55 protein-coding genes and 2 pseudogenes (1 of these 57 running past the window's edge) are annotated in these 57671 nt (G+C 49.4%); 6 read left to right on the top strand and 51 right to left on the bottom strand.

The features are described from left to right. From J0X21_RS02615 to J0X21_RS02490, 26 genes are all read right to left on the bottom strand, one after another. Positions 1–2744, bottom strand: the 5' portion of a protein-coding gene (locus J0X21_RS02615) for a PolC-type DNA polymerase III (protein ID WP_206810235.1). 946 nt of this gene lie to the left of the window's left edge; the window shows 2744 of its 3690 coding nt (coding positions 1–2744); the start codon lies at positions 2742–2744; its stop codon lies off the left edge, out of view. A gap of 123 nt (positions 2745–2867) precedes the next feature. Next, entirely contained in the window at positions 2868–4592 is a 1725-nt protein-coding gene (locus J0X21_RS02610; RefSeq protein ID WP_206810233.1) for a proline--tRNA ligase, read from the bottom strand. 120 nt (positions 4593–4712) lie between these two features. Next, positions 4713–5819 (bottom strand): flavodoxin-dependent (E)-4-hydroxy-3-methylbut-2-enyl-diphosphate synthase, encoded by a 1107-nt coding sequence (gene ispG, locus J0X21_RS02605; protein ID WP_206810232.1) that lies wholly within the window; start codon positions 5817–5819, stop codon positions 4713–4715. Between the two features lie 8 nt (positions 5820–5827). Continuing rightward, positions 5828–6883, bottom strand: a complete 1056-nt coding sequence (rseP, locus tag J0X21_RS02600) for an RIP metalloprotease RseP (RefSeq protein ID WP_328812106.1) — start codon at positions 6881–6883, stop codon at positions 5828–5830. A gap of 132 nt (positions 6884–7015) precedes the next feature. Next, entirely contained in the window at positions 7016–8164 is a 1149-nt protein-coding gene (locus J0X21_RS02595; protein ID WP_206810230.1) for a 1-deoxy-D-xylulose-5-phosphate reductoisomerase, read from the bottom strand. Positions 8165–8184: 20 nt separating this feature from the next. Next, a complete protein-coding gene (ytvI, locus tag J0X21_RS02590) occupies positions 8185–9291 on the bottom strand; it encodes a sporulation integral membrane protein YtvI (RefSeq protein WP_206810228.1) in 1107 nt (368 codons plus the stop codon). A gap of 10 nt (positions 9292–9301) precedes the next feature. After that, positions 9302–10087, bottom strand: coding sequence for a phosphatidate cytidylyltransferase (locus J0X21_RS02585; RefSeq protein WP_206810218.1), 786 nt, complete (start codon positions 10085–10087; stop codon positions 9302–9304). Between the two features lie 9 nt (positions 10088–10096). Continuing rightward, a complete protein-coding gene (locus J0X21_RS02580; RefSeq protein WP_206810216.1) occupies positions 10097–10858 on the bottom strand; it encodes an isoprenyl transferase in 762 nt (253 codons plus the stop codon). Between the two features lie 57 nt (positions 10859–10915). Then, positions 10916–11113, bottom strand: coding sequence for a hypothetical protein (locus J0X21_RS02575; RefSeq protein ID WP_206810214.1), 198 nt, complete (start codon positions 11111–11113; stop codon positions 10916–10918). Next, entirely contained in the window at positions 11110–11667 is a 558-nt protein-coding gene (gene frr / locus J0X21_RS02570; protein ID WP_206810213.1) for a ribosome recycling factor, read from the bottom strand. The genes J0X21_RS02575 and frr overlap by 4 nt, the downstream gene beginning before the upstream one ends. Further along, positions 11664–12389: a UMP kinase gene (gene pyrH / locus J0X21_RS02565; protein WP_206810211.1), complete on the bottom strand. Its 726-nt coding sequence runs from the start codon at positions 12387–12389 to the stop codon at positions 11664–11666. Before pyrH ends, frr begins: the two co-directional genes overlap by 4 nt. A 92-nt stretch (positions 12390–12481) precedes the next feature. Beyond that, positions 12482–13135 carry a translation elongation factor Ts gene (gene tsf, locus J0X21_RS02560; RefSeq protein WP_206810209.1) on the bottom strand — a complete coding sequence of 218 codons (654 nt, stop codon included), beginning with the start codon at positions 13133–13135 and terminating at the stop codon, positions 12482–12484. Positions 13136–13369: 234 nt separating this feature from the next. Continuing rightward, positions 13370–14101 (bottom strand): 30S ribosomal protein S2, encoded by a 732-nt coding sequence (gene rpsB, locus J0X21_RS02555; protein WP_206810207.1) that lies wholly within the window; start codon positions 14099–14101, stop codon positions 13370–13372. Between the two features lie 153 nt (positions 14102–14254). Continuing rightward, positions 14255–14692 (bottom strand): PH domain-containing protein, encoded by a 438-nt coding sequence (locus J0X21_RS02550; RefSeq protein WP_206810205.1) that lies wholly within the window; start codon positions 14690–14692, stop codon positions 14255–14257. Between the two features lie 44 nt (positions 14693–14736). Further along, positions 14737–15531: a GTP-sensing pleiotropic transcriptional regulator CodY gene (gene codY / locus J0X21_RS02545; protein WP_206810203.1), complete on the bottom strand. Its 795-nt coding sequence runs from the start codon at positions 15529–15531 to the stop codon at positions 14737–14739. Between the two features lie 79 nt (positions 15532–15610). Continuing rightward, a complete protein-coding gene (hslU, locus tag J0X21_RS02540; protein WP_206810196.1) occupies positions 15611–16990 on the bottom strand; it encodes an ATP-dependent protease ATPase subunit HslU in 1380 nt (459 codons plus the stop codon). Between the two features lie 18 nt (positions 16991–17008). Further along, entirely contained in the window at positions 17009–17557 is a 549-nt protein-coding gene (gene hslV, locus J0X21_RS02535; protein ID WP_206810194.1) for an ATP-dependent protease subunit HslV, read from the bottom strand. 197 nt (positions 17558–17754) lie between these two features. Continuing rightward, entirely contained in the window at positions 17755–18660 is a 906-nt protein-coding gene (gene xerA, locus J0X21_RS02530) for a site-specific tyrosine recombinase/integron integrase (protein WP_206810193.1), read from the bottom strand. After that, entirely contained in the window at positions 18654–19973 is a 1320-nt protein-coding gene (gene trmFO / locus J0X21_RS02525; protein WP_206810191.1) for a methylenetetrahydrofolate--tRNA-(uracil(54)-C(5))-methyltransferase (FADH(2)-oxidizing) TrmFO, read from the bottom strand. The genes xerA and trmFO overlap by 7 nt, the downstream gene beginning before the upstream one ends. Positions 19974–20314: 341 nt before the next feature. Next, positions 20315–22402: a type I DNA topoisomerase gene (topA, locus tag J0X21_RS02520; RefSeq protein WP_206810189.1), complete on the bottom strand. Its 2088-nt coding sequence runs from the start codon at positions 22400–22402 to the stop codon at positions 20315–20317. 289 nt (positions 22403–22691) lie between these two features. Next, positions 22692–23822, bottom strand: a complete 1131-nt coding sequence (gene dprA, locus J0X21_RS02515) for a DNA-processing protein DprA (protein WP_206810187.1) — start codon at positions 23820–23822, stop codon at positions 22692–22694. Positions 23823–23898: 76 nt separating this feature from the next. Continuing rightward, positions 23899–24819 carry a non-homologous end-joining DNA ligase gene (gene ligD, locus J0X21_RS02510; RefSeq protein WP_206810179.1) on the bottom strand — a complete coding sequence of 307 codons (921 nt, stop codon included), beginning with the start codon at positions 24817–24819 and terminating at the stop codon, positions 23899–23901. Between the two features lie 39 nt (positions 24820–24858). Continuing rightward, positions 24859–25800: a non-homologous end joining protein Ku gene (ku, locus tag J0X21_RS02505; protein ID WP_206810177.1), complete on the bottom strand. Its 942-nt coding sequence runs from the start codon at positions 25798–25800 to the stop codon at positions 24859–24861. Positions 25801–25876: 76 nt separating this feature from the next. Continuing rightward, positions 25877–26485, bottom strand: coding sequence for a DUF3786 domain-containing protein (locus J0X21_RS02500; protein ID WP_206810254.1), 609 nt, complete (start codon positions 26483–26485; stop codon positions 25877–25879). 50 nt (positions 26486–26535) lie between these two features. Continuing rightward, positions 26536–27366, bottom strand: a complete 831-nt coding sequence (locus J0X21_RS02495) for a TIM barrel protein (RefSeq protein ID WP_206810169.1) — start codon at positions 27364–27366, stop codon at positions 26536–26538. A gap of 175 nt (positions 27367–27541) precedes the next feature. Continuing rightward, a complete protein-coding gene (locus J0X21_RS02490; RefSeq protein WP_206810167.1) occupies positions 27542–28276 on the bottom strand; it encodes a C40 family peptidase in 735 nt (244 codons plus the stop codon). 365 nt (positions 28277–28641) lie between these two features. On the opposite strand from J0X21_RS02490, the gene J0X21_RS02485 reads away from it, so the two are divergent. Further along, positions 28642–28824 (top strand): small, acid-soluble spore protein, alpha/beta type, encoded by a 183-nt coding sequence (locus J0X21_RS02485; RefSeq protein WP_206810165.1) that lies wholly within the window; start codon positions 28642–28644, stop codon positions 28822–28824. Positions 28825–28845: 21 nt separating this feature from the next. Here J0X21_RS02485 and J0X21_RS02480 read toward each other — a convergent pair whose 3' ends face one another. The 3 genes from J0X21_RS02480 to J0X21_RS02470 all read right to left on the bottom strand — a co-directional run bounded on the left by J0X21_RS02480 (position 28846) and on the right by J0X21_RS02470 (position 30513). Next, the gene (locus J0X21_RS02480; protein WP_206810163.1) at positions 28846–29445 is read right to left on the bottom strand and encodes a C40 family peptidase; all 600 of its coding nucleotides are present in this window, start codon (positions 29443–29445) and stop codon (positions 28846–28848) included. A gap of 118 nt (positions 29446–29563) precedes the next feature. After that, complete coding sequence (locus J0X21_RS02475) at positions 29564–30199, bottom strand: FMN-dependent NADH-azoreductase (RefSeq protein WP_206810161.1); 636 nt, start codon at positions 30197–30199, stop codon at positions 29564–29566. 101 nt (positions 30200–30300) lie between these two features. Next, entirely contained in the window at positions 30301–30513 is a 213-nt protein-coding gene (locus tag J0X21_RS02470) for a DoxX family membrane protein (RefSeq protein ID WP_206810154.1), read from the bottom strand. A gap of 126 nt (positions 30514–30639) precedes the next feature. On the opposite strand from J0X21_RS02470, the gene J0X21_RS02465 reads away from it, so the two are divergent. Then, complete coding sequence (locus J0X21_RS02465) at positions 30640–30948, top strand: winged helix-turn-helix transcriptional regulator (RefSeq protein ID WP_206810146.1); 309 nt, start codon at positions 30640–30642, stop codon at positions 30946–30948. Positions 30949–31011: 63 nt separating this feature from the next. Here the strand turns inward: J0X21_RS02465 and J0X21_RS02460 are convergent, their stop codons facing one another. Further along, positions 31012–31440: an Hsp20/alpha crystallin family protein gene (locus tag J0X21_RS02460; protein ID WP_206810137.1), complete on the bottom strand. Its 429-nt coding sequence runs from the start codon at positions 31438–31440 to the stop codon at positions 31012–31014. 194 nt (positions 31441–31634) lie between these two features. Here J0X21_RS02460 and J0X21_RS02455 point away from each other — a divergent pair, with 194 nt between their 5' ends. Further along, positions 31635–32597, top strand: a complete 963-nt coding sequence (locus J0X21_RS02455) for a phosphatase PAP2 family protein (protein WP_206810135.1) — start codon at positions 31635–31637, stop codon at positions 32595–32597. A gap of 49 nt (positions 32598–32646) precedes the next feature. Here the strand turns inward: J0X21_RS02455 and J0X21_RS02450 are convergent, their stop codons facing one another. The 5 genes and pseudogenes from J0X21_RS02450 to J0X21_RS02430 form a co-directional block, all read right to left on the bottom strand. After that, on the bottom strand, positions 32647–33924 hold the full coding sequence (locus J0X21_RS02450) for a hypothetical protein (protein WP_206810133.1): 1278 nt from the start codon (positions 33922–33924) through the stop codon (positions 32647–32649). A 34-nt stretch (positions 33925–33958) separates the two neighbouring features. Next, a complete protein-coding gene (locus tag J0X21_RS02445) occupies positions 33959–34828 on the bottom strand; it encodes a decaprenyl-phosphate phosphoribosyltransferase (protein WP_328812092.1) in 870 nt (289 codons plus the stop codon). Next, a pseudogene (locus tag J0X21_RS02440) lies at positions 34825–35103 on the bottom strand (cache domain-containing protein); the annotation flags it as partial. The pseudogene J0X21_RS02440 and the gene J0X21_RS02445, both read right to left, overlap by 4 nt. Positions 35104–35300: 197 nt before the next feature. After that, on the bottom strand, positions 35301–35876 hold the full coding sequence (locus J0X21_RS02435; protein WP_206810128.1) for a UbiX family flavin prenyltransferase: 576 nt from the start codon (positions 35874–35876) through the stop codon (positions 35301–35303). 113 nt (positions 35877–35989) lie between these two features. Beyond that, positions 35990–36946, bottom strand: a complete 957-nt coding sequence (locus J0X21_RS02430; RefSeq protein WP_206810127.1) for an ATP-dependent DNA ligase — start codon at positions 36944–36946, stop codon at positions 35990–35992. Positions 36947–37125: 179 nt separating this feature from the next. Here J0X21_RS02430 and J0X21_RS02425 point away from each other — a divergent pair, with 179 nt between their 5' ends. From J0X21_RS02425 to J0X21_RS02415, 3 genes and pseudogenes are all read left to right on the top strand, one after another. Beyond that, positions 37126–37803: a SanA/YdcF family protein gene (locus J0X21_RS02425; RefSeq protein ID WP_206810125.1), complete on the top strand. Its 678-nt coding sequence runs from the start codon at positions 37126–37128 to the stop codon at positions 37801–37803. Positions 37804–37822: 19 nt separating this feature from the next. Next, the gene (locus J0X21_RS02420) at positions 37823–38245 is read left to right on the top strand and encodes an aminotransferase class V-fold PLP-dependent enzyme (RefSeq protein ID WP_206810116.1); all 423 of its coding nucleotides are present in this window, start codon (positions 37823–37825) and stop codon (positions 38243–38245) included. A 159-nt stretch (positions 38246–38404) separates the two neighbouring features. Further along, a pseudogene (locus J0X21_RS02415) lies at positions 38405–38880 on the top strand (DsrE/DsrF/DrsH-like family protein). Here the strand turns inward: J0X21_RS02415 and J0X21_RS02410 are convergent. The 16 genes from J0X21_RS02410 to J0X21_RS02335 all read right to left on the bottom strand — a co-directional run bounded on the left by J0X21_RS02410 (position 38877) and on the right by J0X21_RS02335 (position 57149). Beyond that, a complete protein-coding gene (locus J0X21_RS02410) occupies positions 38877–39839 on the bottom strand; it encodes an ABC transporter ATP-binding protein (RefSeq protein ID WP_206810252.1) in 963 nt (320 codons plus the stop codon). The pseudogene J0X21_RS02415 and the gene J0X21_RS02410 sit on opposite strands and share 4 nt — an antisense overlap. Positions 39840–39903: 64 nt before the next feature. Continuing rightward, positions 39904–40905 carry an ABC transporter ATP-binding protein gene (locus tag J0X21_RS02405; protein WP_206810114.1) on the bottom strand — a complete coding sequence of 334 codons (1002 nt, stop codon included), beginning with the start codon at positions 40903–40905 and terminating at the stop codon, positions 39904–39906. Positions 40906–40929: 24 nt separating this feature from the next. Further along, positions 40930–41847, bottom strand: coding sequence for an ABC transporter permease (locus J0X21_RS02400; RefSeq protein WP_206810112.1), 918 nt, complete (start codon positions 41845–41847; stop codon positions 40930–40932). 3 nt (positions 41848–41850) lie between these two features. Beyond that, complete coding sequence (locus J0X21_RS02395; protein WP_209011266.1) at positions 41851–42780, bottom strand: ABC transporter permease; 930 nt, start codon at positions 42778–42780, stop codon at positions 41851–41853. A 269-nt stretch (positions 42781–43049) separates the two neighbouring features. Continuing rightward, positions 43050–44678 (bottom strand): peptide ABC transporter substrate-binding protein, encoded by a 1629-nt coding sequence (locus tag J0X21_RS02390; protein WP_206810110.1) that lies wholly within the window; start codon positions 44676–44678, stop codon positions 43050–43052. 97 nt (positions 44679–44775) lie between these two features. Next, a complete protein-coding gene (locus J0X21_RS02385; protein ID WP_206810093.1) occupies positions 44776–45405 on the bottom strand; it encodes a response regulator in 630 nt (209 codons plus the stop codon). Beyond that, entirely contained in the window at positions 45402–46739 is a 1338-nt protein-coding gene (locus J0X21_RS02380; protein WP_206810092.1) for a sensor histidine kinase, read from the bottom strand. Before J0X21_RS02380 ends, J0X21_RS02385 begins: the two co-directional genes overlap by 4 nt. 205 nt (positions 46740–46944) lie before the next feature. Then, a complete protein-coding gene (locus J0X21_RS02375) occupies positions 46945–48855 on the bottom strand; it encodes an APC family permease (RefSeq protein WP_206810091.1) in 1911 nt (636 codons plus the stop codon). 186 nt (positions 48856–49041) lie between these two features. Next, entirely contained in the window at positions 49042–49725 is a 684-nt protein-coding gene (locus J0X21_RS02370; RefSeq protein WP_206810090.1) for a response regulator, read from the bottom strand. Between the two features lies 1 nt (position 49726). After that, on the bottom strand, positions 49727–52462 hold the full coding sequence (locus tag J0X21_RS02365; protein WP_206810089.1) for a sensor histidine kinase: 2736 nt from the start codon (positions 52460–52462) through the stop codon (positions 49727–49729). A gap of 143 nt (positions 52463–52605) precedes the next feature. After that, positions 52606–54702: a glutamine synthetase III family protein gene (locus tag J0X21_RS02360; RefSeq protein ID WP_206810086.1), complete on the bottom strand. Its 2097-nt coding sequence runs from the start codon at positions 54700–54702 to the stop codon at positions 52606–52608. Positions 54703–54960: 258 nt separating this feature from the next. Next, entirely contained in the window at positions 54961–55176 is a 216-nt protein-coding gene (locus J0X21_RS02355; RefSeq protein WP_206810076.1) for a hypothetical protein, read from the bottom strand. 125 nt (positions 55177–55301) lie between these two features. Beyond that, positions 55302–55442: a hypothetical protein gene (locus J0X21_RS02350; RefSeq protein WP_206810075.1), complete on the bottom strand. Its 141-nt coding sequence runs from the start codon at positions 55440–55442 to the stop codon at positions 55302–55304. Positions 55443–55471: 29 nt separating this feature from the next. Continuing rightward, entirely contained in the window at positions 55472–55639 is a 168-nt protein-coding gene (locus tag J0X21_RS02345; protein ID WP_206810074.1) for a hypothetical protein, read from the bottom strand. Positions 55640–55665: 26 nt separating this feature from the next. Next, positions 55666–56742 carry an acetate--CoA ligase family protein gene (locus J0X21_RS02340; RefSeq protein WP_206810073.1) on the bottom strand — a complete coding sequence of 359 codons (1077 nt, stop codon included), beginning with the start codon at positions 56740–56742 and terminating at the stop codon, positions 55666–55668. Next, positions 56739–57149 (bottom strand): Lrp/AsnC family transcriptional regulator, encoded by a 411-nt coding sequence (locus J0X21_RS02335; protein WP_206810072.1) that lies wholly within the window; start codon positions 57147–57149, stop codon positions 56739–56741. The genes J0X21_RS02340 and J0X21_RS02335 overlap by 4 nt, the downstream gene beginning before the upstream one ends. Between the last annotated feature and the right edge of the window lie 522 nt (positions 57150–57671).

Below are 57671 nucleotides of genomic sequence, written 5' to 3'. Positions count from 1 at the left end.
ATAGTCTCGCGGTCATCCAGAGGGATCTTCTTGGCGTCGACCCCGGTCAAATCCTCCAGCATCTTAATGACGGTCGGATCGTCATGCCCGAGAATATCTAGCTTGACCAAGCGGCCGGAGATGGAATGGTAGTCAAAGTGCGTTGTGATCGTTTCTGACTTCGGATCATCCGCCGGCCGCTGCAAGGGAGTGAAGTCGTGGACGTCGAATTCCTTAGGCACGACCATGAGCCCGCCCGGATGCTGGCCGGTAGTGCGTTTGACTCCGGTGCACCCCCGCACCAAACGCATCATTTCCGCAGACCGGACTTTAAGCTTGCGTTCCTCGAGATAGTTTTTAACATAGCCAAAGGCGGTTTTGTCGGCAATCGTGGCAATGGTTCCGGCGCGGAAAACATACTCTTTGCCGAACAGTTCTTCCGTATATTTATGGGCGCGGGGCTGGTAATCCCCGGAGAAGTTTAAGTCAATATCCGGAACCTTGTCCCCTTTGAAACCGAGGAAGGTCTCAAACGGAATATCGTGTCCGTCTTTGGCCATTTTCTGCCCGCACTGAGGGCAGTCTTTATCAGGGAGGTCTGCTCCGGAGCCCACGCTCCCGTCCTCCACAAAGACGGAATGCAGGCAATCCGGGTTAGGGCAGCGGTAATGCGGGGGCAGAGGATTAACTTCGGTAATCCCGGTCATGGTCGCAACCAGGGAAGAGCCCACAGACCCCCGTGAACCGACCAGATAGCCGTCGTCATTAGACTTCTTCACTAAGAGATGGGCGATCAAATAAAGGACAGAAAAACCGTGCCCGATAATGGATTTGAGCTCTTTTTCCAGGCGCTGCGTCACGACCGCAGGCAAGGGCTTGCCGTAAAGCTCATACGCCCGCTCCCAGGACATGTTCTCAATCTTTTCTTCCGCTCCCGGGATACTGGGAGAAAAAAGGTCATCCGGGAAAGGCTTTAAGACTTCGATCTGGGCTGCGATGCTTTGCGGAGCACGCACCACAACCTCCGCCGCCGTTTCCTCTCCCAAATACGCAAACTCTTCCAGCATCTCATCGGTAGTATGAAAATAGAGGGGCGCTTGCTCGTCCGCATCTTCGAACCCTTTGCCCGCCATGAGAATGCGGCGGTAGTATTCATCTTCCGGGTCCAGAAAATGGACGTCTCCGGTCGCGACAACCGGCTTGCCCAGCTCCTGTCCCAGGCGGAGCACCGTGCGGTTAAGCTCGCGCAAGCCCTCTTGATTAGCCACTTGCCCGTTTTTTAGCATAAAGGCGTTATTGCCAAGGGGCTGGATTTCCAAGTAATCGTAAAAATCCGCAATCTCTTTCAGTTTCTGCCAGGGTTCTTGCTGCAGTATCGCCTGGATGAGTTCTCCTGCTTCGCAAGCTGAACCGAGAAGCAGCCCTTCCCTGAACTCAGCCACTTTGGATTTGGGCAGGCGGGGGCGGCGGTAAAAATGGTCGAGATGGGAAAGGGTAATCAACCGGTACAGGTTTTTCAGTCCCTGGCTGTCTTTGACTAACAAGACAATGTGCCTGCTCTTGCGTTCTTTCTCCGGAAGCGGCCCCGGGTCGTCATCAAACAGATACCCTTCGACACCCAAAATAACTTTGACCCCGTATTTCTGCCCGGCCTCCACCGCCTCCGGAAAAGCCTGAACCACACCGTGGTCAGTGATGGCAATGGCTTCATGTCCCCATGCTTGCGCTCTTTTTACCAAATCAGTGGCTGAAGAAACCCCATCCATAGTCGACATCCGGGTATGCAAATGCAGCTCCACCCGTTTCTGCTCCGCATTGTCCCGGCGGATTGAGAGCTGGGCCGGAACGATGTCTTTAGGCATAAACGTGAGCTCTGAGCTGTAGCGGTCGTATTGAACCGCTCCCCGCGCCATCACCCATTCTCCCTCACTCAGCTCCAGGCTTTCCTGCCCTTCCGGCAAGAAAACTTTGGCTGAGATGGAATCCGTCCGGTCACTCAGCTCAAAGGTCACCAAGAGGCGGCCGCTTTTCAGGGTGCGTAACTCAATGTTAAAAACTTCCCCTTTAAGGATGACTTGCTTCTCTTCATCCTGAATCTCCTTTAAGGGCACCGGCTCACCCTTGAATTCCCGGCCGAGAATGCAGGTCTTCTTTGGCGGCGCCTCTTTCGCAGGCGGTGCCTGAACGGTCAAAAGCTGTTTCAGGTGCTCCTGCTCCTCTTGCTCTGCCTGCTGGAAGTGTTCTTCAAAGGAGGGCTCCCCGTCCAGCTCACAGGCAACCCTAACCCCTAAATGGAATTTCGTCTGAAAGTAATTCTCCACCACCTGGTGCTTGGCCCGAAAATACTCGATCCCTAAAGCATTCGGCACATATAAAAGGAGGCGGTCATCCTCCGCCTCATAGCGGGTATCCGGACCTAGCCAGCCTTGAACCGCCGGCAAGAGCCCGGCCAGATCTTCCATGATTTCAGCCCAGCGTCCTGCACATAACTCAGACAGGGAAGCGGGATTTTCCGTACACTCCAGCTTAAATTCAATCACCTTAATTTCGGGCACCTTTGCCTTTAAGAGTGCTATTAGGGGCTCAAATAAAGACTCATCAAGCTGGCTTGATGCCAACAAATGCAGAATCCATTTTCCTTCCTTCGGAAAAACCTCAACTTTGTTTAATTCAATGGCAGCCAGATAGGGGCTAAGCGGCTCGTGCCAGTCAGGCGCAAGCTCGTGCAAAAACGGAACTTCTCCCAAGGGTAGAGGCCTGGCCATCCCGTGTCCCCTCTTTTCCTTTAGCTTTTTCCCGGTCTCTAAAATCTCTTGTTCTAAATATCTTCTGTGAATATGTTTACGTTCAACTCATTTTTGTTCAACCATAAGCATCTCTAATTCTCATCAATGTTCCAGGGCTTCCTTCACGGTCTTTTGCACCAGGGCAACCACTTCGGCGAGGGCCACCAGCTCCGTTTCTCCGGTTTTGCGCGTCCTCAGCTCTACCTGCCCGTTAGCCAGGGCTTTGCTCCCAACCGTAATGCGCAAGGGGTAGCCGACCAAGTCCGCATCTTTGAATTTTACTCCCGGGCGCTCATCCCGGTCATCGATCACAGCTTCCACTCCCGCCTGTCCCAGCTCAGCATAAAGCTTCTCCGCAGTCCCGGCCACCTGGGCATCTTTCAGATTGACCGGGACAATGATGCAATGATACGGGGCAATCTGAAGCGGCCAGATGATTCCGTCCGCATCATTATTCTGCTCGATGGCCGCTGCCATGGTACGGCTGACGCCGACGCCATAGCAGCCCATCACGCACAGTTTTTCTTCTCCGTTTTCATCGAGGTAAGTTGCGTTCAAGGCTTTGCTGTATTTCGTGCCCAGCTTAAAGACCTGGCCTACTTCAATCCCGCGCGCTTCTTGCAGGGGAGTTCCGCACTTGGGACATTCCTCTCCGACTTCGATCATGCGCAGGTCAAACTCCTGGTCAATCCGGAAATCCCGCCCTGGAACAACATCCACATAGTGATGGTCGCTTTGATTGGCTCCGCAGACAATCCCCGCCATCAGGGACACCTCCGGATCAGCGATAACCTTCAGTCCCTCCGGCACGCCAACCGGCCCGACTGATCCGACTTCACAGCCCATGGTTTCCAAGACCTTATGCGGCTCAGCCAGCTTAAGCGAGATAAAGCCGCCCAGCGCATTATTTAATTTAATCTCATTCAGCTCACGATCCCCGCGCACCAGCACTAAGAAGAGCTTGCCGTCTCCATCATAGAGCAGAGATTTAACCAGGCGGGTTTTGGGGACATTCAAAAATTCGGCCACCTGTTCAATGGTTCTGGCACCCGGGGTATGCACCAGGCGGTATTCACCTTCCGGGGCGTTGTCTTTGACCGGCCGCGGGCGGCATTCGGCTTTCTCTACATTGGCTGCATAATCACAGGCCGGGCAGTAGACCACGGCTGCCTCTCCCGATTCCGCCAATACCATGAATTCATGTGTGCCCCCGCTCCCGCCGATGGCCCCGGCATCGGCCTCAACCGGACGGTAGGTGAGTCCGCAGCGGCTGAATATACGGCAGTAGGCATCATACATCTTATCGTAGCTTTCCGCTAGGCCCGCTTCATCGCGGTCAAAGGAGTACAAATCTTTCATAATAAATTCCCGGCCCCGCATTAAGCCGAAACGGGGACGGCGCTCATCGCGGTATTTATTTTGAATCTGGTACAAGAGCAGAGGGAGTTGTTTATACGAACGGACCTCGCCCCGGACCAGGTCCGTAATCAGCTCTTCATGGGTCGGGCCCAGGCAGAACTCGCGCTCGTGCCTGTCCTGCAGGCGGAACATTTCATCTCCGTACACATCCCAGCGCCCGGTTTCTTTCCAGAGCTCAGCCGGCTGCATGATCGGCATCAGGACTTCCTGCCCGCCTTTGGCATCCATTTCCTCGCGCACAATTTGCTCAATCTTTTTTAAGACCCGTAGTCCCAAGGGCAAGTAAGTATAGACTCCGGCCGCCGCTTTGCGGATGAACCCCGCCCGCAGCATGAGCTGGTGGCTGACCACCTCTGCCTCTGCCGGCACTTCTCTCAATGTCGGATTTAACAGTTTGCTAACACGCATCGTCATTCCATTCCTTTCGGTCAGTATTCAGGAACGTAAGTCTACAGTGTAGACTTACGCCGTTCGGCCAAGCTTCAGAGAAATTCTTTCGGCCGAACGGATCAGGAGTCAGGAGCATTCTCAAACATTCTGAATTCTGACTACTGGCTCCTGAATTCCCCTATGCTTTAGTACATACGCTTCGATCTCCTGCAAAAGCGCCGGCAAAAGCTCTTCTTCCGGCAACCGGGCAACAATTTCTCCTTTGCGGAACAAGAGCCCCATCCCTTTGCCGCCCGCGATTCCGAAGTCGGCTTCCCGGGCCTCGCCCGGTCCATTGACCGCGCAGCCCATGACCGCAACCTTCAACGGCTTGTCCAAGGGAGGAAGTTGGGACAGCTTGTCCTCTACTTGTTCTGCCAAAAGCGCCAGGTCCACTTGTGTCCGGCCGCAGGTCGGGCAGCTGATAAGATCCACACCCCGCTCCCTCAGTCCGAGAACACGCAAGATCTCTAAGGCCACCGGGATTTCTTTCACCGGATCTCCGGTAAGCGACACTCTGATCGTATCTCCGATTCCCTCAGCCAGCAAGGCGCCGATTCCGACCGCCGACTTAACCACCCCGGAGCGCACGGTTCCTGCTTCCGTGACTCCAACATGCAGGGGATAGTCCACACGTTCGGAAATACGGCGGTAAGCTTCCAGCATCAACGGAACCTGGGAAGACTTAAGGGATACCTTAATTTTGTCATATCCTTCAGCTTCAAGCAAGGAAATATGTCCCAGGGCGCTCTCCACCATGCCTTCGGCTGTGGGCCCGCCGTATTTTTCTAAGAGATCCTTTTCCAGCGACCCGGCGTTGACCCCGATCCGAATCGGGAGCTGACGTTCTTTTACCGCCCGCACAATCTCCTGCACCTTCCAGCGCGCTCCGATATTGCCCGGGTTCAGGCGCAGGCCGTGGATTCCCTGCTCAATCGCAATCAAGGCCAGGCGGTAGTCAAAATGAATATCGGCGATCACCGGGAGCGGGCTCCGGCCCACAATCTCCCCGATCGACTTGGCCGCATCCTCATTAAGCACGGCCAGCCGCACCACCTCACACCCGGCAGCCGCCAAAGCGTCAATCTGCGCCAGAGTAGCCTGGGAGTCCCGCGTATCCGTATTAGTCATGGACTGCACCACCACAGGAGCCCCGCCCCCGATCGTGACCGAGCCCACCTGCACCGGCCTCGTATTTCTTTTCAAATCTACCTTTACCCCGCTTTCACGAATAGGTTAAGAATATCGCGGTAAGTAATCGCAATCATCAAAGCCAGAAGCAATACAAACCCCACCAGGTGAATCAGGTTCTCCTTTTCCGGGTTCAAAGGCTTGCGCCTTAAGCCTTCAATGGCTAGAAACACCAAGCGGCTGCCATCCAGGGCCGGAATGGGGAAAAGGTTTAAGAGGCCGAGCTGAATGCTGAGGACCCCAGTGAGGCCGAGCAAGTTGGAAAATCCCGCCTGCGCCCCTTCTCCGATGGCCTTGGCGATGGCCACCGGACCGCCGACATCCGCCGGAATCTGGCGGGTGATCATCTGCGCCAAAGTCACTACAATAAACTTGGTAAATTCAATCGTCCGGTTAAATCCAAAGCGCAGCGTCTGGAGAATAGGCACCCGCTCATACACAATCTCCGGCCCGATGCCAATCATCCCGTAGCCTGTCTGGGCGTCCTTTTCCGTGGTCAGTGTAACCGTCCGGGTTTGTCCCTGACGCTCTACCGTCAGTACAAGCTCTTGGTTCGGCTTCGAATGAATCGCTTGCGTGAGAGTGTCCCAATCCGGAGTCGGAGTATTATCAACCGCGATAATCCGGTCTCCTGCCTGCAGCCCGGCCGTGACCGCCGGTTTGCCTTCAGCCAGAGATCCGATGGCCTTCCCTTCGGCCGGGATTCCTAAATAGGCAAATACCGCGACAAAGAGGACAACGGCTAATATAAAATTCATGATCGGCCCGGCGGCGATCACCGCCATGCGTTTCCATACAGGCTTGTTCATGTAGCTGTAAGGATCATTGGGAGAACCTATGATTGCCTGCCCGCGCTCGTCCGGTTCCGGGTCCATGCCGTATAACCGGACAAACCCTCCTAAGGGAATAAGGCGGATGGCATAAAATGTTTCCCTGCCTTTGTAGCCGACCAGCTTCGGGCCAAACCCGAAACTGAATTCCAAAACCCTGATTCCGGCCCATTTGGCAACCAGGAAATGTCCCAGTTCGTGCACCATGACCAAGAGTCCGAACACAAACACAATTGCTAAGGCAGTCACATCATCAATCCTCCCTCAAAATTAGAAGTCAGAATTCAGAAGTCAGCAGTCAGAATGCTTTAAGAATATGTTTCCAGTAAATATTTTATTCTCTCGAAAACACACCGAATGGATCACATAAAAGTGTGGTTTTTAATGATGCTCGAGTATATCTCCCGTACGCTTACGCGCCCAAGCATCCGCTTCCAATATCGTTTCCAGATCCGGCGCGTCCAAGACTTGATGCTCGGCACAGACAGCGCTGACGGCCTCATAGATGCCGGGAAAGCTGCACTTTCCCTCTAAGAATGCATGCACTGCCACTTCATTGGCCGCATTCATCACCGCCGGCAAAGTGCCGCGCCGCTTCCCGGCTTGATATGCCAAAGCCAGGGCCGGAAACGCTTCCAAGTCAGGTTCAAGGAAAGTCAAGCTCTGTCCGAGCAAATTCAGGCGCTCCAGGGAATTCTCCCAGCGCTCCGGATAGCTTAAAGCGTACTGGATCGGCAGGCGCATGTCAGGCCGGCCCAACTGGGCCAATACCGAGCCGTCCTTATATTGCACCATCGAGTGAATAATACTCTGGGGATGAACCACAACCTCTATAGAATCATATTCTACTCCGAACAAATAATGAGCTTCAATTACTTCGAGTCCCTTATTCATGAGGGTTGCCGAGTCAATCGTAATTTTTGCGCCCATAGCCCAATTGGGGTGACGCAGCGCATCCTCCGGCCGGACTTGGGCCAGCTGCTCCCGGCTCCAGACCCGAAACGGGCCGCCCGAAGCGGTAAGGATGATCTTTTCCACACTTCCGGGGTTATCCTCTAAGCACTGGAAAACCGCCGAATGTTCACTGTCCACCGGCAGCAAGCGGGCACCGCTTCTTGCTGCCGCCGCCATCACCAACTCCCCGCCTGCAACCAGGGTCTCCTTGTTGGCCAGGGCCACGTTTTTCTTGCCTTCCAAGGCTCTGAGCGTCGGTTCGAGTCCGATTCTTCCGCTTAAAGCATTAAGCACCGTATCCACTTCCGGGGCGGAAACGGCAGCCAGCAGCCCATCCATGCCCTGTTCGACCTTAACCGGCATATCGGAGAGCCGCCCTTTTAATTCACGGGCCGCCCCTTCGTCCATCATCACCGCCAACATAGGCTTATATAGGCGCACCTGGTCCTCCAAAGCCCGGACATTTTTGCCCGTACACAGCGCATACACCTTTAATTGATCCGGATGTGCCTTCACCACATCCAGCGTCTGCCTCCCAATCGAACCCGTCGAACCCAGTAGCGATATAGTCTTCATTTTCTAAAATACCTCTTTTTTTACTCCCGCGGCCCCTTAAAAGCCCCGGATTTGCGCACGGCCTCATACACAATGATCAGGCCCGGCCCCAGCAAAAGCCCGACTCCGCCCAGAAGCTTGAGCCCAACATACATGGAAATCAATGTCGGCAGGGGGTGAAGTCCGATGTTATGGGAAAGGATTTTAGGTTCTAAGGACTGGCGCACAACCACCATCACAATCCAGATGATAAGCACTTTGATTCCTTGCCCGGTTGCCCCCATGACAAATAAGCTCAGACTCCAGGGCACAAATAAGACGCCCGTGCCTACAATAGGTAGAATATCCAGAATTCCGGCTAAAACTCCTAAAGTAAAGGCATAGCGGTTTCCTATTAATAACAGCCCGATGATCGTAATCATGGCTGTGACCGACACCAGAATAGCCTCTGCCCGCACAAAGCCGAAGATGGCCGCTCCTAGATCCTGGCTGATCGCCTGGGCGCTCTTGTGCCAGCGCCGGGGGAAGAGGGACAAAATAAACTGTTTCACTCCGGGATAATTGGAGCTAACCAGGAGGGTGGCAATTATCGAGATCACGATGACTATGAAGACTCCAGGCAGGGCCGCCAGAAAGCTGAGAATCCAGACACTGGCTGTACGGGCCCAGTTTTGGATAGAATGCAGGATACTTTGAGCCGAATCATACAGGGTTGCCTGTACCTGGGGATTGACCCTGACAAACTTCTCGATTTGATCCACTTGCGTCTGGATGAAGGAAGATAAATATTCGTAATTCGGGAGAATCGAAGCCAACTCGGATAACTCGGTATATAACCTCGCTGCAATTAAGAATAAGATCAGGCCGACAATTACCAGGCTTAAAATAAGCGTAACCAACGAGGCATAAGAACGCCGCACCCGCAGCACCCGCATCATCCTGACAACCACCGGTTCCAGCAGAAAAGCCAGCACCATGGCCAGAACAAAGGGCATAAAGGCCGCAATCGCAGTGCCCAAAACCTGCCCAAACACCGGCAGAAACTCCTGAAAAATGTAAGTAAAAAGCTTTAAGAGCAGGAGGATGCCGGCAATCACCGCCAGCCGGTTTAGGTTTTGCTCCAGACTGGGTTCCCGCAGCAAGCGCAAATCTCTCACCTCAGAATTTGAAGATCACCAGGAAATAATACACCAAAGGCAGCGCAAACATAAAACTGTCAAAACGGTCCAGAATGCCGCCATGACCGGGGATCAGGCTGCCCGAGTCTTTGACTTGGGCTGAGCGCTTAAGGGCCGACTCGAAAAGGTCTCCCACCTGAGCCGTAATCCCCACGATCACTGCCAGTCCAAGAAAAACCTCCAGGGGAGCTCCTCCCATAGAGCGCCAGAGGATCAGACCGACTCCTACACTGGTCAGGAATCCCCCCACCGATCCTTCCACCGTCTTTTTCGGGCTGACTTTGGGAGCTAACAGGTGTCGTCCCAAGCTCCTGCCAATAATGTATGCCCCGGTATCCGTACTCCATACCAAAAAGAATGTCAAAAAAGCCCACTTTATTCCTGAGGGCAGTTCCCGCACTAAATATAAATGGGACATTAAAGCCACCGGGTAAAACATACTCAAGAAATTATAAAGGGCGGAGTGTAAATCAAATTCAGGATAGGTGAGCGCAAACATCCCCAGGCTGACTAAAAGCCAAAGAACGAGCAGGGGCAGCCGCCACACGCCCTCCCCCCAAAATACGGTCAACAGCCACATGAAACTCGCGCCAAATACCGGTATATACCAAGCCTTGACCCCAATCCTCTCACCCAGGCGCAAAAATTCCCACAGCGCCAGGAACGAGAGCACGCTAATTAAAAATGCCGTATAATAACCACCCAGGTAAGTAAGCCCCAAGAGCAAAGGGGCTCCGATCAATGCACTGATCGTCCGAACCAGCATATTCTACTCCTAACTGCCGGAAAGACCGCCAAATCTCCGGTCCCGCTTCTGGTAGGCCTTAATCGCCTCATTTAAACAATGTTCATTAAAATCCGGCCACAATTCCGGAACCACCACAATTTCACTGTAAGCCAGCTGCCACAATAAAAAGTTGCTTAGCCGCATTTCTCCCGAAGTCCGGATCAGCAAATCCGGATCCGGCAGGCCGGCGGTGGCTAAATGCGCGGCAAACGTCTCGGAATCGATTTCCTCAGGCTTAAGTTTCCCCTGCCGAACCAAAGTCCCGATTTTTTGGACTGCTTCAACAATCTCAGCGCGTCCGCCATAATTCAAAGCTAAATTAAGGATAAGTCCGTTATTCTTGCGCGTGCGTTCCAATGCTTTCTTTAGTTCAATTTGTGCTTCAAGAGGAAGTTCGCTCAATCCTCCCAACGAGCGTACCACGACTTGGTTCGCATGAAGTTCATCCAGCTCTCGCCGCAGGTACTCTGTAAGCAGGGACATCAGAACCCCTACTTCCTCCTTAGGCCGCCGCCAGTTTTCCGTTGAAAAGGCGTATACTGTTAGAACTTCAATCCCTAAGCGGGAACATTCTTTGACAATGGCCCGCAGAGCTTCAACCCCGGCCCGGTGGCCCATCGTCCGGGGCAAGCCGCGTTTCCGGGCCCAGCGGCCATTCCCATCCATAATAATGGCTATGTGGCGTGGCAGCCGCGCCAGGTCCAGGTCGGAAGCATCGATTTCTTTTGGTTTGCGTTTCCAAGGCCACATTAATTCCACCCCCTGGGGAGTCAGGATGAGTTTAATGACCCCCTGAAGCTTAGGGGGTCATTGTGTGGAGAATTTTTCATGTGCAACCACAATCTCTAATTGTGCTTCTTTCAATTGAGCGCGCACCACCCGCAATTTCCCCTCAGGTTTTACCTTGGGAGAACGGGTTAAGGTTACGGAATAATTGATTCCTCTCTCATCAAGCTCCGCGCGCACCTCATCCCAATCCCGGCCTAACAAAAATGAATAGGTCATACTTCCGTAATCTCTTTTTCCTTGACGTCCAGGATATGGTCAATGTCTTTAATAATCTTATCCGTCAGCTTCTGCACATCTTCCTGGGCCCGCTTCACTTCATCTTCTGAAGCAGAATGATCCTTCTCCGCTTTTTTCAAGTGGTCATTGACATCGCGGCGCACGTTGCGTACAGCAACCCTGGCATCTTCCGCCTTTTTCTTAACGGTCTTGACCAGTTCCGTACGCCTTTCAGCTGTTAGTTGAGGAATCAGAATCCGGATCACGGTTCCGTCACTGGACGGATTCAGCCCCAAATCCGACTTGAGAATCGCTTTCTCGATCGTGGGCAGGCTTGATTTATCCCACGGCTGGATCACCAGCATCCGCGGTTCCGGTACTGAAATGTTTGCCAGCTGGTTAACCGGAGTAGGCGTACCATAATAGTCGACTAATACCTTGTCCAGCAAGCTGGGATTGGCGCGCCCGGCACGAATGGTGCCATACTCCTTGCGCAAAGCGTCCACCGCTTTGTGCATGCGCTCATCCGCTTCCTTAAGCACATCCGAAATCATTGACTTTCCCTCCCGACATATGTTCCAATCATCTCACCCATGACTGCGCGTAAGATATTTCCTTCCTGATTGAGGTCAAACACAATAAGGGGCAGACTATTATCCATGCACAGGGATGTCGCTGTGGAATCCATCACTCCCAGCCCCTTGCTGAGGACATCCAGATAGCTTAGGCTCTCAAACTTTTGGGCTTTTGGATTCTTCAGAGGATCGGAATCATAGACACCGTCTACCCTTTTAGCCATTAAGATTACTTCCGCTTCAATTTCAGCGGCCCGTAAGGCAGCCGTGGTGTCTGTTGAAAAATAGGGATTCCCGGTTCCTGCCGCAAAAATCACGATCCGGCCTTTTTCCATATGCCGAATGGCCCGCCGTCTGATATAAGGCTCAGCGACTTGCCGCATCTCGATGGCTGAGAGTACCCGGGTATCAGACCCGTGCTTTTCCAGTGCATCCTGCAAGGCCAAGGCATTCATGACCGTGGCCAGCATCCCCATATAGTCCGCTGTGGCCCGGTCCATGCCCTGAGCACTGCCGGCAATCCCCCTCCAGATGTTGCCTCCGCCTACGACCAAGGCCACTTCCACTCCCAAGCGGCGCACTTCTGTCACCTGTTTGGCAATCGTATCCAGCATCGCATGAGCAATTCCATATCCCTGTTCTCCGGCTAAAGCTTCTCCGCTTAGTTTCAGCACAATCCTGCGGTAGCGCGGTGTTTCCATCGATGACCTCCAATTGTTAATTTCTACGTCTAAAGGAAAAATCCTTTCCGATTCGAAAAAGAGAACACGTTTGGTGTTCTCTCGCAGCAGGCCTAACGGTTGATTTCTTTCATTACCTCAGCGGCGAAATCGTCCTGGCGTTTTTCAATTCCTTCGCCCATTTCATAGCGGGTAAAGCGGCGAATGACAATTCTTTCCCCGATTTTAGAGGTTTTCTCAAGCACCAGGTCCTTAATTGTGACGTCAGGATCTTTAATAAAACTCTGTTCCATCAGGCATACTTCTTTATAATACTTTTCGATCCGGCCTTCAACCATTTTTTCCACGATTTTTTCCGGTTTGCCTTCATTCAAGGCCTGGGCCCGCAGAATATCCCGTTCGTGCTGCAGCACCTCCGCCGGCACGTCTTCCTTATTCAGGTATTGTGGGTTAGCCGCCGCAATCTGCAGGGCAATATCTCTCACAAAAAGTTTAAACTCTTCCCCGCGGGCCACGAAGTCGGTTTCACAGTTTACTTCGACCAAAACCCCAATACGGCCCCCGCCGTGAATATAGGCTTCAACCACACCTTCAGCAGCCACCCGGCCTTCTTTCTTAGCCGCTGCTGCCAGTCCTTTTTCCCTCAGAAAATCGATGGCCTTATCCATGTCTCCGTCTGTTTGGGCCAGGGCTTTCTTACAATCCATCATCCCGGCTCCGGTTCTTTCTCTCAGCTCTTTGACCAGAGCCGCAGTTATTTCAGCCATTCTTTTACCTCCAATTTGTAAGGAGTCAGGAGTCAGAAGTCAGAAGTCAGAATAAAGGAAGCGGAAAATTCCTGGTTATGTTTCTGAACACTCAGCAACTAATACTACAACTAATTCTGAGTACTGACTACTGAATTCTGAGTTCCTCTTAGTAGATTCTCTTCTCCGCCAAAAAGGGCAGAGTGAGTCACGGGGGAGCCTAAACTTAACCCCTTTTCACCCTGCCCCTCAGATTTACTCCGCTACAGCTTCAGCGACTTCGCCTTCTTCATTTTCATCCAGACTGCCTTGCTGTCCTTCAATAATGGCATCCGCCATTTTCGCCGTGAGCAATTTAACTGCCCGAATCGCATCGTCATTGGCCGGAATGACAACATCAATCTCATCCGGGTCGCAGTTGGTATCAACGATGCCGACAATCGGAATGTTGAGACGCCGTGCTTCAGCCACTGCAATCCGCTCTTTGCGCGGATCTACCACGAACAATGCGCTCGGCAGCTTTTTCATGCTTTTAATCCCGCCCAGGAAGCGCTCCAGCTTCGACATCTCATGCCGTAAAGCCGCAACCTCTTTCTTCGGCAGAACCTCGAAAACGCCCTCCGCTTCCATCCGCTCCAGCTGATGGAGACGGTCCACCCGTTTCTGGATGGTCTGGAAGTTCGTCAGCATCCCGCCGAGCCAACGTTCATTCACGTAATACATGCCACAGCGTTCGGCTTCTTCCTTCACAGACTCCTGCGCCTGTTTCTTGGTGCCTACGAATAACATCGTACCACCTTCCGCCGCCAGGTTGCGCACGAAATTGTACGCCTCGTCCACTTTCTTCACGGTTTTTTGCAGGTCAATGATATAAATACCATTGCGCTCCGTAAAGATGTAGCGAGCCATTTTCGGATTCCAACGACGGGTTTGATGACCGAAGTGAACACCGGCTTCCAAAAGTTGTTTCATGGAAATAACAGCCATGTGTTACACCCCCTCTCCTTTGTTTTTTTTCCGCCGCAGGTTCATCTTAAAGCACCCCTCATCTTCCGATGAGGAACCGGAGCTTTAATCCCGCTGCGTGTGTTTTTAAGCCACACTAATAGTAGAATATCATATGCTGCCATTCAATGCAAGTTAAGCAATATTTGTTTTGATTCCGTGTGCTTGCACGAAGTATTCGAGATCGCTCATTAGTTCAGGGAAAGGAAAGTAGAATTCCGTAAGGTAATAGGAATCTCTTTGCGTCCTGATTTGAGCCACTTCTTGTCCTTGTTTGGTGTGAAAAAAGGCGACGCGGCGGATATCTTCCGGCTGAAGCCGCTTCTTGCCTAAGATTGAAGAAAAGATAATCCCATCCTCTTCAATGCGCACCCGTTTGCTCTTGGCAAAGATCCAGAGTGAACCCAAACCGACGGCGGTCAGCGCGTAGATGACAAGCAATATCCGAAGTTCAAGGACAGGCAGCCTCTTCAAAAAGTTAAGTGCAAACACAACGGCCGGGTATATGACTAAGAAAACAATCCCAGGGATAATCAGGGACGTCAATTGGTACTCATAATCCTGTTCTCCCATGTTCTCTCCCCTAACTTTCTACTGACACGATTAACCTTTGGACGCTACGCATTGTGATGCTTTGTATATTTATCCAATTCATCCAAAAGGTAATCATTGAGAATACGGATGTAAGTTCCTTTCATCCCGAGGGACTTGGACTCGATCACGCCCGCTGATTCAAATTTGCGCAACGCATTGACAATAACCGACCGGGTAATGCCGACCCTGTCTGCAATCTTGCTTGCAACCAGCAATCCGTCTCCGCCGCCCAGTTCAGCAAAAATATGCTCCACCGCCTCGAGTTCTGAATAAGAAAGCGTACCCACCGCAATTTGCACAGCAGCTTTTTTGCGCGCTTCTTCCTCAGCCCTTTCCGCTTTCACCCGCAGGATTTCCATCCCGACCACGGTAGCCCCATATTCAGCCAACACCAGGTCCCCTTCGGTAAACTCTTCGTCATAACGGGCCAAGACCAAGGTTCCGACTCGCTCGCCGCCGCCAAGAACGGGAACGATTGTCGTCAGCTTGTTATTGAAATGACAAGGCACTTTCTCATTAAACACACACCCGTTTCCGACTTGCGAGACATTGGCCTTTGTTTCCGTAACTTTCATTAAACCTTCATTATAACTTTCCGGGAAACGTTCGGAATGCACCACGATATCTTCCATGGTTCCGCAGGCGAAATCCGTCATAAAGTTATACCCGAGAATTTTACCGCGGCGGCCGACAATATACACATTAGCCTTCACCGCATTACTTAATACTTTGGCCATTTCTTCAAAGTCAACTGGATGTCCCGCTGCTCTTTGGATCAGCTTGTTAATCGCCCTGGTTTTTTCTAATAAAGTCTTCATCGATGTAAATCCTCCTTAAATTACTTAAACATATTCTTGACATAATGAGAATTCTTAAAACTTTGAAATGTTACTTTTACTATAGAATATACCTTGAAAGATCTTCGTTTTGCACGATACCTCCAATCCGCTGTCTGATATATTCCCTGCTGATTGTCACCTCATAATCCTCAGGCAATTCAGAGGCCTCAAAGGACAATTCTTCAAGGACTTTTTCCATGATAGTGTGCAAACGCCTGGCTCCGATGTTTTCCGTGGTCGCATTCACCTGAAAAGCAAATTCCGCCAGTTCATCAACGGCGCTCTCGGTAAATTCCACCTTAATCCCCTCCGTGCCCAAGAGAGCGCTGTATTGTTTAATGAGAGAGGACTGAGGCTCCGTGAGAATCCGTTTGAAATCGGCCACACTTAAAGATTCAAGATTTACTCTGATGGGGAAGCGTCCCTGCAGCTCCGGAATTAAGTCAGAGGGCTTGCTGACATGAAAGGCTCCGGCGGCTATAAACAGAATATGGTCTGATTTCACCGGCCCGTGTTTGGTAACAACGGTTGAACCCTCCACAATCGGCAGGATGTCGCGCTGCACCCCGCCCCGGGAAACATCTGCTCCGCCCGTCCCTTCCCTGCTGGCGATTTTATCAATTTCGTCCAGGAATACGATCCCTTCGTACTCGGTGCGCCGGATTGCTTCGTGAACCGCCTCATCCATATCAATCAAGTTCTGGGCTTCTTCCTGGATCAGAATTCTCCGTGCTTCCTTGACCGGCATTTTGCGTTTCTTGCGTTTCTTCGGCAGCATCCCGGACATCATATCCTGCAGGTTCAAGCCCATTTCAAGTCCGTTGCCCCCGAACATATCTCCCAAGGAGGCCGCCTCTTCCACTTCGAGCTCGATAATTTTATCTTCAAGTTCTCCCCGGCGCAAGCGCTCAGACACTAAGGCCCGATCCCGCTCAATCTCGGGAGTTACTTTTTCTTCCCCTTTGGCTTGGTTTTGCCCAAATAACATGTGCAAGGGATTATTCTGGGTTGTTTCCTGCTCTTTCCCCGGAACCAGGAGCGCAATCAGCCTTTTTTCCGCATTCACGGCCGCTTCGGCCTCAACCTTTTCTGCCTTCTCAGCCTTTACCATGCGCAGGGAAATTTCCACCAAGTCGCGGATAATCGACTCTACATCTCTACCCACGTAGCCTACTTCCGTAAACTTGGTCGCTTCCACTTTAATGAAGGGAGCTCGCACCAGCTTGGCCAGGCGCCGGGCAATTTCAGTTTTTCCAACCCCCGTCGGACCGATCATTAAGATATTTTTGGGAAGAAAATCTTCTCTTAAGTCTTCCGGCAGAAGGGAACGCCGGTAACGGTTGCGCAACGCGATGGCAACTGCCCTTTTCGCTTGATTCTGGCCGACAATGTAGCGATCAAGTTCCCGCACAATTTGACGCGGAGTCAGTTGCTCCATTTTTTCACCTCATTATGATTAAGTCCCAGTAGTTGGGTCCAGTTCCTCGACCACAATCTGGTCATTGGTGTACACACAAATGGCAGAAGCGATAGCCATTGCTTCCTGCACTAACTGCCCGGCATTCATGTCCGTATGCTTGGCCAAGGCACGGGCAGCCGCCAAAGCGTAATTTCCCCCTGAGCCAATGGCCGCGATTCCGTCATCCGGTTCAATCACTTCCCCCGACCCCGACAGAAGCAGCAGGTTATCTTTATCTGCGACCAGCAGCATCGCTTCCAACTGCCTTAACATCTTATCCGTACGCCAATCTTTCGTAAGCTCAACCGCTGCCCGTAAAAGATTGCCGTGGTATTCTTCCAGTTTCTTCTCGAATTTTTCGAATAGAGTAAAGGCATCCGCCACCGATCCGGCGAAGCCGGCTAAAACCCTGCCGTGATAAAGACGGCGCACTTTGCGGGCTTTGTGTTTCATTACAGTCCCTTGACCGAATGTCACTTGCCCATCTCCGGCCATTGCCACCTGTGCACCTTTTTTGATTGCGACAATGGTCGTAGCGTGGAACATTGGTAAATCCTCCTTTCAACGGAAGTTTACTCAAAATTAGTCCAAGAGTCAAGTAAAATTGTACACAATTAACCTTTTTTTTCGAATATTTTTTTGTGAAAATGATTATTTTAACATGTCTATACAAAACTTAATATTTTAAGTGGTTTACGAAGTTGCGAAACGATACAAGCTGCTTTCAACTTCGAACATGTTTTTCAGGAGCCGGCGTTTCTCTTTCCGCGCGGGTGGGCGTTGGCGTGAACCTCTTTCAGCTTTTCCCTGGTTAAATGGGTATAAATCTGAGTTGAGGACAGTTTGCTATGACCCAGAAGCTCCTGCACACTCCGCAGGTCCGCCCCGCCGTCCAGCAAATGGGTCGCAAACGAATGCCTCAGCATATGCGGATGAACATGGAGATCCAGGCTTACCTTGTCCACCATTTTATCCAGAATTCTCCGGACAGAACGGGCCGAAAGGCGTGTCCCCTGATAATTGATGAGCAATGCCTTGGCCTGATCGTTACGCAGCTTAAGGTAATTCCTAATCGCTTGAAGCGCGGGCTGGGTCAGCGGGACCACCCGCTCTTTTCCGCCTTTGCCATAAACCCGTACCAGCCCGACATCATACTCTATGTCCCCGCGCTCCAGTCCGACGAGTTCACTGACCCGCAGCCCTGATCCGTAAAGAAGCTCAAGGATAACCTGGTCCCGCGCTCCCAGCAAAGTCGTACAATCTGCGCTCTTAAGAAGGGCATCCATTTGCTCCAGATAGAGAAATTGCGGCAGCCTGCGCCCAAGCTTAGGGCTGGCAATTTTCTGAACCGGATTTTTAGAGATGATTCCTTCCCGGCACATAAACTTAAAAAAAGTCCTTAAAACGGCCAGTTTGCGCGCCACACTCTTGCGCGCCAGCCCGTGATCCGCCAGCAATCCCAGATAGCTTCGAACTTCATAGACATCAATGCTTTCAAGGGCGAACCCTTCCCATTCTACCCCCGTCTCGGCGGCGGCAAAGTTAAAAAACTGAAGCAAATCTGTTTGGTAGGCCAAGATCGTATGCTCAGAACGGTTTTGGGCCTTTTGAAAGCCTAAAAATAAGTTTAAGGCTTGGTCAATCAGCATGGCTGCAGTCCCTCTTGTTCCATGAAATCCTTCAACGCGCGCAAGGCCCGTTCGGATATTTTCAGGTTCTTCTCCCGCTTGTTCCGTATCCGCTCAGGCAGCGGCGGCAGCAAGCCGAAATTTACATTCATCGGCTGAAAATCCACGCTGGGGGAACCTTCAAGGTGGCGGGCCAAGCCGCCCAGGGCGGTTTCCGGCGGAAAAGCCAACGTCTCTTTCCCGCTTAAACGGCGCCAGGCATTAAGCCCGGCTGCCAGGCCACTGGCCGCCGACTCGACATACCCTTCAACCCCGGTCATCTGCCCGGCAAAGAAAAGGTCCGGCTTGCCTTTTAGGCTGAAGTCCGCATTTAAGACCTTAGGTGCATTCAAGAATGTGTTGCGGTGCATCACGCCATACCGTACAAATTCAGCCCGTTCCAATCCGGGAATCAAGCGGAACACGCGTGCCTGTTCCGCCCATTTCAGATGGGTCTGAAATCCCACTAAATTAAAGAGAGTTCCTTCCAGGTTTTCCTTGCGCAGCTGGACGACGGCATGGGAACGCTTGCCGGTTCGGGGATCGATCAGTCCCACCGGCTTCAGGGGGCCAAATGTCAAAGTCTCCGGCCCTCTTTTGGCCATCACTTCGACCGGCATGCAGCCTTCAAACACTTTCCCCTGTTCAAATCCCTTAACCTCAGCCGTCTCGGCTGCAATCAGCTCCCGGTAGAAATGCTCATACTCTTCCTTGGTCAGCGGGCAGTTGAGATAATCGGCCTCTCCTTTGTCATAACGCGAAGCCCAGAACGCTTTATTTAAATCAATGGATTCTAAGGTAACAATGGGAGCGGCCGCATCATAAAAGGAGAGTGCTTCCTCCCCTGTTACCCGTAAGATATCCTGAGCCAGAGCATCAGAAGTCAAGGGGCCGCTGGCCGCAATGACAAGCCCCTGCTCCGGTATGCCTTGCACTTCCTCACGCCGCAGATGAACGTGCGCATGCCCGCTTAAACTTTCAGTCACTGCCTGGGCGAATTTCTCCCGGTCTACGGCCAAGGCTCCCCCTGCCGGAACCGCATGCTTATCCGCACAGGACATAATGAGCGAGTTCAAGCGCCGCATTTCTTCTTTGAGCAGCCCCACTGCATTTTCCAATCCGGCAGCCCTTAATGAGTTGCTGCACACCAATTCCGCTAACAGACCGGTATGATGGGCAGGAGTTAATTGCCGCGGCCGCATTTCATACAGGTCTACGTCCACGCCGTGCTCCGCCAGTTGCCAGGCCGCTTCCGAACCGGCAAGCCCGCCCCCGATTACAGTTACTCTAGACATGGTTCTCCTCTTAGGTTAATTATTTTAGGTATTCAGAATTCAGAAGTCAGTACTCAGAATAATAAGAAATGCAATCTCCTGTCTCCTGACTCCTGCCCTGAAAATAGACGAGGGGCAATTTCTTAGCGAACCGTAGAGCAGAGGAGCGTCGAGAGCGCAGTTGATTCAGCGTTAAGCAGCGTCACGGTTCACTTCAGGTATTACCCTAAGGTTTGGCGCTGTAGCTGAATCAACAAGCGAACAGCTCCGGCGCGTGGTGAGCGGGTAATGCACCTTGGCTATTTTCATCCATCAGTGGTGCCGCATAGCGGCATGGGAGTCTGACTCCTGAGTACCTTACGTTAGTTCGCGACAGCCGTCTTCGTATGCCGGCACTTGGTATTCGTGCATACATACTGCTTATCCCGTTTTGAGGATTTAATGACCATCATGCTCCCGCATTCCGGGCATTTCTCGGGTGCGGGCAAGTCCCAGGAGACGAAATCACATTCCGGGTACGCGCTGCAGCCGTAGAATTTCCGCCCTTTCTTAGAACGGCGCACTACTAAAGGTTTGCCGCATTTAGGGCAGTCTGACCCCACTTCTTCCAAGAGAGGCTTGGTGTTGCGGCATTCCGGGAACCCCGGACAGGCCAAAAATTTGCCGAAGCGCCCCATCTTTACCACCATATGGCGCCCGCAATGCTCACACACTTCGTCCGACACTTGTTCTTCGAGCTTCACTTTGCCGATTTGTTCTTCCGCATGGGCTAAGGTTTCCGCAAACGGACCATAGAAGTCCTGGATCACTACCTTCCAAACGACCTCGCCCTCTTCGATGCGATCGAGCTTCTCTTCCAAATTGGCCGTAAACTCCAGATCCACGATCTCCGGGAAATATTCCTTCAAGAGTGCAATCACAATCTCTCCCAGTTCCGTAGGCATCAGTTTCTTCTCTTCTTTGGCCACATAGCCGCGCGACTGAATGGTTTCAATCGTCGGCGCATAGGTGCTCGGGCGCCCAATGCCTTCCTCTTCCATTTTCCGGACCAAAGAGGCCTCGGTATAGCGGGCCGGGGGCTCGGTAAAATGCTGTTTGTCTTGGAGCTTCAACGCTTTTACCGCCTCACCTGCTGCGAGCGGAAAAGCGAGGGCACCGCTGTCTTCTCCGTCTTCTTCCTCATCCCGGCCTTCCTCATAGATCGCCAGATAACCGGGGAAACGCACACTGGATGCATTAGCCCGGAAAAGATAATCCCCTCCGGACACGTCCACAGTCAGAGTATCTATCAAAGCCGCGCTCATTTGGCTGGCCATGAAGCGCTCCCAGATTAAGCGGTAAAGTTTGAGCTGATCCCGGGAAAGAAATTCTTTTAAATACTCAGGCGGGCGGGCCATGGAAGTCGGCCGAATCGCCTCGTGGGCTTCCTGGGTTCGTCCTTTGCTGGCGAATTGGCGTGTCTCGGGCGGATAATACTCCGGGCCGTAGGTTTGGATAATCCAAGTCTTGGCTTCTGCCTGGGCCGGTTCAGCCACCCGTACAGAGTCCGTACGCATATAGGTAATCAAGCCCACGGTGCCTTCTTTGCCCACATCCAGTCCTTCATAAAGCTGCTGGGCCAGCATCATGGTTTTTTTCGGTGTAAAGTAAAGTTTACGGTACGCTTCCTGCTGCAGTGTACTGGTCGTAAACGGCGGTGCAGGCTGCTTGCGTTTTTCCTTGCTGCGCACATCCGTGACCGCGAAGGAAGCTCCTTTCAGTTCGTTTAAGACGGTATCCATCTCCGCCCGTGAGGGAATGACCAGCTTCTGATTATTTTTCTTGATAAGTTTGGCGCTGAACTTCCCTCCGGAAGATTGAAAAAGGGCGGTTAAGCTCCAGTATTCTTCCGGTACAAAGGCCCGGATCTCGTCTTCCCGGTCCACAACCAAACGCACAGCCACAGACTGCACCCGGCCGGCACTTAATCCTTTTTTTACCTTACGCCAGAGCAAGGGGCTCAGCTGGTATCCGACCAAACGGTCCAAAACCCGTCGGGCCTGCTGGGCATAGACCCGGTTCATATCGATCCGGCGGGCATGTTTGACTGCATCTTCAATAGCCTGTTTGGTGATCTCATGGAATTCGATCCGGCATTTATTATCCAGGTCCAGGCCCAACAAATGCCCCAGGTGCCAGGAAATCGCTTCCCCTTCCCGGTCCGGGTCGGAAGCCAACAACACTTTATCCGCAGACTTCGCGGCGGCACGCAGGTCTTTAATCAGATCTCCTTTACCGCGAATGGCGATATATTTTGGTTCAAAATCCCGTTCCAGATCCACCCCGAGCTGGCTTTTCGGAAGATCCCGCAGGTGGCCCATCGAAGCCTTGACAGTATAGCGCCTTCCCAAAAATTTGCTGATAGATTTGGCTTTAGCGGGAGATTCTACGATAACGAGGGTTTTAGACATAAATCACCTCTAAAGAATAGCTCGTTCCATTTAGAACATATGTATTTAGAAAAACTAACCATTATTCTAACGCCTTTATCATAGTATGTCTAGCATTTGGGGAAGAATATACCCGGATTGTTTCTAAATAGTATTCAGGATTCAGGAGACAGGAGTCAGAATAGCCAAAAATAAACTTCAATCAAGTTGCTGGTTTGTATTGTACAGGACGCTCTCATCCCTAACATGCACTTACTGAGTACTGAATTCTGAGTACTGAATTCTGACTACTGGCTACTTTCTAAGACATTTACCCACTCCGCTTAAGAGTATAGTATTGACCGGGAAGCTGGATAATCATACCTCTAAGCTCCAGCTCCAACAGGTTTAAGGCTGCCGCCGACGGATCCAATCCGGAATTTAGCCTTAACTCATCAATATGGATGGGAACATCGCTCAGCAGGCCCATGATGATCTCCTGTTCGGCAGGAAGCTTTTTCGCTGGGTCATTGGTAACGCTTCGGCCGCCGGATGCGGATCCGTCCGTTCGTGGATAACCGAATCCCCAGGCCGGAATCTCCTGTATAATATCATCCAGCCCTTCCACGATCTTCGCCCCCTGGCGCAATAAGTGATTCGTGCCGCGGCTCATTTCGCTGAAAATCGGACCCGGCACGGCAAAGACTTCTCTTCCCTGCTCCAGGGCGAAATCCACTGTAATTAAAGCTCCGCTCTTGGCCGCAGCTTCAACCACGACCACGCCACGGGCACAGCCGCTGATCAGGCGGTTGCGCGCGGGAAAGTTCGGCTTATCCGGCGGAGTACCGGGCGGGAACTCGCTTATAATAGCGCCCTTCTCCAGGATTTCCCCTGCCAAGCGTTTGTTTTCCGTTGGATAAATGCGGTCGAGCCCGCATCCCAGGAAGGCCCAGGTCACCCCTTTCCCTTCTAAGGCTCCCCGGTGGGCCGCCGTATCGATACCGCGCGCCAGGCCGCTAAACACCGCAATTCCCTGTAAGGCCAATTCACGAGCCAAATAAACGGCCGCCGCTTTGCCATATGGGGTTGCTTGGCGTGAACCGACCAAGGCCAATGCCTCCACTTCGGGCTGGAGCTGCCCCCTGTAATAAAGCAGGCCCGGTGCGTCCGCCAGTTCGGCCAAAAGCACAGGATAATTTGCCTCTTCCGGAATAACCGTCAGAATATTTTGTTTTGTTAAGTCCCTAGCGATGTCATCCGGATCGATGCGAGCGCGCGCCCGCAGAAATTCGGCAACCCAAGCCAAGCCTGAAAACTTCTCAAACCGGTCCGCCGGCGCCTCCCAAGCAGCCCGGGCACTTCCGCAGTAAGAGATTAAATGCTTCATCCGGGCGTTCCCCAAGCCAGGGATTGTGCGCATGGCCGCCCGGACAGCCTTTTCATCCTCCCAGTGATTTTCCATTGTTCTTCCCTCCACCCTCTCTTTTCGGTAGAGAGTTAGGGATTTCCTGCGTAGAACTTTGTCGAATACCATAATCCTAAGTAAAATAGTGCAAAATCGGTCTAAAATCATTTTGTTCATGCATCACTTGAGCCAAATCCCCCACAGTTTCCAGCCGCTGGCGGAAATTCCGCAGGTGAAAACGCGCAGGGTGAACCCGGTCAACGACCTCTTGCCATAATAAAGGAGTTGAAATATGGCCCTGAGGAGTGGGGCGCACACTGTAAATTCCGGCCATCGTCCGCCCGCGCCCGTTTTGCAGATAGTCCAGATAGACTTTCCCCTCCCGCTTCTTGGTGCTGCGTTCCAGAGTGCATTCTGCCGGACGCTGGGCGGCTAAGAATCTGCAGATGCCCCCGATTCCCTGCTGCACTTCAGCATAAGTGTGGTTCTGGGCGAGCGGCAGCAAGACATGAATCCCGGTAGCACCCGAAGTTTTTACCAAAAACTTCATCTTTAATTCCATCAGAATTTCCCCAAGCCAGCGGGCAACTTGCATGGCTTCGGGAAGGCCTGAAGGCGGGTCAGGGTCAAGATCAAACACGGCCCACGCCGGATATTCCGGCTTGGCCATCGTGGAAGCCCAGGCATGAATCTCGATACAGCCAAGGTTGATCAGATAAATCAGGGTGGCGGTATGATCACACACGACATAATTGATCCCATGCTCCGAATGGGGATCGCGATATCGCTTAACCCAGGCAGGTGCTGAAGGAGGGCATTCTTTCTGGTAGAAATACTCCCCGTGAATCCCATCCGGGTACCGGACCATGGTGAAAGGACTCTCTTTTATATAAGGAAGAATAAAGGGAGCCATCTCAGTGTAATACTGAATCAACTCCCCTTTGGTAATATCACTTTCTGGAAAATAGACCTTTTCTAAATTCTTTAGGGTGAGGGTTTTACCCTCGACTTGAACCAAGGTCGGCTGCTCTGCTCCCAAGACCGTCTTTGGCATTCTGCATTCTCCTCCGCGTGACCGTTATCGACATCAGCCTTAAGCTCCTTTGGCGCGGCGAGAGGTGCGTTTGCGCGGAGTCAAGGTTGATTTTGGTTGTTCGGATTCCACGGCTTCAGTCTGCACACCTTCTGCCTGCTCAGTTTTTTCCTCACGTGCTTCTCCCAGCTTGGTTTCTGCCTGCTCATTTTCTGCCTGCACAGCTTCCGGCTTTCCTTTCTTTTCTTCCGTCTGGGCAATGCTGGCGCGCAAGGCATCCATGAGATCCAAGACTTTTCCTTTGACCGGAGCGGCGCTTACTTTCACAGTTTCGCCTGCAACCTTGTTTTCAATCATCTCCGCCAGTTGTTCCCTGACTTCGTCCCGGTATTTCTCCGGTTCGAAGGGGCGGGCTAAGTTTTCAATCAGCTGAATCGCCATCTGCAGCTCGGCCTCAGTCGGGTTAACCCGGTCCCAGACTGCATCCAGGTGGCGGATTTCACTGGGATAATGCATCGTTTCCAGCACCAGTCCTTGTTCAAATACTCTCAGGCAGGCAAGGTGCTGTTTGGAGCGCAGGGTCAGGCGGGCCAAAGCCACTTTCCCGCTGGTCTGCATCGCTTCATACAGCAAGCGGTAAGCCTTAAACGCAGTCTCTTCCGGCGACAGGTAGTACGACTTTTGGTAATAAACCGGGTCGATTTCTTCCAAATTAATAAAGTCAAGAATATCAATCGCCCTGGATTGCGGCTGTTCAAAAGCCGCCAATTCTTCCTCACTCAAAATCACGTAATGGTCTTTTTCGTATTCATACCCTTTGACCAAATCCGCACTCCCGACTTCTTCCTCACAATGCGGGCATTTTTTCAGATAGCGGATGCGCTGATGGCATTTGTCATGGAGATAGTGAAATTGAAACTCTTGGGACTCGGTAGCCGCGTGCATTTTAACCGGTATGTTCACCAGGCCGAAACTAATCGAACCTTTCCATAATGTGTGCATGGCTATTCCTCCCCTGATTAGTGTGGACGATATGCCAATGCATTATCCACAAGTTATCCGGATTCATTCAGATTCATTAATAAGAATTAAGCGCAAGCCGTTTCATGGTGGCGACCACAAAACTGGTCAATACTGCAAAATCTTCCGTATGCAGCACTTCCCCTGCCGAGGCGTCAAATAAAATATTGCCGGACGCCGGGAACTCATCATCCCCGCCCCAGATTACCATTGTGACCGGCACCCGCGGAAAAGCGCGCACTAACACGGCGGCATCCCCCTGGCGCACCGGTTCCCCGCCGATTTTAGCAGCAGCCTCGATCAGCCCGGCCGGATTCTCCCCGAATTGCTGTACCAGCGGGCGAATGGCCCGGTTGGTAAAAGGCTGAATATAGATGTTCCCTCCGGGCAATTCCTTGTAAGTAATGAGTCTTCCTTCCTCAGAAACCGGTTTGGTGTTGGCTAAGTAATGAAGGACCAGGATCTGGGCAAAGATCGGCAATTCCCCTTCCGGAGACGGCTCGGGAGAAAACTTTCCCGAAGGGTATTCAACCTCGAACTCCTGGCCCAAAAACCGGACTTGGAAACGGTTATCCTTAAGCTCGTACCCGGAATAACGCGCCATCTCTTCCGGCGCCTGGGCCCTGAACATCTCTAAGGCCTTGGTTTGGGCGGCTGTGTAATTCATCATGTTTTCTCACTCCTATTTACAAAGTTAACCGTCGGCAAGTTTCCTTGTTACCCTAACGCTTGATAGGCAGCCTGCAGGATCAAGGCATCCTCCTCGAGGTTCGGGCTTTCGCAGATCGCCAGCCCTTCGACTCCAAAGCTGTGTGCTGCCTGCAGCAGCTCCTGCCAGCGCAAGTCTGAATCAGCCAGAATCAAATGGCGTTTTTCTCCCTTAAGGCCGTATTCAATTCCGGAGATATGAAAATGGACATTCTTAACCCAGCGATCCCCTAACCCTTCCGCAGTTTGCTCAAGCACCCGGCAAAATTCATCAAAACTATTGAGCCGTCCATTCGTGCGCGCGTGAAGGTGGCTGAAGTCAATACAGGGCAAGACTCCGGGCACCCGCAAAGCCAGCTCAATCGTCTCTTCCAAAGTGCCGAACTGGCTTGGTTTTCCGGTCGTTTCCGGACGGAGGATGACTTCATTGTCTTCCGCCGCCAGAACCTCCCGTACCTGCATTAACTCAGCAGTTACCCTCTCCAGCACTTCTTGCGGACGGCTATCATGGTTGAAAGCCGGATGAAAGACCACGCTCCGCACCCCCAGGATTTTGGCAATGCGGGCTGTATGGATTAAACGCTCCCGGCTGGCTTTGATTTTCTCCGCTTCCCGTGAATTCAAATTAATCCAATACGGGCCGTGACAGCTTAAGGCAACCCCTTGTTCCAGGGCAACTGCGCCCACAACCCGCGCTTTCTCCGCACCCATCCGTACTCCCTGCACGAATTCAAGCTCAAGGGCGCCCAGATTCAGCTCGCGAATCCGGTGCACACCGCTCTCACTTGAAGAATTAGGCGCTGAAAGCGGAACTCCCGCTGTTCCAAATAATAACGGCAACTTAATTTCCCCTCCGATCACGCATGCTTGTTTCATTATACCACGTTTCAAAGATTCTTCATTCAACACCTGTTGGGCAAACCAAAAGAAAAAGCTGGCCTCGGCTGCGATTAGCCAGGACAGCTTACCATATTAGCCATTATTAAACTGTTTCCCTTTGAAAAAAAGCGTTAATTTACAGCACCCGTTTCGCCCCGATAAAATGGGACTGCCAATAAGAACCCATGGTATAGATGGTTACCCCTTTAGAGGTAGAAGCGTTGATGAATTGTCCGTTCCCGATATAGATGCCGTCATGGTCAATGACTTTGTCTCCATCCAGGGAAAAGAAGACCAAGTCTCCCGGTTTGAGCGAGCTAAAAGATACCGCTGGTCCAACTTGAAATTGGTCTCTCGAAGTCCGAGGGAGGGATACCCCGTTTTGGGCAAAGACATACTGGACAAAACCGGAACAGTCAAATCCGGCCGGAGTGGTGCCTCCCCACTGGTACTTGACGCCGATATATTTTTTAGCTGTAGCGATGACCGCGTTAGCCTTAGAACTCGTTGCCGGGGTACTTCTACTCAGACTTAAAGTAGGCGCAGGCGCTGGTTTGGTTCTCACCGGGGTCGGTGCTGCATGGCTCTTTGCCGGTGCCGGTGAGGCAGCGGCCGGTTTAGCAGCAACCGGAACAGACGGGGAAACCGGTACCGTTCCTGCCGCCACGCTGTCAGCAGCCGGATTCGCTGTGATAGGGGCTTGGCCCTGCATAACATCCGTACTGTTCACAGAAGCCCAGTCGGTCTGAGTCAAGCCGGCCATGGAGCCCCCTGTGACAGTTGCAGGAGCTGCCGTGACGATGCCCAAAGAGATACTAAGAAACAAAGCGGCTGCCGTTACCGATGCAGTAATTTTTTGTACTTTAGTCATAATAACCTCCCTTTTACCAATCCAAAACAAAAACTTGGCGCGGTAACCAAGGTTGTCTGTATTTTATACTAAAACTCACAAGTTGTCTTTGCAAAAGTTGTGCCAATGGTGCCGTAATTTACCAGCTTTTTTCCTGCTTACTAAAGACAATAAACCTGCAAACTCTGTTTGCACAGGCTTTGCAGGTTTATTCTGCATTCCAATTCTTTATCATTCTGAATTCTGACTGCTGACTCCTGAATTCTATGTGTAAGACTCCTTTTATTTCCTCTTCAGAGAAATTTGAACTCACATAATCTATTATCCCTGAGTTAAACTAAAAATGGTTTCAAGAATTAAACCCGCTTAGGAAGGAGGATTGCTCAATGGCCAGACGACGTAAAAGCGCGATGTCTCCTGCACTCAAAGAGCAGATTGCATCCGAATTAGGTTTTGCCGGTACTTTACGGCAGGAAGGATTCGGAGGAGTTTCCTCACGGGATTGCGGTAATATGGTCAAGAAAGCCATTGAAATCGCAGAACGGAATCTCCAAGGCCGTACCATGTAAGTTTACCCGGCAAAGATTATTTTATGGCAATATCCTGCGGCTGCCACGATAGGCTTTGCGCCAGTAAGCCTGACTAAGATTTTGTATTTCCACCTGCCTCCTGGTGGCAGAAACAAATTCTCCATCCCCGAGATAAATCCCAACATGGCTTGCCCCCGGTCCATTGGTGCTGAAAAACACTAAATCTCCGGGCAACAGGTTCGTCAGAGCCACTCCCTCACCTTCCCGAAACTGTTCCTTAGCGGTACGCGGCAGAGTAATACCGTAGTTCACGTAAACCGTTTGTACAAGAGCCGAGCAGTCAATTCCTGTCCGGCTCTCCCCTCCCCACAAATAAGGAACACCAATCCAAGTGCGTGCGTATTCAATCAACTCCTGCCGGGAGACCCCTGGTTCTTCGGCAGGAGTAATTTCTTTAGGCGGCAGTTCTAACATTGGCTTAGTTTGCAGTTCAGCTATACTCACAGATTCAACGGTATTATCCGGTGTGTTAGGAATAGGAATAGGATATGTTTCAAAAGGCTTCTGAACCGGCATAATCGCGATTCCAATAAGCAGAGCGGCTGTAACCCCGTAAACATTGAGTGCAACCGGAGATCCTATAGGCAGCGCAGCTTGCAAATTGTTCCCACCTCCCTTATTACAGTGTTTTATGCTTATCAAGACAAAATATACTTCGTCCATCCTGAAATGCAAACAAAAACCGGCCACTCTTAAAGCAGCCGGTTTTCGGGAAGTATCAGAAATTCTTTGCTACTTGTTTTGCCCTTTCTATGGTATTGCTTTTAATAGTTTCCGCTTGGTCAGGCATTTGAGCCATACCCTCGGCAATCACCGACTCGATCGGGCCAACTCCAAGAAAAGTTAACTGGCTGCGGACATAACGGTCGCCAAGCTCAAAATCCTTTCCTGGGCCTTCTGTATATACGCCGCCCCGGGCCTGTATATGAACTGCCTTTTTGCCCGCCAAAAGACCCACCGGCCCGTTTTCCGTATACTTAAAAGTCTTGCCGGCGATGCAGACTGTATCAAAATAGGCCTTAAGCATTGGAGGAACACTCAGGTTCCACATCGGACTCACAAAAATATACTTATCTGCTGACACAAACTGATCACACAACTCGTTGATCCGGCCGACTTTCGCCTTTTCATCCGCAGTCAACTGTTCAAAGGCTGTACCCTGCTGCAGCTTGCCCCAGCCGCTGAACACGTCGGCATCGACCAGAGGGATTTGTATTTTATAAAGATCCAGTTCAATAATTTCATCCTGCGGCTTAACTTCCCTGTACGCGTTCACAAATGCCTCGCCTGCAGATAAGCTAAAAGAATCCTGTACCTTTTTGGGGTTAGCCGTAATATACAATACTCTTGCCACAATTTTCTTCCTTTCTGAATTATAGTCTTTAAAGCTGAATTTGCTTTAATGCTTTTATCTTCCGGTAGTATTCCTCAGATTCTTAAAACATTACAACCTATTTAGAAAGAATAAATTCCTGAGCCGGTTAAGGCTATTCTTAATCCGGCCATAACCGCCAGAAACACTCCCGGCTTCATACCGATCGGCTCAAACCAACCACCTGTTCCCTTGGGGCCATAACCTCCGAACCAGCCAAACAGCTTTTGGGCTCCATGCCCCACGAGCGTAAGACCAATCACTAATTTGATAACCAGGAAACCTACATCTAACATTTCTCCTCCTCACTTTTTGCAATTTCTTTACATAAAGTATTATACTTACTTTATGTAAGTATAATACTACTAGTAATTTACGTTTGTCAAGTAGTTATGTTACAATATATTAGAGGAGGTTATCTTATGGAAGATCTCCATTTGTGTCCAAAGTTTGAATCCGCTTTTGAACTGCTCGGAAAACGTTGGACAGGTCTCATACTTAGAGTGCTGTCAGATGGACCAAAACGTTTCAAAGACCTCTCTGAAGTAATCCAAAACATGAGCGGCCGCATGCTTACCGAACGGTTAAAAGAATTGGAGTCTGCCGGTATAATTAATCGCAAAGTTTACCCAGAAATGCCTGTCCGTATTGAATACGAGTTAACAGAGAAAGGAAAAGCCCTTAAGCCAATCCTTGATGAGGTGCAAAAGTGGGGCGAAACCTGGCTCTAATAATTAAAACTCACCTAAAGTAAGAAGGATGACCGCTCGCAGTCATCCTTCATTATCTTTAACCTAATGGAAATCCACCTCAATCCGGCGGGCTGCCGGATGCTGGTCTTTTAAGAAACTTAACTCAAGAATTCCGTTCTTATAACTGGCATGAGCCCCGTCGGCCTTAACCGGAGCCGGTAAGTTAATCGTCCGTGAGAATTGCCCGTAATAACGCTCGGTTAAACGGGTGACTCTCCCTTCCTCCTGGGTCCCTCGTTTAATTTCTCCGCGAATCGTAAGCAGGTCTTCGTCAATCGAAATGTCCAAGTCCTCTTTCTTCTCAATACCCGGTATTTCAGCGGTTACGATAACCTTATCCGAGGTCTCGTCTACATCGACCCGGTACAGCCACTCTGAAAGAGCGGAGCGGTCGCGGCGCTGCATAAAGCGATCCATCTCATTCCAGATCGGCTCGAGCATCCGAAAAGGATCATACGGAATCAAAGCCATACATCTCACCTCTATATGCCAAATTTCATACTTAGTATGGCTTGTTTTCTACAAAAACATACTTTGCCCGCTTTTTTCCGGGTTCAAAACTATTCCCTTTTTTGCTTTTTTGTAATATTATCTTCAGAGTAGTGAATATTTTCGCTTACAATAGTAAAATGATTCAGGAAGAAATTGATTAAGGGGCTTTTTCAATGTCTATAAACAGTTTAGCGCTTGGCACCCGGATTTGGGAATTGAGTAACAAGTATTATCACTATTTCATCGGGTCGTTGTTTTTGGTATTAGGGTTTCTTACTGCTATTCAGGAGCAAGTGGGGATCGCTTATAAAGTATACTTATTCGTACTGGCTTTCGCCGCTTTCACAGCCACAACCGATTTGCGCCGCGATGTCAAATGGCTGCCTTTTTTGGCGGCTGCTGTCCCGATTTTTCTGGCAATCCAGTACTTAAATGTACATGGCTATGAGATGTGGGGCAAGATGTTAAGCTGGCAAATGGAACAGCAAATTGTCATTGACCTTAACCCCATATTTCAGCGTATTCCTTTGAATGATGCGGCATTTACCCGGGTATTTCAGAGCCAATGGTTTACTCTGTTTATGCGCGAAGTCTATGCCAACGGTTTTGTACTCCCGGCGCTTGTACCGATCTACCGCGCCATTATAGCCAAAGACTTGCGCAAGATCCTTAAATATCTTCTCGCCGCTCATATCTTTCAGGTCTTTTTGATTACCCCTTTCTATCTAACCTTCCATCTTCAGGAAACCTGGTACGTGCTCGGGCATCCGGACGGCATGGCCCGGGGTCTGTCCCCGGAAGCTGCCGCCGGAGTAACTTTGAATGCTTTTCCTTCTATGCACACCTCAATCGCCTTTGCTATGTTTCTGGTGCTCCTAGAGGAGAGGAACCGCCTGTTCAAATGGGTCTGGGGCTTCTTCTGCCTCAGTGTCATTTATTCAACCATGTATTTAGAAATTCACTGGGTGATTGACGTGATTGCCGGGATGTTATTCGCTTACGCTACGGTGAAGCTGGTGAATTTTGTCTTGGCCAAAGCCGAAAACTGGGTGCCTGCTTTTCTTAAAAAGTTGTACTTTCATCAGAATACAACGGTCTTATCGTCTTATCAAAACACTGAAAAATATACTGCCTAACTTAACTATTACTCGGCAAGGCAGCTTGTCGGGCTATTGCGCAAGCTCTCTACTGCGGCATTCGTATCCCCTTAAACAGTTTCGGCACCTGCCACAAGAAGTAGATGATAATCCAGAGTGTGGGGAAAGCATAGCGGCTCTGCCCCTCGGTCAGGAAATAAGTTCCCGCAAACATGTAGAAAAGAATGAGCAAGTAGCTTTCAAAGCTGCTTGTTTTTTGTTGTTTAAGCAGCCGGTAGACTACCAGTAACGAATGTACCAGAATCGAAAAGATACCTAGCAAAAAAATCGGTATCCGCACCATTTCGTTTAACCGGTAAATGAATGTGCGCCGTTCCGGACTCAAGGAACTGCCGTTAAAAGTAAAGTAAATATCATCCCCCTCGCCTTTAAAGGTCAGAGCAAGTCTTTTCAGGCCTAGGTTTATAAATTCCCTCGGATGAGCCACGATCCACTCCTTAGCCAGTTGGGACAGCATCTTGTTTTTTTGGGTCCAAGTCGCATTCATGTATTCAGGGGTGGTAACCGGTGAGTTTTCTACCTGCTCTGCCGGCATCCAGCCGCCGTGGGTGTTCTGAGAGTTATTGTTAATATAGAGCACAATCCCGCCGTTATTGGACACCCAGCTAAATTCCCCATTCAAGCGGTAATTCCGGTAAAGCCAAGGGGAAAGAACCAGCATGGCTACCGCCAGGACGACTGCCGCCCGGAGGCCGGCACGGGTCAACCCCCTCAGAAAATCCCCTCTGCCGCTGGCCTTCTCATTACGGTAAGCCAAGAACTCGGTGAGGAAAATTACCAGAAAGTAAAGAATAAAAAACGGTTTAATCATTGTATTAACTGCAGTTAAAATTCCCAACAACAAATACTTGTACCTGATTGTGCTGAAATAAACCACCGTGCTCAAGAGCATGACCGTGGTAAACATAATCTCCGTCGCCAGCAAGCTGTTATAGTAAATGACAGCCGGGAACAAAGCATACACAATAAATACCGCTTTGCGCACTCCTTCCCTCAGGCGGGAATGCTCCAAAATCCGGAGCAAAAGCAAAATATTGATCACGGTTAAGATGATATTTAGAATTTTTCCCACATACCAATGAGCGCCAAAGAGCTTATACAAAAAGCCCAAAACTATGGAATAGCCGACCGTTGTGTAGGTATCCCCCCACTGCCCTCCGGAAGCAACCTGCTCCGCTACTTCATGGTAATACTTAAAATCGGACATGGGGACGGTGTCCACCGCCAAAACCCAAATTACACTAAAAAGCAGTGAAAGGGCAAGCACCACGGCATAAAAGCGCTTGCCCATGCGCATGACTGACATATCGATCACATCCAAGTACGAATTTATCTGAGTGTTATTTGCTTATAATCCAAACCACACTGATCAACCATAAAAGCACAGCGATAATGATATGGGTATCCTTAAGCACAAGGCGTGCCGGGTCTCCCCCAATCCCGCGTTCGTGCAAGAGGTAGAGGTAACGGAACACACCGTAAATGACCAAAGGGACGGTATAAATCAGGGCATCGGTTCCATGCAGAAGCACCGTGCTTTCATCCATTGTATACAAACTATAGGTAATAATAACCCCGCTGGCAGCAATTCCGATCATTTTGTCCAATAAAACATGACTATAGCTTTCCAGGACCATGCGATGCTTCTCGGCATCCGCCTCCAGATCCTGCAGCTCCGCCCAGCGCTTGCCGAAGCCCATGAATAAAGCCAGCATCAACCCACAGAGCAAGAGCCAGCTCGAAGGCTCAATCCCGACACCCCAGGTCCCGGCCAATATTCTCAGCATAAAGCCCAGCGCAATTAAGAATACGTCCAGAATTACCACGTGTTTCAGCCAGCGCGAATAGGCTATGTTTTGCAAAAGGTACACGATTAAGATTCCGGTCAAGATCGGAGATACCGTGTAGCCTAAGGCCAGACCGATGCTCAGTACCAGAGCATAGATGAAATACCCCTGCCCTACACTGATATCTCCGGCTGCCAGAGGACGGGTGCGTTTCTGAGGGTGCTGGCGGTCCTGTTCCCGGTCGAAAATGTCGTTTAAGACATAGACCGCACTGGAGACGAAGGAAAAAGCAAAAGCTGCCTTTAAGACCGCCAAGAGCATATCCATATCGGAGTATTTCCTGGAAAAGATTAAACCGACTAGTACAAAAGAACTTTTTAACCACTGATAAGGACGCAGTAAACGCCAAATTGAACGAATCACCAAGGGCCGCCTTTCTGATTCTGCAACATAATCCGGCTGGCCTGGTCTAAGCTTTCCGAGCCGGAATTGGTCACATTTAACATAATTTTATTTTTGTCAGGGTGGGCCAAAATCATTCCGGTTTTATCAATCATATAGGCATACCCAGCCTGTCCAAACCGGCGATTGTCAACCTGCCGAAATACTGACCCGGCATTAAAGACTCCGCCGATAATCCCGATAATCCCCTCTTCCCCTTTTAAAGGAACCGCCATCACGATTGCATTATTGCCGGTGGCTTTGCTTTCAGCACATTCGAAACCACGGCCTGTCCGCTCACAGCCTGGGTAAAATACTCCCTGTCTACTTAATTCAAGCCTGCAGGGGGGTTTACCTGCCTAAAACCCGAAGATTATTTCGACTAAATTCGACGTCTTTTCGAATCTAGCCGAGCAGTTTTCTTTCCTCTTTCTCTCTTACTGTTCTCCTTCTCTTACTGTTCTCCCCAGCGTTCGAATCCGGGCAGCTCTAAATTAAAGACATCCAGGACTTTGCCCAGAACCATCCGGACCATGTCATCAATCGTCGCGGGCTGATGATAAAACGTAAGGACCGGGGGCAAAATCACCACACCTAAGTGAGCCAAGGCCAGCATGTTTTGCAAGTGAATGGGGCTTAAAGGAGCTTCCCTGGTGACTAAGACCAAGGGCCGCCTCTGCTTAATCGTGACATCGGCCGCCCGCAAAATCAGGTTATCCGCAAATCCATGAGCGATTCCGGCCGTTGTCTTCATGCTGCAGGGGACAACCACCATCCCTTCCGCGCGGAACGTCCCGCTGGCCGGCCCGGCACCGATGTCGTGAACATCATAGGTATGGGTTGCCAAAAGAGAGAGCTCCTGGAGGGTTAGATCACACTCATGACGCAAAGTTTGCTCTGCCCCTGCGGACACGACGAGATGGGTTTCCCAGCGGGGAAACCCCTTCATTACTTTTAAAAGCTCAACTCCCAGGGCCGCACCACTGGCTCCGGTCATGGCTACGATTAAACGCTTGGCTATTTTCGGCATCCCGGATTCTCCTTCCAATGGCATCTTCCTTGTCCATCATACTCTAGCGAAGACCTCTGTGCAATAACACTGACGCAGACTTTGAGCACTGAACTAACCCGCTAGATTCACCTTTAGGCGGGATATATCCCCTCTGCAAATACGCAGGATAAGGGCTCGGCCTCGACCACGGCCTGAATACTCGGCTGCCTCAGCCCATGGCGGGGTGTCCATTCGGCATACTGGATTTTAACCGTCAGTTCCGGCTGAACCCAGTGGGCATCAGCATGCCGTTCCGGAATGTTCACAAACGGCCGCCGGGCCATGTCCAGAGAACGCAGTACCTTGGTCAAGTGTTTCCATTCGGCTTGGTTCAGCCGCCCCGTTCCTGCATGCCCTATGTACCAAAAGCGTTGGTATTCGTCATATAATCCCAGAAGCAAAGCATTGGCCGTATCTCCGCGCAGCGTGTACCCTCCGACGACCGCGATCAAGTCACGGTAATTTTTGATTTTGCGCCAACGTTCATCCTTGCCGTTCAATTCGTAACCACTGTTGCGATCCTTGCAGACCACTCCTTCCATTCCTTGCTCTTTAATGGCTTCAAGTAACCTTTGTCCTGCGTCAAAGTTCTCTACTACTTGAACATCCTCTTGAGGACTGATGATTTCGTACAAGATGTTTTGCCTCTGATTAAACGGCAGAGCCGTAACCCATTTTCCATTAAAGTAAAGAATATCAAATACCATATAAATGACCGGTGTCTGACGGCGGGCCGCTTCCACATTTTTTTCCTTTCTAATCCCGTCCCGCTTCATGACTTGGTAAAAGGAAGGCTTGCCCTGGTCCAAAGCAATCACTTCCCCGTCAAGAATCACAGAGGAAGCCTTGGAGTAACGCATAATCCCGGTCAGTTCCGGGTACTGCAGGGTGCGCTCATTGAGCTTGCGGTTAAAAAGTCGTACTGAATTCCCATCATGATAGGTTAATACCCGAACCCCGTCCCACTTAACCTGCGTTACCCACTGCTGACCATCCGGTATTGCAGCTGCCAGGACCGGTTCAAACGGAACCACCGGCTGCACACGCATTTCCCCCTTCGGAAACGAATAATCTCTTCGCCGTACTTTTCCTTATTATCTTTACCCGTTTCCGGAGATTCTCACCGCAGAAATACTAAAGCTGTTCTAACACCATTAGAACAGCCCTTCACCGGCAGTACTATTTGTCCTATAATGAATTAAAAGCCTATATGCAGAAAGGAAATCTTATGCTTAAAAAACTCAAACGCATCCTAATCGCTGCCGCCATAATACTTGCTGCTTCGATTTCGGCCATCCTGCTCATTAATTACCATATCCAAGCTTATTCATCTAAATATATCTTAGATACCGCCAGTTTACCCCCGACTGATGCCATCCTGGTCCTCGGCGCTTATGCGGCACCCGACGGGCAGCCCTCAGACATGCTCAAGGACCGCCTGGACACCGCTTTAGAAGTGCATGCCCAAAGCCAAACCAATTTCCTCGTCAGCGGAGACCATGGACGCACAACCTATGACGAGGTTAACGCCATGAAAACGTATCTTATGAACGCTAAAGACATCCCTGACCAGGATATTTTTATGGATCACGCGGGCTTTTCCACTTATGAAAGCCTCTACCGGGCAAAAGAGATTTTCGGAGTCAATAAAGTGGTCATTGTCACTCAGCGTTACCACCTGATGCGGGCCATATACGTCGCGCGCAAGCTGGGTCTGGAGGCGTATGGGGTTGCGGCGGACAAGCATATTTACCGCGGCATCGAGTGGTATGAGACCCGGGAAATAGCCGCCCGCAACAAAGACTTTCTCTGCGTCAATATCTTGCAGCCGAAACCAACCTTCCTGGGAGAAAGCATCCCCATCAGCGGGGATGGGCGACTGACGAACGATCACATTAAACAGTAAATTAGAATTTTTAAGAGTTATGAGACTTGAACAGAGTTTGACCGAATATACCATGAACCGTTTACAAAGGATTCCGGGCTTGCAGCTTTACACTTCCCCGTTCCACGATGATGACCGGATTGGCGTCATTCCTTTTAATCTTCACGGCATCAGCCATGAGACCGCAGCCAAAATCCTGGCTGCAGAAGCAGGTGTTGCCGTACGCAGCGGCTGTTTCTGCGCCCAGCCTTATGTGCAAAAGTTGTTAGGGATCTCAGCGGCTGAACTGGCCCGTCATGTTAAAAACCCATCCCTGCCAAAGCCTGGGATGGTGCGCATCAGCTTTGGACTATACAACAGCCTGCAAGAGATTGATATATTTCTTAAGACCATAGCAGCTATCGCGGAAAAGCGAGCAAGAAAGTATCATTCATTTAAGATGAGTTCAAATTTTAATCATTAAACTTTTACGAAAATTTTTCAGGTAAAGACAAATTTCTATTTGTATAATAACTAAATTTTATAGTGTCCATAGCCTGGCAGAATAATTATAAGCACTTTCTAGGAAGACTAACTGAAGCGATGAATGGTCAAATCAATACGATCCTAGGAGGTGCCTGCATTGTCGAAAAAGTTAAATATCCTCATGTTCAGCGGTGAATACGATAAAGCCCTGGCCGCCCTCATCTTGGCCAACTCAGCCAAAGAAATGGGTCTCGATGTGACTTTGTTCTTCTCTTTTTGGGGATTACTCTTAGTGCGTGATCCGGAAAAAATGACCCTTGAAGATAAAACGGCTTATGTCAAAATGTTTGAGCTGGTTACCCCCAACGGAATAGAAGAATTGCCTTTGTCCAAGTTGAATATGGCCGGCATAGGCAAGAGGATGCTGCAGGAGATGATGGAGGATGTGGAAGACCGAGCTTAACCGATTTTCTCAACGGAGCACGGAAAAAGGGTATAAGCTTTTATGCGTGTAAACTTTCAGTAGACGTCATGGGATTCAAAAAAGAAGAACTCCTGCCGGAGGTCGAGATTCTCACAGCCAAGGAATATCTACAAGATGCGCTGGAGTCGCATATCCAGTTATTCATCTAATACTTATACAAATGACAGGCGACCTCATGCTCTTCTTCCACCTGAATCAAAGCCGGGGTTTCCGTTTGGCATTCCGGCATGGCCTTGGGACAGCGGGCATAAAAGCGGCAGCCGCTCGGAGGATTGATGGGAGAAGGGACATCCCCTTCCAAAATAATACGCTCCCGTTGCCGTTCTACTTCCGGGTCGGGAATCGGAATCGCGGATAAGAGGGCTTCGGTATAGGGATGAAGCGGTTGGCGGTATAATTCATTAGACCGGGCGACTTCCACCAACGCTCCCAAATACATCACTCCAATCCGGTCAGAGATGTATTTCACCATCGCCAAGTCATGGGCAATAAACAAATAAGTGAGCCATTTTTCTTGCTGCAGGCGCTTGAATAAATTAATGACCTGGGCCTGAACGGACACGTCCAAAGCCGAGACCGGCTCATCCGCGATGATAAATTCGGGTTCAATCGCCAGGGCGCGCGCGATTCCGATCCGCTGCCTTTGGCCTCCGGAAAATTCATGTGGAAAACGGGAAGCATGTTCTTCCAGCAGGCCAACAGTATGCAGCAGCTCGGAAACCCGCTCCCGCCGCTCGGCTCCGCTGTACAACCCGTGAATATCGATCCCTTCCGCAATGATATCACCGACGGTCATGCGCGGATTGAGGGAAGCATAAGGATCCTGAAAAACCATTTGCATGGCGCGGTTGAACTTTTTTAGTTTATCTCCTTTTAACTGGTGGACGTTTTCGCCCTTAAAGAGAACCTGGCCCTTGGTCGCACCATATAAGCGCAAAATCGTGCGCCCCAGGGTTGATTTCCCGCACCCTGACTCCCCAACCAAACCAAAGGTTTCTCCCCGCCGGATCGATAAGCTGACATCGTCCACCGCTTTCAAAACGCCGTTCGTTACCTGAAAATACTTTTGTAAATTCCGGACTTCCAAGATAGGATCAGACGCTGCCATTGAATCCGACACTCCCATAGTACCCGTCACGGTGTTTCCTCCTCGTCTTAACCAATAATTCGCATTAACGGACAGCCGTTTTTTGCGCGCGCTCGTCCAACAACCAGCAAGCCGCCTGGTGCTCGCCTTGGACGATTTGAGGCTGCGGGTCTTCCTTCAAACAAATGTTTAAAGCGTGCGGACAGCGGGCCGCAAAGGCGCAGCCTTCCGGAGGGGCTAGCAAATCCGGCGGCATGCCTTCAATCGGGACCAATTCCCCCTTCTCCTCATCATCCAGCCGCAGGACGGAATGCAATAGTCCCTTGGTATAGGGATGCTGCGAGCGGTAGAAAATGTCATCCACCGTTCCCTGCTCCACGATTTTCCCGGCATACATGACCGCCACCCGCTGGGCAATCTCGGCCACCACTCCCAAATTATGCGTAATCATGATGATGGAAGATCCGGTTTGCTCTTGCAAGTCTTTTAATAAATCCAGAATTTGAGCCTGAATAGTGACGTCAAGGGCCGTGGTCGGTTCATCCGCAATCAGTAGTTTCGGACGGCAGGCCAGAGCGATGGCAATCATAACCCGCTGCCGCATCCCCCCCGAAAACTCATGCGGATATTGTTTGATCCGGGTTTGCGGACGCGGAATCCCGACCATGGTCAGAAGTTCTAAGGCTTGTTTCTGCGCTTTTTCTTTGCTCAGTCCTTGGTGTTTCACTAACCCTTCCGTAATCTGCTTGCCGATGGTCATGGTTGGATTCAATGAGGTCATGGGATCTTGAAATACCATCCCGATTTCCGAACCGCGGATGGATTCCATCTCTTTCGAGCTGAGCTTGAGCAGGTCCACCTTGTTCTCGCCAAAGAGGATTGAACCCCCTTTAATCACCGAAGGAGGACTCGGTATTAAACGCATAATGGTTTGGGAAGTGACTGATTTGCCGCACCCGGATTCCCCGACGATGGCCAGGACTTCTCCTTCTTTCAGGTCAAAGGAAACACCCCGAACTGCCTGAACTTCACCCGCATACGTATGAAAAGAGACTTTAAGGTCTTTGACTTCCAAAATATTTTGCACACGGACACCTCCTCCGCTGATTAGCTATTTTCTCAATTTCGGGTCGAGCGCATCGCGCAAACCGTCTCCCAGCAGGTTAAACGACAACATCATCAGGGAGAAGATGAGCGCCGGAAAAAACAATCTCCAGGGGAAGAGGCGCATGGAACCAACCCCGTCTGAAAGCAGCATGCCTAAGGAAGCGAGCGGAACCTTGACTCCAAGACCAAGGAAAGAAAGAAATGCTTCCGTAAAAATAGCTTGGGGTATGGTAAAGGTAATCTGAATGATGATAAAACCAAGGGCATTGGGAATGAGATGCCGTAAAATGATACGCCAAGTACCGGCCCCTAAAGAAGTTGCCGCCAAAACATATTCCTGTTCTTTCAGGGAAAGGACTTGACCCCGCACCAGCCGCGCCATCGAGATCCAACCGGTGATGCCGTATGCGAGTACGATCGTCCAAATCCCCGATCCCATAATCACGATCAGCAATACCGTGATCAGCAAATAAGGAATCGAGTAAACAATTTCGATAAACCGCTGCATGATATCATCGACTTTTCCGCCGTAATAAGCAGAAATTCCCCCGTATAGGACCCCGATCAATAAGTCCATGAGCGCGGCCATGATCCCGATGAACAACGAAATGCGCGTTCCCCACCAGACCCGGACCCATAGATCGCGGCCGAATTCGTCCGTACCAAACCAGTGCTGCCCGTTTGGCATCATATTTCGCGCCTGCAGGTTCTGCACTTCATAGCCATACTTCTGCAAGAAAGGGCCGATAAGGGCCAGGATGGTTATTCCTATCAAAAACACAAACCCAGCCATGGCTAACTTGTTCTTTTTGAGCCGGCGCCAGGCATCCTGCCAATAGGTGATGGAGGGTTGTGTCATTTTTCCTTGCTCACTAACCTCTTTAACCACAGGATCAAACAGGTTATTGGTTATTTCCTGCATGTTTTATTTCCTCCCTTTGGCCAGGCGGATTCGAGGATCAATGAATCCGTAAGCAATATCTGTGAGAAAGATTACGATCATCAGGAGGAGGCTGTAAAAGATAGTTAACCCCATAATTAAGGTGTAATCGTTGGAATAGACCGCTTGCACAAAATATTTGCCCAGACCGGGTACGGCAAAAATCTGCTCCACCACCAGCGTACCTGTAATCACATTGACCGCAATCGGTCCCAGAACTGTAATGACCGGGAGAATGGCGTTGCGCAGGGTGTGTTTAATAATGACGGAGGTTTGAGACAATCCTTTGGAACGCGCCGTTTTAATATAATCGGAATGAATGACATCAAGCATCGAAGTCCGCATCATCCTTGCGGTGAGGGCAATGGTCATAAAGGACAGGGTCAGCGCGGGTAAAACCCGGTTGGCCGGGCCATCCCAGAGCGCAGCAGGCAAAATCCCCCATTTGACCCCGATAAAATATTGCAGTATCGGCCCGAGTACGAAAGAAGGAATCGAAATCCCGACAATCGCAATAAACATCGCCGTATAATCCCAGGATTTATTGTGTTTAAGCGCGGCCGTAATCCCAAGAAGCAACCCAATCACAACGGAAAAAACAATGGACTCAATCCCCAGCTCAGCGGACGCCGGAAACGACCGCTTAATCACGTCCGTAACCTTGGTTGTCGGATAAGCAAAAGATACGCCTAAGTCACCTTGTAAGACATTGATGAGATAGTTTTTGTATTGTACGGACAACGGCTGATCTAAGCCATATTGTTTTTCCAATAACGCCCTTTGCTGGGTAGTGAGTTTTTCGGAATTAGCGAACGGATCACCCGGTAGATTATGCATGAGGACAAAAGTCACGGTAACAATCATCCAGAACGTAATCACCATATAGATGAAACGCCGCAGGATAAAACGACCCATGATCGCACCTCCCTATTCTTAAAAAATTATACTTTATTGAAAGTCTAACGCATTTGCTTGTTTATGCGCCTCCGACTGTGCTTTCTCAAAGAAAACTTGGCTTGCGCTGAGCCTTTGGCGAAGGCGGAAGCCGTAGTTGCACTTGTACCACCAGAAACTTATACTTTCTGATTGGTGGAATAAAGGAGGGGTTCCGACGGAACCCCCCTATCTGCATAACCCTAAAATCCTTAACCAAAATCCTCGTATCGTAGAACCCTTGGTCCAAATTACTGGATAAATGCTTCCTTAAGATCCCATTCCGAACCATACGGGAAGAATAGAATATTTTTAGCACTTGGTCTGACTAGATAGGAATAGGCACGGAAGTTGACCGGCGCAACCGGCATTTTAGCGGCCAAAATCTTTTCGGCTTCGATTAAATATTGAGTCCGTTTGGCAGGGTCTGATTCCGCCCTTGCTTTTTTAATAAGCTGGTCATATTCCGGATCATTAAACAGACTTTCATTGAAAGAAGAGGTAGATTCATGCAGGTCCAGGAAGGTCATCGGCTCGTTATAATCCGCTCCCCAGTTGAATAGCAACAGTTCAAACTGGTGGCTTTGCCCGCGGTCGATCCGCAGTTTGTGCGGAATGGCCTCGACCGTGACATCAATTCCAAGATTTTGCTTCCATTGTCCTTGGATAAATTCCATGGCCTTTTTCCCGTCTTCCGTATCATCCCCGGTGAATTTTAAGTTGGGGAAGGATGACAGACCCACTTCCTTTAAGCCATCGGCTAACAAGGTTTTGGCTTGGGCCGGATCATATTTGGCCAGCACATCACCGGCCGCAGCGCGGAACTCTTTGTTGTCGGCGCCCATGGTCCCAAACGGCACAAAACCGGTGGGGGATTTGCTGCCGTCATGGAAGACGATATCGACCAAGCTTTCGCGGTCAATGGCTAAGGCCAGCGCTTTGCGGATTTTCTCGTTTTTGAGCACCGGAACATTCTCGTTCATCTCAACATAGGTGATATAAAGCTGGGGCTGAACCACATAATCCGGTTTTCCTTTCCATTGATCCACTTGGTCGCGGGTAATACGGGCCACGTCAATGGCATTGGATTGATACAAGTTGGCTAAGGTATTATTATTGGATGCGATTTGCACCACAACCTCGTCCAGCTTCACTTTGTCTTTATCCCAATACTTGTCATTTTTCACCAGGGTCAAGCTTTGCTCATGATCCCATTTGGACAAAATGAACGGGCCATTGTACAACAGCTTGTCGGCATCGGTCGCATACTTGTCGCCCTGTTTCTCAACAAATTCCTGCTTTTGCGGGAAGAAAACCGGGAACGCCAGTTGGGCGGTCATAAAAGGAACCGGGTTTTCCAAGGTAAAGGTCAAGGTTTTGTCATCGGTGGCTTTGACCTCGACTTGGTCAGCGCTTCCTTTCCCGGTCATAAAGGCCTCTCCGCCTTTAATCCAGGCAACCATGAAGGCGTAATCCGCTTTGGTTTTCGGATCCAGGGTGCGCTTCCAGGCATACTCAAAGTCTTTTGCCGTCACTGGGGAACCATCGGACCAGGTGATGTTGTCACGCAGTTTGATGGTATAGGTTTTCCCATCGTTGGTGATTTCCGGGAGCGCGGCCGCCAATGCAGGCACCGGTTGCCCGTTTTTGTCCAAACGATAGAGTCCTTCTTCCACCTGGGTTAGGATATCAAACGATACCGCCGCTGAGGCTTTAGAGGTATCCAGAGCCTGTGGTTCCGCCAGCAAAGTCATCTTTAAGACTTGTTTGGCATTTCCCGATGTGCCGGTTGTCGTGGTGCCGCTGCCGCACCCTGCAAGCAGAGTGGCAATGAGCAATGTGCTTAAGATTCCGGCAATCAGTCTTTTGGATTTAGCCATGAAATATGTCCTCCTCATTAACCTAATTTTCAGCTAAATTATACCAAGAGGCTTGGGCCAAACTAAAGAAATAAAAATGAGAAAAAGTAACTTTTTCTCATTCAATCCAGTGGTACCGGTTTTTCGGTCTCCCCATTTTTTGATAACTCGGCAGCGGCTGAACCTTGCCGTTGTGAACCAGGTAGGTCAGGTAGCGGTAAACGGTAGGCGTGGCCAGCCCTAATTCATGCGAAATTTCTTCCACGGTGGAAGGCTCCTCGGAAGCGGCCAGATACCGTTCGATATAGGATAGGGTCGATTGGCTGATTCCTTTGGTTACGAAGACTTCGTACTGAAATTTAGGGGTGGCTTGAACTGTTTTGGTCATATCCAAAAGCCGCTTATGCAATTGAACCCGGGCAATGAGATCCGGCGCTTTGACCGGTTTCAGCGCAAAATCCGTAGCCCCTTCGTCCAGGAAACGGTCTGCGATTTCCTGCCTTTCGTCCACGGTCAGCACCAGAATCGGCACCAGCTGGTCATGTTCCCGAATCAGCCGCACCGTTTCCAGCCCATCGATCTCGGGCATATGGTAATCCACTAAAATGATATCCGCGCCATGGCTTAAGAATTCCTTGATTCCTTCGCGCCCGTTGGGAAAAGCTTTGGGTTCCCAGCCGACAAAGGTAAAGATTTCAGTTAACATATAGCGCAGTGCTTCGTCATCATCCATAATCAATATTTTCATTGGTTCTCTCCCAGCGGCAGGGTCAGCCAAACCTTGGTTCCCCGCCCCGCTTCACTTTCTATGTTGACCGTTCCCCCGTGTCCTTCCGCAACCTGACGGACGAAGGAAAGGCCGACCCCGGGATGGTTTTTGGTACTGTAGCCGGCTTGCCAGATGTTTTTAACCTTATCTTCCAAAATTCCGCAACCGTTGTCCTCTATCTCTAATTTTACCTCATGAGGCATACTTTTTACACGCAAAATTACCCTGCCGTCGGCTTGATCCTTGATGGCGTCCAAGGCATTGTCGATCAGATTTATGATTGCCCGGGTAACCCGAATCTTATTAATGTAAACACGCGCTCCGGGGTCTCCCTCCATTTTAATCTCAACCGTAAAATTCGTGCCACTGAGACGGCTGGCCCGGACATAATCAATGAGTTCTTTCAGTTTACACCAGTCCTTGCGTTCCTCATACAAAATCTCCGAGATCATTTTGCTCATGGAATGAATGGAGCCATAGATGGTGTGGCAATATTCCTGGAGCTTCGGATCAGGCCAGCGCAGTTCAATGAGAGAAACCAGTCCTTCGATGGAAGCCAGCGGCGTTTTGAGATCATGGACCAGGTGCAGCACTTCCCGTCCGGAACGGGATTCCTGGGCTTCGAGCTGAGCCCGGTGCAAGTCCTGGGTAATGGTCCACTTTTCCATGGATAAGACCAAGTAAATCCATAAGGTGATGGAACTAGCCACAAAAATACAAAACAATACGATCGCATACAGAGTAAGCACATGTTCAAATCCGATTAGAGTAGCAGCCTGTTTAATTTTGCTTGATAAAGAACCGAGTCCAAAACCATAAGGAGTTAAAAAAGGGACTTGATTTAACCAGGTTACCCCAAAAATAAGCTGCGAGAAAACCAGAAGTTTCATGCCCATATTCAGTTTTTGTTTGCTAAACTTCTGCATGACTACGATCGTCAGCCACAGAAAGATATCAGTCGCCCCAAAACTATAGTTTAAAGGGGTCAGATTATTGACGATCACATAAGCGAGCGGCACGCTGACCAGGGGGATGATGCTTTTCAGCTCAGATCGTTTGAAAGCATTGGCCAGCCCGTCTCCCAGCATCACCACACTGAGAAACTGGGGGGTGGCAACCATGGTATTAATCGTAACAATGCGAAAGGAACTAATCATAAGTGTGCTTCCGTCTGTTTTACTGGTCATGGCTCGGAGCAACTGATCTAATGCCATCAGTTGAGGCTTTATGATATACGGGGTAAAAATTCCGAATAGAAATAACCCCGTTCCAAATACAATCCATATTTTCCACGACTCAACAACTTTCCCCACTGCCTGACCACCTCTTTCTACTGTTATTTTATCATGAATTACCAAGAATCTATCCCTATAACATCGTATTATTTCGGTTTATCCAGTTTTTCCGGTTTTTATCTTCTCTAATATTTTTCCCTAATAAGCACGAAACCCCACGGCTTGGACCGAATTCCAAACCTTGGGGGTGCGTAAAATGGTTGCATCAGTCTATAGGTTATGATTATTTCGCCGGCGGATGATATGGTAAACTCGTTACGAGGATATTTTTGCGTAAAAGGAGCAACAGTTTCATCAACTGACCGGTCTGGTTGTGCAAGAAATTCTGCCACAACTTTGGCGGAACAAATTCTGGAATTACCAGGGTGACAGTGGAATACCTAGCATCTTTTTCAACAGTATCTAAATAGTTCAGCAAGTCATGGACAGTAGCTCTATACGGTGAATCCACAATCTCCAACTCGATTTGAATATTGCTTTCTTGCCAGTGTCTCTTTAGCTTTTCTGCCCTCTCCCTGTCTGAGGCAATGTGAACTGCAGTTGTTAACGGCGTCATTTCATACCCATATTGGAGAGCCTTAAGGACTATATTATTTAAATCAAATACCGGTACGACGATTTTACTCTGATATTCGGAAAGATTGACATTACAGCGTCGCTCTGTAATTCTAGCGATTTGTCGATTGAATTCTTCAATGTCCTCTTTTGTGGGTTTAATGAGCTGAATTTCACGTTTGTACACTTTTGATACAACATTAAAGAAAAACATAAGCAAGGGGATGATAATAGCAATTAACCAGGCCCCTTCAGTAAACTTCGTAATCAAGAAGATCATAAACACTAAGAAAGATATCGTTCCACCAAAGGCAAATATTATCAGGTCCCGGTAGTAACTCTTCGGTTTTGATTCAATGCAGTGTTTTGCCAGACCGAACCCCGTGAGGGAAAAGCTGATAAACACTCCAATGGCATACAAAGGCAGCATACTATGGGTGTCTCCGCGAAAAACAAGAATCAATACCAGACTGATAATGCTCAATGTCCAAATTCCGGCACTATAAACTAACCGGTCACCCAGATTTTTGAAATAGCGGGGAGCATACCCGTCCCGTGCCATTAAGCTCAACAGGATGGGTAAGCCAACAAAAGGTGTATTTGCAGCAATAACTAAGATAATCGCGATGCCTGCCATCAATATATAATACATAATATTTTTCCCGAAAATCAGCAATCCCAACTGGTTGATGATTGTATTATCATCACTGGGGATAAGCTGATATTTACTGGCCAAAAACACCATGCCGGCAAGGCCAACCGCTACAATAAATCCAAGCACAAACAATGTGTTAATCGCTCTTGTTTGAGCAGGAGCTTTAAAGGCTGACACACCGTTACTGACTGCCTCTGTCCCGGTTAAAGCTGTAGTACCTGCTGCCATAGCCCGCAGAAAGACAAATAAAGTTAAGCTCTGGGTATTAGCTGTAATTATTACCTGCGACTCAGCTATGGGAGTTATTCCAAAAACAAAATACTTAAAGATACCAAAACCAACTAGAGCGAGAATACTAAAGATATACGTGTAAACAGGTAAAGCAAAAAGCCGGGCTGACTCTTTCACACCACGCAAGTTAACAATGGTCATAAAAATAATGATAAGACAGTCTGCCAGAACCTTATGAGGAGTCGGAGCAAGCCAGGGAAAAATTCCGGTAAGATTCTCTACAGCTGAACTGACGCTAACAGCTACCGTTAAAATATAATCAGTGCTTAAACTGGCTCCGGCCAGAAGCCCCATTTTTTCTCCCAAGAAAGCATGCGCAACAGTGTAGGAGCCTCCACCTTGGGCATATTTTTGGATCGTACGCCGGTAGAGCATAATAATGCTTAGGAACAATAGAATGATAGCAGTCGTAACTTTTGACGAGGCCGCATAACCGGTAGTTCCAGCTAAAATTAAAACATATAAGATTGCATCCGGAGCATAACCCTGAGAAGATATAACATCAGAACCAAAGACGGGGATACCACCAAATACCCCTACTTTTTGGGCTTCCGCGCTTTGCGTCGTCAGAGGATGACCAAATATTAACGTTCTTAATCTTAACCTCATTAATCTGGTGTTGTCCGCAGCCATAAAAATACTCCGTCCTTTTCCTTTAGACTTTTTATTTATCTTTTCATCAATGCTCCAATATTATAGCTCCAAATGCCATAAAGATAGTCTAAAGAAAAAGGCTAAAAGCATAAAGAAAACATAAAGGAAGCATAAAGAAACCATAGTAATCAATGATCTTGGACGGATATCTGGATATGGAGATTTTCATAATAACCGGTAGCCAACCCCCGGTTCTGTGATAATATGGCGTGGCCGAGATGGGTCAGTCTCAATTTTGCGTCTAATTTGTCCCATAAAGACCCGCAAATATTGAATGTCATTTTCATACGCCGGTCCCCAAACTGTACGCAGGAGAAACTTATGGGTTAAGACTTTACCCGCATGAAGAGCCAAATTTTTTACCAGCTCATATTCAATCGGAGTTAGTTTAATTTCTTCACCGGCGACTTTAATCTGACGGTGCGGCAGGTCAATCACTAAGTTATCGAACCTTAATACCGGTTCTTCTCCAGCTACCGCCGTATGACGCAAGGCCGCCCGCATCCGGGCGAGTAATTCCCCCATCCCGAAAGGCTTTGTCACATAGTCATCGGCTCCATTGTCCAGAGCCATAATCTTGTCTGTCTCCTGTTCCTTAACTGAAAGAATGATGATAGGAACCTTGGACCAAGCCCGTATCTGGGTTAACACTTCTATGCCACTCATATCAGGCAGGCCTAGATCTAAAATGACTAGTTCAGGGCCAAATGAGACAACCTCATCTAAGCCGGCTTGACCGGTTCCAACATCTCTTACATCATACCCATGGCTGGTCAGGCTAACCCGCAAAAACCTGCGAATTTGGGTTTCATCATCAATGATTAAAATGCGCTGTCCCTTCTTATCCATCCTAATCTTCCTCTTCTATCTTAGAAACTTTATCAGAGAGTTCGTCACTTAAGGGCAAAGTAAATGTAATCGTTACACCACCAAGCTCGTTGTTCTCGGCCCAAATATCACCGTTATGAGCTTCGACAATTCCTTTACAGATCGCTAAGCCTAGACCGGATCCACTCACTTGGAGCGGGGAGCTCAACCGGTAGAACTTGTCAAAAACCTTGCTTAAATCGGCCTCAGGAATACGGTTACCCTGGTTGGCTACCGCGATTTCGATGTCCATTGGTTCTTTACGGACAGCTATCGTTATTTTGCTGTCTGGCTCAGAGTACTTAACTGCATTTTCCAGTAAATTGACCAGTACTTGTTCGATCAAAACATAGTCGGCTTGGACCAAAGACAAGCCTGCAGGGATATTAATATCAAGCGGGCGTTTGGCAAGGACAACCCCTAACCGGTTTACCGCTACTCCGATAATATCCTGAATATCACACCAGTTTTTATTTAACTTGAGCATTCCGCTTTCCAGGCGAGCCATGTCTAAGAGGTTATTCACAAAGCGGTTCATTCTTTCCGCTCCTTGAAGAATGGTTTGCAATAGATCATGACGAGCATCGGGAGAGTACACGGCGTCATGGTCTTCTAAGAGTCCGGTAACCGCACCAATGATTGATGCTAGAGGAGTACGCAAGTCATGGGATAATGAGTTGAATAATGCCGTTCGCAGCCGTTCTGACTCTGCCAAGGCGTGGACCTGCCTGGCTTCGTCTGCCAGTTTTATTCTGTTAATTGCCATTGCTGCCAGCCCGGCGAAAGCATCTAAAAAACGAATTTGTTCGGAGTTAACCTGATCTCCTGTTTCTGTAGCATTGAAGCAAATCCCCAAGACCCCTTGCGTTCCCTGTTCCGTGGATAATGGCAAGTATAACGCTTTAGCTAAGCCTAAGGTTTCGGTTCCTTGTCCGGCTTTTTGCCCTCTTTCATAAACCCAGGTCGCCACCGCCAGTTCACTATCACTCAGGAAATGTTCGGAACATGAACTCTGCCGCAAGACAAGTTTTCCTTTATCATCAGGCAAAAGCAGAACAACCTGACCGTCGAGAGTTTCAGCGATCTTGCGAGCTATGCTTTCCAGGACCCTATCCAATTTATCGACAGCCGTAAGATCACGGCTAAGGGAGTATAAGGTGGAAACCTGCTGTTCACGGTCTCGGGAAAAACTGATCCGGTTTCTCAATCGGTCAGAAAGGGTCCCGGTAACAAAACCTACTGTCATTAATATGGCAAAGCTAATAACATAACGGAAATCATCGACTGTAAAGGTATAGAAAGGCGGAACGAAGAAAAAGTCAAAGATGACAACACCCAGTCCTGCGGTAACAATGGCAGGCAAACGGCCCCAGCGGGCTGCGCTGAGAAGAACAGGAAGCAGATAGAGCATAGAAATATTGACTGGTCCTAGAAATGACTTAAGCGGAGTAGTAACAACTGTCAAAGCCACCATCATAAGAAAGGACATTAGATAAGGTACGTATGAATGCTTCTTTTGCACGGGACGGTTAACCGTTTTTCTTCCTTCTTGGGTTACAATCTTATCAGGCTTTCGTTCAGCTCTTTCGCGCTGTCCTGATATAACATGTATGCTAATGCCGTGACTGTGCCGAATTACTTTATCGACGATGGAGCCGTGGAGCAACTCCCTAAAACGGGTACGATCCGGTTTGCCAATTATAATTTGAGAAACATTACGTTTTCGGGCCAGCGCCAGAATCTCTTCTGCTACGTCATCCCCATAAAGACCAACAATTTCCGCACCAAGTTTTTCGGCCATCCGCAAGTTTTTGGCCATAGAGTCCTTGTCAGCCTCACTCTTGGACATGCGATCAGAAGTTTCTACGTAGACAGCCAGCCATTCAGCATTCTGTCGGGTTGCCATTCGCTTGGCCGTTCGGATAAGACGAGCGGAAAAAGGACTGCCGCTTACACAAACCATTAATTTCTCTCCCGAAGGCCAGGGACCGGCAATGCCATGAACCCGCATATATGATTCTAACTGGCTATCCACCCGCTTGGCTGTATAACGGAGGGACATTTCCCGCAGGGCATTTATGTTCCCCGGACGAAAGAATTTCTTCATAGCCTCAGCCGCTTGTCCGGGTACGTAAACTTTGCCTTCTTTGAGCCTCTGAATTAGCTCTTCAGGCGTAATATCAACCATTTGGATTTGGGATGCCGTTTCCAGCACCTTATCCGGGACTGTTTCACGCACCCTGACTCCGGTAATTTGAGCAACGACATCATTCAGGCTCTCCAGATGTTGAATATTCAGGGTGGTATACACATTGATGCCGGCAGCCAATAACTCTTCCACATCCTGGTAACGATTTGTATGACGGGAACCTGGTATATTGGTATGGGCTAACTCATCCACTAAGGCCAATTGAGGGTGACGCGATATGACGGCATCCAAGTCTATTTCTTTAAATGTTCTGCCCCTGTAGTCCAGCATTTTTAGCGGTATCACCGGAAGTCCATCAAGTAAGGCCTCTGTTTCAGCTCTGCCGTGAGTTTCGACCAACCCAATCACCACATCCACGCCTTCGGCCAATCTTTCCTGCGCCGCCTCCAACATGGCATAGGTCTTACCCACTCCAGCTGCCGCGCCCAGAAATACCGTTATCTTTCCATGGCCCTCTTTTTCTATACTGGCTAGAAGCTCATCCGGATCAGCCCGTGTCTCTTTCATCATCTCTATATCACCCAGCTTTACTGGTAATGCGAACATTACGAATTCCGACTTATTATAGCCCTAAAACCCATAAAAATAGTCTACCCCAAGGCTGGTCGAATTCCAAGCCTTGGGGTAAAAACACTTCCGAGTAGCGAGTTTAGTTACAGCATAAAGAGCATTTGAGCGTAGGTTGGTACTGGCCACAGGTCTGCATCGACTAGATTCTCCAACTGGTCAATATCTTGGCGAAGAGATTGCATTGCAGTGAAAACAAAATCACGATAGAATTTACCTTTTTCGAAGATGTCATCACCTTCTAAATTGTTGGCCTCATCAGTTACCAATTCCAAGTTGGCAAGCCTTTGCTTCATAGAAGCCATCAACCCTGAAATTTCTTTCAAAAGGCCTTCTTGCACAGAGATATCAGCACCTGCTCCGGCATTCTTAACCGCAATTAACGAGTCAGCCAAGCTCCCAACATATTTTAAGACAGCAGGTAGGATTTGGCGCTTGCCCATGTTGATCATAGTGAGAGCCTCAATGTTAATCTGCTTGCAATATTGTTCCAGACGAATTTCGTAGCGCGAATGCAATTCCGTTTTGCTGAAAACTCCATGTTTGCTAAAGAGATTAATAGCCTTTTCCGTAATAAAAGCTGGAATCGCATCGACCATGGAGCGAATGTGCGGCAACCCTCTCTTTTCCGCTTCCGCGACCCATTCCTCTGTGTAATTGTTGCCATCGAACACAATCCGCTTATGATTGACAGCAATTTCTTTCAGAATAGCTTTTAATTCCATATCAAAATCCTTGGTATTCTCCAGGCGATCGGCGATCTGGCTTAATACTTCAGCAACAATTGTATTGAGAACAATGTTCGGTCCGGAAATGGATAGGGATGATGGTACCATGCGGAATTCAAATTTATTTCCGGTAAAGGCAAAGGGCGAAGTACGGTTCCGGTCAGTCGAATCCTTTTTCAGTATCGGTAAGGTACTTACACCGACGTTAATCGTGCCGCCCTGTTTAGAATCTTTCGCACCACCATTGGCCAGCTGGTCAATAATATCGGATAATTGATCACCCAGGAAAATGGAGATGATAGCCGGAGGTGCTTCATTGGCTCCTAACCGGTGATCATTGCCTGCATTGGCTGCTGAAGCCCTTAACAAATCGGCGTAATCGTCAACAGCCTTAATTACGGCAGATAGGAAAGTCAAGAATTGGGCATTCTCATGAGGATTGTTGCCTGGCTCCAACAGGTTTTGGCCGTCATTAGTAGACATGGACCAGTTGTTATGTTTACCGGAACCATTCACACCGGCAAACGGCTTCTCGTGCAAAAGACACACAAGATCATGGCGCAGGGCGACTTTTTTCATGACATCCATCACGAGTTGATTATGGTCGGTGGCAATATTTGTGCTGGCAAAAATAGGAGCAATCTCGAACTGTCCCGGTGCTACTTCGTTATGCTGAGTCTTGGCCAGAATCCCCAGTTTCCACAACTCCGTATTTAATTCTTTCATGTAGGCAGCAACCCGCTCTTTAATGCTGCCAAAGTATTGATCCTCTAACTCCTGGCCTTTAGGCGGTTTAGCCCCGAAGAGAGTACGTCCGGTGAGCATAAGGTCCAGTCTCTTCTCAAAAAACTTCTTATCAATCAAGAAGTACTCCTGCTCCGGACCTACAGTGCTCACTACCCGATTGGCTGTAGTATTGCCGAACGAACGTAGAACGCGCAGCGCTTGGTTGGAAAGAGCCTCCATTGACCTAAGCAGAGGAGTCTTTTGGTCTAATGCTTCCCCATTATACGAACAAAAAGCGGTTGGAATGCACAACGTAACCACACCACCGTCGTCTTTAAGAAAAGCGGGCGATGTGCAATCCCATGCTGTGTAGCCTCTAGCCTCGAAGGTAGCCCTTAAACCACCACTAGGGAACGAAGATGCATCCGGTTCTCCCTTAATTAACTCTTTGCCGGAAAACTCCATAATCACCCGGCCATCAGAAGTCGGGGAAATAAATGAATCGTGTTTCTCTGCTGTAATACCTGTCATCGGTTGAAACCAATGAGTGAAATGAGTAGCCCCTTTCTCAATGGCCCAATCCTTGAGGGCATTGGCCACTACATCAGCCACAGCCGGATCCAAAGGCAAACCATTATCAATTGTGTTGCGCAAAGATTTGTAGACGTTTTTTGGTAGCCGTTCCTTCATTACTTGGTCGTTGAAAACATTAGACCCAAAAATATCCATTTCTCTTTTCCTCCCTTATTGGTATAACGCTCTCGAATTATCTTCCGAGGGCTATTATGTAGACTCGCGGAATCACCCCCAAAAAACAAGAAAAAACGGCTACTCTAGTAAAATCTAAAGCGCCGTTGCTTTGAGTGATTTTTCTTAATTATAGTTATTCCAGAGTTAAAAATCAATTATCTCCAGAATGAATACAGTATATACTATCGGATGATACAACCCTGTCGAAACTTTGTGGGTACAACCCCCAATAGTTTGTTATTCTGTAGACGGGTTTAACTCGTGCCCAAAACATTTTGGCAGCAAAACGATGTCCGTATCCGGTTTGAAACGGGTAGCCATTGCCCACTGAACTTCTGTCACTTCACCAAATTTGCCCTCCGGTTCCCGGACATATGGCAGGATTACTCTGTCCATCGCTGCATGGTCGTAGGACCACAGCGTTTGACGATGCTGATGGATGTGGGCCGCCATTTAAGGGACTACTACGAGCGAGCGGAAGCAAAAGGACCAACCCAAATCGCAAATTCGTTTCTATACATAAAGAGGGTAACTGATTTATTAAGGTTGTCATGTTTTGCTGAGCCAAAGTTCGGTACTTAGAGAATCCTGGCTGCGGACAAAAGTTTTTGCGCCAAAGCAGCTAGCTCCTCCATGGAAGCGGAGATCTCTTGGCTGCTTGCAGCCTGGTTAAACGCGATTTCTTGGGTTTTATCAATGGAAGCTGTTATTGCGCTCATGCCCTCGTAAGTCTTTTTAAGGATTTCGGTTATTTGCCCCACTGAGCTTTAATGTCAATCTTTTTTCCAGGATAATAAGCTACAAATTTCTTGCAGTCTGTCACTGCCACCATACAATCGACGGGAAAAAGGTTTTTGAGGAACTGTGCTGAATAACCTAAAGCGGCCAGCTTGTCTTCATCAGTGGCAAATATCATCCCCACTGTCTCCTCCCATCACGCTTCTACTTCGCGGCATTCCCTAAGTTTTTTGCAGCAAGGATTATACGAGCGTCCAAAGCTAAGGCTCCTTGACCTTGCTCATAGACCGCAACTGGGTTCAGGTCGATCTCGGACACTTCAGGACATTCCAACATTAGTTTGCCAACATTGACAATCATCTGGGCCAAGCTTTCCGTGTCACAAACCTCGCGGCCACGGGCTCCATTTAGCAGAGGATATCCTTTAATGCTGCTTACCATTTCTCGGGCCCCGGCGAGGGAAACAGGGGCTACCCGGAAAGTAACATCTTTGAATACCTCGACAAAGATACCACCCAGGCCAAACATCACAACCGGACCAAACTGGGAATCACGTTTGGCGCCAATAATAGCCTCGACGCCTGGTTTGGCCATAGCACAAACGAGAATCCCTTCGATACGGGCGTCTTTGTTATACCGGAGTGAGTTCGAGATAATTTCCCGGTAGGCGGACCGCAACTCTTCCTCATTCTTAATATTAACCTTCACTGCTTGGGCATCGCTTTTATGCAGGATGTCGGGGGAAACGATCTTTAGGACAATCGGGTAGCCGATTTTGCTTGCGGCAACGACCCCTTCGTCCTCGCTTTGCACTAATGCGCTCCGGGCGCTGCTGATGCCGTAAGTTGACAACAGTTCGTTAGCTTCATGTTCAAGCAGATTGCGTCCTGCTGCCAAAGCTTGGGCAATTACTTTGTGGCTGTAATCCCTGTTGCTCTGTACTTGAGTGCTTTGTGTGGAAGATTTTTCAGTTTGTAGATATAGCGTACGTTCTACCATCCTTGACATTGCCCTAGCTGCCCGGTCAGGAACTTCATAAGTCGGGACTCCTTCCTTTTCGAGAAGCTGGCATGCCTCCCGGACAAATTCTCCGCCGATCAGGCAGACGGATACTGGCTTATTGGGCCTGGTGCGGCACACTTTGAGAACTTCCTCGGCCAACGCGGTCGGCTTGAGGAATGTTGGCGGAACACTCAAAAGTACAACACCGTCCACATTAGGATCATCCAGCACTGCGGCGAGGGCTTGCCCATGATGCTCTTCCATGGCTGCCGCGCTCATATCCACGTACCCCTTGACATGATCGACCAGGGCCATAGGGGGTCAGCGAGATGCCTGGAGTCACGCAAATAGGCATGAACATGGAGAGAAGTTGGCCCGGTCATGTGATAGACAATGATTACATGGTCTTGCTTGGTTAGTTCTTGTGCTACAGCATCTAGTTTTTCCGGCTGAACCTCAATATCAAAAAATGCGGCCAGTGGACGCCCAAGTGCCGCAGCATCCAAAATGACCGTAAACTGCTCTATGATTCCTCTTTCAGTTAGACTTTGAATGCGATCCCTAACTGCTACTCGAGAGAGGTTTACCTTGCGGGCGATTTCAGCGTTTGAAACCCGGGAATTCTCTAAGAGCAGCTTAATAATCCCCCGGTCAATGTCATCTAGTTCCTTGATGTCATCCAACATTAGTCTTCGCCCCCATTTCCCTTTCTCATCGTAACCTCAATCGCATTATTGCACAAATAATCGGTTCTGTCTATTAAGTTCAACCCTTACATACGTCACTAAAAACCGCCTATTCATCGCCAAAGCGTTAGTGAAAGGTGAATCTGAAATCTTGATCCTTAACTTCCGTTGATATTTTGTACTTATTTTCACCATTTCGGAATAATAATCATAAAATTAAAAAATATTCTTTTTACCCTAAGGTTTTTGAATGCCCATAAAAATTCCATTAGATTTAGGGCTAATTAAATCCTTTCCCCAAATATTTCCCGGGTCTTTGACACTTGCGTTTATATAGAAATCCCTACAAGCCTTGAAAACAGGGCTTTTTTTATTGGAAAAATGTCAAATTCTCTTCAATTATTAGTGCGTAATTTTGCGTAATGTGTTATAATGTAAGGGATTGGAGGGGATTGTTGCTATGCGGCTTAGTATATCCAAGTCTAAAAATGCTACTTCGCTTTATGCCATACAATCTGTTTA

Origin of the sequence: Paradesulfitobacterium ferrireducens, from assembly GCF_017310645.1 — a bacterium.
In the GTDB taxonomy this organism is placed as follows: domain Bacteria; phylum Bacillota; class Desulfitobacteriia; order Desulfitobacteriales; family Desulfitobacteriaceae; genus Paradesulfitobacterium; species Paradesulfitobacterium ferrireducens.
The sequence above is the reverse complement of the archived record's forward strand: the minus strand, read 5'-3'. Positions and strand labels throughout refer to the sequence as shown.

What these genes read in the sequence shown, in the direction of transcription:
- J0X21_RS02610 (WP_206810233.1), bottom strand. Translation starts at nt 4,592, where the DNA reads ATGCGTGTTAGCAAACTGTTAAATCCGACATTGAGAGAAGTGCCGGCA.
- J0X21_RS02595 (WP_206810230.1), bottom strand. Translation starts at nt 8,164, where the DNA reads ATGAAGACTATATCGCTACTGGGTTCGACGGGTTCGATTGGGAGGCAG.
- J0X21_RS02585 (WP_206810218.1), bottom strand. Translation starts at nt 10,087, where the DNA reads ATGCTGGTTCGGACGATCAGTGCATTGATCGGAGCCCCTTTGCTCTTG.
- J0X21_RS02580 (WP_206810216.1), bottom strand. Translation starts at nt 10,858, where the DNA reads ATGTGGCCTTGGAAACGCAAACCAAAAGAAATCGATGCTTCCGACCTG.
- J0X21_RS02575 (WP_206810214.1), bottom strand. Translation starts at nt 11,113, where the DNA reads ATGACCTATTCATTTTTGTTAGGCCGGGATTGGGATGAGGTGCGCGCG.
- frr (WP_206810213.1), bottom strand. Translation starts at nt 11,667, where the DNA reads ATGATTTCGGATGTGCTTAAGGAAGCGGATGAGCGCATGCACAAAGCG.
- pyrH (WP_206810211.1), bottom strand. Translation starts at nt 12,389, where the DNA reads ATGGAAACACCGCGCTACCGCAGGATTGTGCTGAAACTAAGCGGAGAA.
- tsf (WP_206810209.1), bottom strand. Translation starts at nt 13,135, where the DNA reads ATGGCTGAAATAACTGCGGCTCTGGTCAAAGAGCTGAGAGAAAGAACC.
- rpsB (WP_206810207.1), bottom strand. Translation starts at nt 14,101, where the DNA reads ATGGCTGTTATTTCCATGAAACAACTTTTGGAAGCCGGTGTTCACTTC.
- J0X21_RS02550 (WP_206810205.1), bottom strand. Translation starts at nt 14,692, where the DNA reads ATGGGAGAACAGGATTATGAGTACCAATTGACGTCCCTGATTATCCCT.
- codY (WP_206810203.1), bottom strand. Translation starts at nt 15,531, where the DNA reads ATGAAGACTTTATTAGAAAAAACCAGGGCGATTAACAAGCTGATCCAA.
- hslU (WP_206810196.1), bottom strand. Translation starts at nt 16,990, where the DNA reads ATGGAGCAACTGACTCCGCGTCAAATTGTGCGGGAACTTGATCGCTAC.
- hslV (WP_206810194.1), bottom strand. Translation starts at nt 17,557, where the DNA reads ATGTTCCACGCTACGACCATTGTCGCAATCAAAAAAGGTGCACAGGTG.
- xerA (WP_206810193.1), bottom strand. Translation starts at nt 18,660, where the DNA reads ATGCTGATTGACCAAGCCTTAAACTTATTTTTAGGCTTTCAAAAGGCC.
- trmFO (WP_206810191.1), bottom strand. Translation starts at nt 19,973, where the DNA reads ATGTCTAGAGTAACTGTAATCGGGGGCGGGCTTGCCGGTTCGGAAGCG.
- topA (WP_206810189.1), bottom strand. Translation starts at nt 22,402, where the DNA reads ATGTCTAAAACCCTCGTTATCGTAGAATCTCCCGCTAAAGCCAAATCT.
- dprA (WP_206810187.1), bottom strand. Translation starts at nt 23,822, where the DNA reads ATGGAAAATCACTGGGAGGATGAAAAGGCTGTCCGGGCGGCCATGCGC.
- ligD (WP_206810179.1), bottom strand. Translation starts at nt 24,819, where the DNA reads ATGCCAAAGACGGTCTTGGGAGCAGAGCAGCCGACCTTGGTTCAAGTC.
- ku (WP_206810177.1), bottom strand. Translation starts at nt 25,800, where the DNA reads ATGCACACATTATGGAAAGGTTCGATTAGTTTCGGCCTGGTGAACATA.
- J0X21_RS02500 (WP_206810254.1), bottom strand. Translation starts at nt 26,485, where the DNA reads ATGAATTACACAGCCGCCCAAACCAAGGCCTTAGAGATGTTCAGGGCC.
- J0X21_RS02490 (WP_206810167.1), bottom strand. Translation starts at nt 28,276, where the DNA reads ATGACTAAAGTACAAAAAATTACTGCATCGGTAACGGCAGCCGCTTTG.
- J0X21_RS02485 (WP_206810165.1), top strand. Translation starts at nt 28,642, where the DNA reads ATGGCCAGACGACGTAAAAGCGCGATGTCTCCTGCACTCAAAGAGCAG.
- J0X21_RS02470 (WP_206810154.1), bottom strand. Translation starts at nt 30,513, where the DNA reads ATGTTAGATGTAGGTTTCCTGGTTATCAAATTAGTGATTGGTCTTACG.
- J0X21_RS02465 (WP_206810146.1), top strand. Translation starts at nt 30,640, where the DNA reads ATGGAAGATCTCCATTTGTGTCCAAAGTTTGAATCCGCTTTTGAACTG.
- J0X21_RS02460 (WP_206810137.1), bottom strand. Translation starts at nt 31,440, where the DNA reads ATGGCTTTGATTCCGTATGATCCTTTTCGGATGCTCGAGCCGATCTGG.
- J0X21_RS02455 (WP_206810135.1), top strand. Translation starts at nt 31,635, where the DNA reads ATGTCTATAAACAGTTTAGCGCTTGGCACCCGGATTTGGGAATTGAGT.
- J0X21_RS02450 (WP_206810133.1), bottom strand. Translation starts at nt 33,924, where the DNA reads ATGTCAGTCATGCGCATGGGCAAGCGCTTTTATGCCGTGGTGCTTGCC.
- J0X21_RS02435 (WP_206810128.1), bottom strand. Translation starts at nt 35,876, where the DNA reads ATGCCGAAAATAGCCAAGCGTTTAATCGTAGCCATGACCGGAGCCAGT.
- J0X21_RS02430 (WP_206810127.1), bottom strand. Translation starts at nt 36,946, where the DNA reads ATGCGTGTGCAGCCGGTGGTTCCGTTTGAACCGGTCCTGGCAGCTGCA.
- J0X21_RS02425 (WP_206810125.1), top strand. Translation starts at nt 37,126, where the DNA reads ATGCTTAAAAAACTCAAACGCATCCTAATCGCTGCCGCCATAATACTT.
- J0X21_RS02420 (WP_206810116.1), top strand. Translation starts at nt 37,823, where the DNA reads ATGAGACTTGAACAGAGTTTGACCGAATATACCATGAACCGTTTACAA.
- J0X21_RS02410 (WP_206810252.1), bottom strand. Translation starts at nt 39,839, where the DNA reads ATGGCAGCGTCTGATCCTATCTTGGAAGTCCGGAATTTACAAAAGTAT.
- J0X21_RS02400 (WP_206810112.1), bottom strand. Translation starts at nt 41,847, where the DNA reads ATGCAGGAAATAACCAATAACCTGTTTGATCCTGTGGTTAAAGAGGTT.
- J0X21_RS02395 (WP_209011266.1), bottom strand. Translation starts at nt 42,780, where the DNA reads ATGGGTCGTTTTATCCTGCGGCGTTTCATCTATATGGTGATTACGTTC.
- J0X21_RS02390 (WP_206810110.1), bottom strand. Translation starts at nt 44,678, where the DNA reads ATGGCTAAATCCAAAAGACTGATTGCCGGAATCTTAAGCACATTGCTC.
- J0X21_RS02385 (WP_206810093.1), bottom strand. Translation starts at nt 45,405, where the DNA reads ATGAAAATATTGATTATGGATGATGACGAAGCACTGCGCTATATGTTA.
- J0X21_RS02375 (WP_206810091.1), bottom strand. Translation starts at nt 48,855, where the DNA reads ATGGCTGCGGACAACACCAGATTAATGAGGTTAAGATTAAGAACGTTA.
- J0X21_RS02370 (WP_206810090.1), bottom strand. Translation starts at nt 49,725, where the DNA reads ATGGATAAGAAGGGACAGCGCATTTTAATCATTGATGATGAAACCCAA.
- J0X21_RS02365 (WP_206810089.1), bottom strand. Translation starts at nt 52,462, where the DNA reads ATGATGAAAGAGACACGGGCTGATCCGGATGAGCTTCTAGCCAGTATA.
- J0X21_RS02360 (WP_206810086.1), bottom strand. Translation starts at nt 54,702, where the DNA reads ATGGATATTTTTGGGTCTAATGTTTTCAACGACCAAGTAATGAAGGAA.
- J0X21_RS02355 (WP_206810076.1), bottom strand. Translation starts at nt 55,176, where the DNA reads ATGGCGGCCCACATCCATCAGCATCGTCAAACGCTGTGGTCCTACGAC.
- J0X21_RS02350 (WP_206810075.1), bottom strand. Translation starts at nt 55,442, where the DNA reads ATGAGCGCAATAACAGCTTCCATTGATAAAACCCAAGAAATCGCGTTT.
- J0X21_RS02345 (WP_206810074.1), bottom strand. Translation starts at nt 55,639, where the DNA reads ATGATATTTGCCACTGATGAAGACAAGCTGGCCGCTTTAGGTTATTCA.
- J0X21_RS02340 (WP_206810073.1), bottom strand. Translation starts at nt 56,742, where the DNA reads ATGAGCGCGGCAGCCATGGAAGAGCATCATGGGCAAGCCCTCGCCGCA.
- J0X21_RS02335 (WP_206810072.1), bottom strand. Translation starts at nt 57,149, where the DNA reads ATGTTGGATGACATCAAGGAACTAGATGACATTGACCGGGGGATTATT.